The 46,835-nt window shown below is 61.8% G+C and carries 45 protein-coding genes and 2 pseudogenes (1 of these 47 only partly in view); 26 read left to right on the top strand and 21 right to left on the bottom strand.

Going from position 1 to position 46,835, the window contains the following annotated elements; all coding sequences use genetic code 11:
• Positions 1–74: 74 nt before the first annotated feature.
• Positions 75–983, bottom strand: a complete 909-nt coding sequence (prmB, locus tag NR164_RS23200) for a 50S ribosomal protein L3 N(5)-glutamine methyltransferase (RefSeq protein ID WP_017845843.1) — start codon at positions 981–983, stop codon at positions 75–77.
• Positions 984–1,223: 240 nt separating this feature from the next.
• Between prmB and NR164_RS23195 the strand changes: the two genes are divergently transcribed.
• The 5 genes from NR164_RS23195 (at position 1,224) to NR164_RS23175 (ending at position 4,004) form a co-directional block, all read left to right on the top strand.
• Complete coding sequence (locus tag NR164_RS23195; RefSeq protein ID WP_026139885.1) at positions 1,224–1,814, top strand: cysteine hydrolase family protein; 591 nt, start codon at positions 1,224–1,226, stop codon at positions 1,812–1,814.
• A 140-nt stretch (positions 1,815–1,954) separates the two neighbouring features.
• Positions 1,955–2,275 carry a hypothetical protein gene (locus NR164_RS23190; protein WP_046382569.1) on the top strand — a complete coding sequence of 107 codons (321 nt, stop codon included), beginning with the start codon at positions 1,955–1,957 and terminating at the stop codon, positions 2,273–2,275.
• A gap of 75 nt (positions 2,276–2,350) precedes the next feature.
• Entirely contained in the window at positions 2,351–2,908 is a 558-nt protein-coding gene (locus NR164_RS23185) for a Smr/MutS family protein (RefSeq protein WP_017845840.1), read from the top strand.
• Between the two features lie 78 nt (positions 2,909–2,986).
• On the top strand, positions 2,987–3,532 hold the full coding sequence (gene folE, locus NR164_RS23180; protein ID WP_017845839.1) for a GTP cyclohydrolase I FolE: 546 nt from the start codon (positions 2,987–2,989) through the stop codon (positions 3,530–3,532).
• A gap of 100 nt (positions 3,533–3,632) precedes the next feature.
• A complete protein-coding gene (locus NR164_RS23175; protein WP_017845838.1) occupies positions 3,633–4,004 on the top strand; it encodes a glutathione S-transferase N-terminal domain-containing protein in 372 nt (123 codons plus the stop codon).
• Positions 4,005–4,020: 16 nt separating this feature from the next.
• Here the strand turns inward: NR164_RS23175 and NR164_RS23170 are convergent.
• The 4 genes and pseudogenes from NR164_RS23170 to NR164_RS23155 all read right to left on the bottom strand — a co-directional run.
• Positions 4,021–4,146, bottom strand: a pseudogene (locus NR164_RS23170) (outer membrane lipoprotein carrier protein LolA); the annotation flags it as partial.
• Positions 4,116–4,433: a hypothetical protein gene (locus NR164_RS23165; protein WP_046382567.1), complete on the bottom strand. Its 318-nt coding sequence runs from the start codon at positions 4,431–4,433 to the stop codon at positions 4,116–4,118. The pseudogene NR164_RS23170 and the gene NR164_RS23165, both read right to left, overlap by 31 nt.
• Positions 4,430–5,755: an acyclic terpene utilization AtuA family protein gene (locus NR164_RS23160; RefSeq protein ID WP_256823313.1), complete on the bottom strand. Its 1,326-nt coding sequence runs from the start codon at positions 5,753–5,755 to the stop codon at positions 4,430–4,432. The genes NR164_RS23165 and NR164_RS23160 overlap by 4 nt, the downstream gene beginning before the upstream one ends.
• A gap of 1 nt (position 5,756) precedes the next feature.
• On the bottom strand, positions 5,757–7,049 hold the full coding sequence (locus NR164_RS23155) for a CitMHS family transporter (RefSeq protein WP_256823312.1): 1,293 nt from the start codon (positions 7,047–7,049) through the stop codon (positions 5,757–5,759).
• 111 nt (positions 7,050–7,160) lie between these two features.
• On the opposite strand from NR164_RS23155, the gene NR164_RS23150 reads away from it, so the two are divergent.
• Positions 7,161–8,057, top strand: a complete 897-nt coding sequence (locus tag NR164_RS23150) for a LysR family transcriptional regulator (RefSeq protein ID WP_256823311.1) — start codon at positions 7,161–7,163, stop codon at positions 8,055–8,057.
• Between the two features lie 42 nt (positions 8,058–8,099).
• On the opposite strand, the gene NR164_RS23145 is transcribed toward NR164_RS23150, so the two are convergent.
• Both NR164_RS23145 and NR164_RS23140 read right to left on the bottom strand, forming a co-directional pair.
• Positions 8,100–8,702 carry a glutathione S-transferase family protein gene (locus NR164_RS23145; protein ID WP_017845833.1) on the bottom strand — a complete coding sequence of 201 codons (603 nt, stop codon included), beginning with the start codon at positions 8,700–8,702 and terminating at the stop codon, positions 8,100–8,102.
• A gap of 10 nt (positions 8,703–8,712) precedes the next feature.
• Complete coding sequence (locus tag NR164_RS23140) at positions 8,713–9,879, bottom strand: PLP-dependent aminotransferase family protein (RefSeq protein ID WP_017845832.1); 1,167 nt, start codon at positions 9,877–9,879, stop codon at positions 8,713–8,715.
• A gap of 81 nt (positions 9,880–9,960) precedes the next feature.
• Here NR164_RS23140 and NR164_RS23135 point away from each other — a divergent pair, with 81 nt between their 5' ends.
• From NR164_RS23135 to NR164_RS23125, 3 genes are all read left to right on the top strand, one after another.
• Positions 9,961–10,395 carry a MarR family winged helix-turn-helix transcriptional regulator gene (locus NR164_RS23135; RefSeq protein WP_079444424.1) on the top strand — a complete coding sequence of 145 codons (435 nt, stop codon included), beginning with the start codon at positions 9,961–9,963 and terminating at the stop codon, positions 10,393–10,395.
• A gap of 196 nt (positions 10,396–10,591) precedes the next feature.
• On the top strand, positions 10,592–11,923 hold the full coding sequence (locus NR164_RS23130) for an NCS2 family permease (protein ID WP_164887040.1): 1,332 nt from the start codon (positions 10,592–10,594) through the stop codon (positions 11,921–11,923).
• 66 nt (positions 11,924–11,989) lie between these two features.
• Complete coding sequence (locus NR164_RS23125; RefSeq protein WP_057003890.1) at positions 11,990–12,631, top strand: LysE family translocator; 642 nt, start codon at positions 11,990–11,992, stop codon at positions 12,629–12,631.
• Here the strand turns inward: NR164_RS23125 and NR164_RS23120 are convergent.
• The 6 genes and pseudogenes from NR164_RS23120 to uraH form a co-directional block, all read right to left on the bottom strand.
• Entirely contained in the window at positions 12,612–17,876 is a 5,265-nt protein-coding gene (locus tag NR164_RS23120; RefSeq protein WP_256823310.1) for a dermonecrotic toxin domain-containing protein, read from the bottom strand. The two genes, NR164_RS23125 and NR164_RS23120, sit on opposite strands and share 20 nt — an antisense overlap.
• Positions 17,877–18,463: 587 nt before the next feature.
• Positions 18,464–20,809, bottom strand: a complete 2,346-nt coding sequence (locus tag NR164_RS23115; RefSeq protein WP_256823309.1) for a DUF2235 domain-containing protein — start codon at positions 20,807–20,809, stop codon at positions 18,464–18,466.
• A complete protein-coding gene (locus NR164_RS23110) occupies positions 20,797–21,312 on the bottom strand; it encodes a DUF3304 domain-containing protein (protein ID WP_082643800.1) in 516 nt (171 codons plus the stop codon). The genes NR164_RS23115 and NR164_RS23110 overlap by 13 nt, the downstream gene beginning before the upstream one ends.
• A 102-nt stretch (positions 21,313–21,414) precedes the next feature.
• Complete coding sequence (locus NR164_RS23105; RefSeq protein WP_052735820.1) at positions 21,415–22,170, bottom strand: DUF4123 domain-containing protein; 756 nt, start codon at positions 22,168–22,170, stop codon at positions 21,415–21,417.
• 291 nt (positions 22,171–22,461) lie between these two features.
• Positions 22,462–22,569: pseudogene (locus NR164_RS23100) on the bottom strand (IS110 family transposase); the annotation flags it as partial.
• Between the two features lie 128 nt (positions 22,570–22,697).
• Entirely contained in the window at positions 22,698–23,051 is a 354-nt protein-coding gene (gene uraH, locus NR164_RS23095) for a hydroxyisourate hydrolase (protein ID WP_017845823.1), read from the bottom strand.
• A 390-nt stretch (positions 23,052–23,441) separates the two neighbouring features.
• Between uraH and puuE the strand changes: the two genes are divergently transcribed.
• The 7 genes from puuE (at position 23,442) to NR164_RS23060 (ending at position 29,189) form a co-directional block, all read left to right on the top strand.
• The gene (puuE, locus tag NR164_RS23090; protein ID WP_126586496.1) at positions 23,442–24,368 is read left to right on the top strand and encodes an allantoinase PuuE; all 927 of its coding nucleotides are present in this window, start codon (positions 23,442–23,444) and stop codon (positions 24,366–24,368) included.
• A complete protein-coding gene (uraD, locus tag NR164_RS23085) occupies positions 24,365–24,880 on the top strand; it encodes a 2-oxo-4-hydroxy-4-carboxy-5-ureidoimidazoline decarboxylase (RefSeq protein WP_017845821.1) in 516 nt (171 codons plus the stop codon). Before puuE ends, uraD begins: the two co-directional genes overlap by 4 nt.
• A gap of 41 nt (positions 24,881–24,921) precedes the next feature.
• Positions 24,922–25,923, top strand: coding sequence for an allantoicase (alc, locus tag NR164_RS23080; protein WP_017845820.1), 1,002 nt, complete (start codon positions 24,922–24,924; stop codon positions 25,921–25,923).
• 141 nt (positions 25,924–26,064) lie between these two features.
• Positions 26,065–26,568: an ureidoglycolate lyase gene (locus NR164_RS23075; RefSeq protein WP_256823308.1), complete on the top strand. Its 504-nt coding sequence runs from the start codon at positions 26,065–26,067 to the stop codon at positions 26,566–26,568.
• A 51-nt stretch (positions 26,569–26,619) separates the two neighbouring features.
• On the top strand, positions 26,620–27,903 hold the full coding sequence (locus tag NR164_RS23070; RefSeq protein ID WP_177031723.1) for a urate hydroxylase PuuD: 1,284 nt from the start codon (positions 26,620–26,622) through the stop codon (positions 27,901–27,903).
• A gap of 107 nt (positions 27,904–28,010) precedes the next feature.
• A complete protein-coding gene (locus tag NR164_RS23065) occupies positions 28,011–28,388 on the top strand; it encodes a hypothetical protein (RefSeq protein ID WP_126589161.1) in 378 nt (125 codons plus the stop codon).
• Between the two features lie 15 nt (positions 28,389–28,403).
• On the top strand, positions 28,404–29,189 hold the full coding sequence (locus NR164_RS23060) for an outer membrane protein OmpK (RefSeq protein ID WP_256823307.1): 786 nt from the start codon (positions 28,404–28,406) through the stop codon (positions 29,187–29,189).
• Between the two features lie 46 nt (positions 29,190–29,235).
• Here NR164_RS23060 and NR164_RS23055 read toward each other — a convergent pair whose 3' ends face one another.
• Entirely contained in the window at positions 29,236–30,390 is a 1,155-nt protein-coding gene (locus NR164_RS23055) for a patatin-like phospholipase family protein (protein ID WP_017845816.1), read from the bottom strand.
• Between the two features lie 30 nt (positions 30,391–30,420).
• Complete coding sequence (locus tag NR164_RS23050) at positions 30,421–31,356, bottom strand: lipid A biosynthesis lauroyl acyltransferase (protein ID WP_046382554.1); 936 nt, start codon at positions 31,354–31,356, stop codon at positions 30,421–30,423.
• A gap of 119 nt (positions 31,357–31,475) precedes the next feature.
• Here NR164_RS23050 and minC point away from each other — a divergent pair, with 119 nt between their 5' ends.
• The 7 genes from minC (at position 31,476) to NR164_RS23015 (ending at position 38,231) form a co-directional block, all read left to right on the top strand.
• Positions 31,476–32,213: a septum site-determining protein MinC gene (gene minC / locus NR164_RS23045; protein ID WP_017845814.1), complete on the top strand. Its 738-nt coding sequence runs from the start codon at positions 31,476–31,478 to the stop codon at positions 32,211–32,213.
• A 200-nt stretch (positions 32,214–32,413) separates the two neighbouring features.
• A complete protein-coding gene (gene minD / locus NR164_RS23040) occupies positions 32,414–33,226 on the top strand; it encodes a septum site-determining protein MinD (RefSeq protein ID WP_003209098.1) in 813 nt (270 codons plus the stop codon).
• A 3-nt stretch (positions 33,227–33,229) separates the two neighbouring features.
• The gene (minE, locus tag NR164_RS23035) at positions 33,230–33,484 is read left to right on the top strand and encodes a cell division topological specificity factor MinE (RefSeq protein WP_003175252.1); all 255 of its coding nucleotides are present in this window, start codon (positions 33,230–33,232) and stop codon (positions 33,482–33,484) included.
• A gap of 96 nt (positions 33,485–33,580) precedes the next feature.
• Complete coding sequence (locus NR164_RS23030) at positions 33,581–34,216, top strand: RluA family pseudouridine synthase (RefSeq protein ID WP_015885133.1); 636 nt, start codon at positions 33,581–33,583, stop codon at positions 34,214–34,216.
• Positions 34,217–34,377: 161 nt separating this feature from the next.
• Positions 34,378–35,667 (top strand): M18 family aminopeptidase, encoded by a 1,290-nt coding sequence (locus NR164_RS23025; RefSeq protein WP_256823306.1) that lies wholly within the window; start codon positions 34,378–34,380, stop codon positions 35,665–35,667.
• A gap of 146 nt (positions 35,668–35,813) precedes the next feature.
• Positions 35,814–35,990: a hypothetical protein gene (locus tag NR164_RS23020; RefSeq protein ID WP_017845812.1), complete on the top strand. Its 177-nt coding sequence runs from the start codon at positions 35,814–35,816 to the stop codon at positions 35,988–35,990.
• 72 nt (positions 35,991–36,062) lie between these two features.
• On the top strand, positions 36,063–38,231 hold the full coding sequence (locus NR164_RS23015; RefSeq protein ID WP_017845811.1) for a mechanosensitive ion channel family protein: 2,169 nt from the start codon (positions 36,063–36,065) through the stop codon (positions 38,229–38,231).
• A 72-nt stretch (positions 38,232–38,303) separates the two neighbouring features.
• Here the strand turns inward: NR164_RS23015 and NR164_RS23010 are convergent, their stop codons facing one another.
• From NR164_RS23010 to NR164_RS22990, 5 genes are all read right to left on the bottom strand, one after another.
• Complete coding sequence (locus tag NR164_RS23010; protein ID WP_017845810.1) at positions 38,304–38,525, bottom strand: MbtH family protein; 222 nt, start codon at positions 38,523–38,525, stop codon at positions 38,304–38,306.
• Positions 38,526–38,607: 82 nt separating this feature from the next.
• Positions 38,608–40,020: an aspartate aminotransferase family protein gene (locus NR164_RS23005; RefSeq protein ID WP_046382551.1), complete on the bottom strand. Its 1,413-nt coding sequence runs from the start codon at positions 40,018–40,020 to the stop codon at positions 38,608–38,610.
• 174 nt (positions 40,021–40,194) lie between these two features.
• On the bottom strand, positions 40,195–40,962 hold the full coding sequence (locus NR164_RS23000; protein WP_102618024.1) for an N-acetylmuramoyl-L-alanine amidase: 768 nt from the start codon (positions 40,960–40,962) through the stop codon (positions 40,195–40,197).
• A gap of 124 nt (positions 40,963–41,086) precedes the next feature.
• The gene (locus NR164_RS22995; protein WP_046382549.1) at positions 41,087–42,406 is read right to left on the bottom strand and encodes an ATP-binding protein; all 1,320 of its coding nucleotides are present in this window, start codon (positions 42,404–42,406) and stop codon (positions 41,087–41,089) included.
• The gene (locus NR164_RS22990; RefSeq protein ID WP_046382548.1) at positions 42,406–43,086 is read right to left on the bottom strand and encodes a response regulator; all 681 of its coding nucleotides are present in this window, start codon (positions 43,084–43,086) and stop codon (positions 42,406–42,408) included. Before NR164_RS22990 ends, NR164_RS22995 begins: the two co-directional genes overlap by 1 nt.
• A gap of 177 nt (positions 43,087–43,263) precedes the next feature.
• Here NR164_RS22990 and dsbD point away from each other — a divergent pair, with 177 nt between their 5' ends.
• Genes dsbD through dsbG form a run of 3 tightly spaced genes read left to right on the top strand, consistent with a single transcriptional unit; the run spans position 43,264 to position 46,588 of the window.
• Positions 43,264–44,991 (top strand): protein-disulfide reductase DsbD, encoded by a 1,728-nt coding sequence (dsbD, locus tag NR164_RS22985; protein ID WP_057003883.1) that lies wholly within the window; start codon positions 43,264–43,266, stop codon positions 44,989–44,991.
• On the top strand, positions 44,991–45,851 hold the full coding sequence (locus NR164_RS22980) for a TlpA disulfide reductase family protein (RefSeq protein WP_046382546.1): 861 nt from the start codon (positions 44,991–44,993) through the stop codon (positions 45,849–45,851). Before dsbD ends, NR164_RS22980 begins: the two co-directional genes overlap by 1 nt.
• Positions 45,827–46,588, top strand: coding sequence for a thiol:disulfide interchange protein DsbG (gene dsbG, locus NR164_RS22975; RefSeq protein WP_256823305.1), 762 nt, complete (start codon positions 45,827–45,829; stop codon positions 46,586–46,588). The genes NR164_RS22980 and dsbG overlap by 25 nt, the downstream gene beginning before the upstream one ends.
• Before the next feature lie 73 nt (positions 46,589–46,661).
• Here dsbG and NR164_RS22970 read toward each other — a convergent pair whose 3' ends face one another.
• Positions 46,662–46,835, bottom strand: the end of a protein-coding gene (locus NR164_RS22970) for a hypothetical protein (RefSeq protein WP_256823304.1). The gene runs 2,523 nt beyond the window's last position; the window shows 174 of its 2,697 coding nt (coding positions 2,524–2,697); its start codon lies off the right edge, out of view — the gene reads right to left on this strand; it ends in the stop codon at positions 46,662–46,664.

Below are 46,835 nucleotides of genomic sequence, written 5' to 3'. Positions count from 1 at the left end.
CTCCGGTTTCAAACGTAAAGGATGTCTCCGGTCTGTACCGGGGCAAGCCCCCTCCCACACGTCAGAGCGGTCGATTAAACCCGGGCGGCGAATACCGCCTGATGGTTGCGGCACTGCTCGGCCGTGAGCATGAACACACCGTGCCCGCCGCGCTGGAACTCCAGCCAGGCGAAGTCGACTTCCGGGTACAGCGCCTCGACATGCACCTGGCTGTTACCCACTTCGACGATCAACAAGCCCTTCTCGGTCAGGTGGTCCGCCGCTTCGGCGAGCATCCGCCGGACCAGGTTCAAGCCATCGTCGCCGCAGGCCAGGCCCAGTTCCGGTTCGTGCTGGTACTCGTCCGGCATGTCGGCGAAGTCTTCGGCGTCCACATACGGCGGGTTCGACACGATCAAGTCGAAGCGCTGGCCCGGCAGCCCGTCAAAACCGTCGCCCTGTACGGTATACACACGCTCGTCGACGCCATGGCGCTCGATGTTCTGATTGGCCACTTCCAACGCTTCGAACGACACGTCACCCAACACCACTTCGGCGTCCTGGAACTCGTAGGCACAGGCGATGCCGATGCAACCGGAGCCGGTACACAGGTCGAGAATGCGTGCCGGCGGCTGGGCCAGCCAGGGTTCGAAGCGGTTTTCGATAAGTTCGCTGATCGGTGAACGCGGGATCAGCACGCGCTCGTCGACGATAAACGACATGCCACAGAACCAGGCTTCGCCAATCAAGTAGGCTGTCGGCACCCGCTCATGAATGCGACGGTGCAGCAGCCGTTGCAAGTGGGAAACTTCCTCTTCTTCCAGGTTGCAATCCAGGTAGCTGTCGGCAATTTCCCAGGGCAGATGCAAGGCACCGAGCACCAATTGCCGGGCGTCGTCCCAGGCGTTGTCGGTACCGTGCCCGAAAAACAGCTCTTCCCCATGGAAACGGCTGACAGCCCAACGGATATGGTCGCGCAAGGTGCGCAGGCGGGAAGTGATCACGGGGGCAGACTCCTGGAAAAAACGACTGGCGATTCTAACAGCCTTCGTCTGTAGCGACGACGTGCGAAGAGCCTCAACCGTATGTCGGATTTCATCCAATTTGCCATCATTGCGTCAAACAACCGCACCGCTTGACACGGCTGCACGCCAGCAACGGCGTAGCTTACGATGGAAGCGATTCACAGAACCGCTCAGCCAGTGGACAATGGCGCAAAAGCCCCCCTCACAGGAGCCCCCAGAATGTCCGTTCCAAAGACGATGTTTCAAATCAGCGGTCGAGGTTATGCAGCGGCCAATCTCAGCCATGCGACCCTCGTGATCATCGACGCCCAGAAGGAGTACCTCAGCGGTCCACTCGCCCTCGCGGGCATGGATGCGGCGGTGGGCAATATCAAGCAACTGGTCGCTGCGGCGCGCAACGCCGGTCGCCCGATCGTGCATGTGCGCCACCTGGGCACCGTCGGCGGCCTGTTTGACCCACAAGGCGAGCGCGGCGAATTCATTCCCGGCCTGGAGCCAATGGGCAACGAAACCATCATCGGTAAACTGCTGCCCAGCGCGTTCCACGGCACCGGCCTGGAAAAACACCTGCAGGACCTCGGTTCCCTGGACCTGATCGTCTGCGGCTTCATGAGCCACTCCAGCGTCAGCACCACCGTGCGCGCCGCCAAGAACCTGGGCTTTCGCTGCACCCTGGTGGAAGACGCCTGCGCCACCCGCGACCTGCCTTACAAGGGCGGCGTCCTGAGTGCCGAGCATGTGCAACAAACCGAAATGGCCATCATGGCCGACAACTTCGCCACCCTCGCCTTGACCAAAGACCTGATCTGATTGCCCCGAAATGAGCGGTGCGGCCGATTCGAGGCCCCGCTCATCTGCAAATGCCTGTCATTTGCTGCAATTACCTCTGGCGCCGGAACAACCTGTGTATCTTCCGGTCGAAGGGCCGATACCCTGGAGGAAAGGTCGGAATGAAGATATCCGATGGTTTTGATGCTCGTCGCTTGCGCCCCAAGGGCCCGAGCAACTGGCGTCTGCGCCTGGTAGCCGGCATTGCCGCGCTGCTGGCGATCATAGGTGTGCTGCTGGCGGTCGCCGGTGGCGCGGGCTTGTCGGGGCATTCCCCGGCGCTGGGCGAACTGAATGCCAGCCCCGGTGGCTCGGCGATGCTGTTGGTGGGCGGCCTGCTGGTGCTGTGGTTCGGCGTGTGGTTATGGCGCCGCAGCCGGCGGCGGATGCGCCAGCCGTTGTCGCTGAACATCGCCTCGCACCTGATGAAAAAGCACGACTGATGGCGCTTGGATAGCGTTTCCTGCGCCCCGGCCGCCGCGATTTAGGTAAACTGCCCGCCCCTCGCGGAGGCTGACATGCAAGACGACGATTTTTCCCTGTTCAAAAACGAGCTGCGCGGCGTCAAGCCGATCAAGCACGACCGCGCCGACACCGGCAAACCCAAGAGTGACCGAGCGCAGATCGCCAAGCTGCGCCAGGCCGCGACTGTACGCACTGACGCCACCACCGTGGACGGTCTGTCGGACCAGTTCGTGATTGACGTCGGCCCCGAAGACGAGCTGATGTGGGCCCGCGACGGCGTGCAGGAAAGCCAGATACGCAAGCTCAAGACCGGCCAGATCCCCTTCGAAGGCAGCCTCGACCTGCACGGCATGAGCGTGGAAAAAGCCCGGGAAACCCTCTGGGCCTTCCTCGCCGAAGCCACCCGGTTTGAGATCCGCTGCGTGCGCGTCACCCACGGCAAGGCCGTGCGCCTGGACGGCAAGCGGCCGATGATCAAGAGCCACGTCAACACCTGGCTGCGCCAGCATGCCCAAGTACTCGGCTTTACCTCCTGCCAGCCCCGCCACGGTGGCGCCGGCGCGGTGTATGTGATGCTCAAGCGCACCATGCTGGAAGGGCGCGACGAGTAACCCGTGCCATCGTCAGGCTTGCAGCGATGGGTCGGCCACCGTACCCTTGCGCTTTGCGAAAATCCCACAGGTAGTTTCATGTCCCTGGAACAGAATTACACCGCGATCCTCGGCCAACTCGGCGAGGACGTTACCCGCGAGGGCCTGCTCGACACGCCAAAGCGTGCCGCCAAGGCGATGCAGTACCTTTGCCGCGGCTATGAACAGACACTGGAAGAAGTCACCAACGGTGCCTTGTTCAGCTCCGACAACAGCGAAATGGTGCTGGTCAAGGACATCGAGTTGTACTCGTTGTGCGAACACCACCTGCTGCCGTTTATCGGCAAGGCCCACGTCGCGTATATCCCGAGCGGCAAAGTGCTGGGCCTGTCGAAGGTCGCGCGGATTGTCGACATGTATGCGCGCCGCCTGCAGATCCAGGAAAACCTCAGCCGCCAGATCGCCGATGCCGTGATGCAAGTGACCGGCGCCCTGGGCGTGGCCGTGGTGATCGAAGCCAAGCACATGTGCATGATGATGCGCGGTGTGGAGAAACAGAATTCGTCGATGATCACCTCGGTGATGCTGGGTGAGTTCCGCGAAAACGCGGCGACCCGCAGCGAATTCCTCAGCCTGATCAAATAACCGGTCGGGTAGGAAAAAGCCGGCGTTCATCGCCGGTTTTTTTTCGCCCCCACAAATCAAGTAAGATGCGGCCCTCTGTTCTGGGCAAGAGGTTTCAGCCATGTTCGTCAAAGCACTTCGAGTGGGCCTCGGCCACGTCATCATCGCGGGCGACTACATTACCCGTCCACGCAAAAAGCAGCGCCCCGCCGAGCAGCAAGCGCAGGTCAACGCGGCCGCCAAGGAGCTGACCCTGTATCAGTTCCACGCCTGCCCGTTCTGCGTGAAGACCCGTCGCACCCTGCATCGCCTGAATGTGCCGGTAGCGTTGAAGGACGCGAAGAACAACGAACAGGATCGCCAGACCCTGCTGGAGCAAGGTGGCAAGATCAAAGTGCCGTGTCTGCGCATCGAAGAGAATGGCCAGACCACCTGGATGTATGACTCCAAGGTGATCATCGATTACCTGGACAAGCGCTTCGCCGCCGCCTGACAAACGCCCTCTCCTCTGTAGGAGCGAGCTTGCTCGCGAAAAACCTGAGGACGCCGCTGGGTGTCAGGTTCCCCTCGTTATCGTTGACGATTTTCGCGAGCTGGCTCGCGCCTACAGAGGGGGGATTTCCATGTCCAGTAATGCGGAGCCCAGGCACTTGCCATGGGCGTCCAGCGCCAGCGAACGGGTCACGCCGCCGCGCAAGATCCCCGGCAACACGAAGTTCAGCGCCTGCACGTTGGGCAATTCATAGCGTCGCACCGGCGCCGCACCCGGCTCCAACAGCCCGGCGAAGAACGCCGTCACGCGCGCGGCAGTGAGCTGTTCGCAGAGCAGCGGATAATCCTCAGGGCGATAGGCAATGATCGAAATGTTCGAGGTGTCGCCCTTATCCCCGGTGCGGGAATGGGCCAGGGTATGCAGCTTCATGCTTCGATCCTCGGGTTGACGGCGTCACGCGGCAACAACAACGAGGCCACCGCCACCACCTGGCGCACGCTCTTGCTGGCACCGCCGCCGCCGGACGGGCCGTTGGTGTAGAGGGTTTCCACTTCATTGCCGACCCGCACCGCTTCGCGGCGTTCCTCACAGCGCGCAGCGACGCGCAGGCGCACTTCCCACGGCTCGACGCGGCTGCGCGGGCCGTGCAGCGAGTCCATACCGATCAACTCGGCGCGCACGTCCTGCATCTTCACCCCCATCAGTTCCAGGCGCTTGAGCACCACCTCTCGCGCCAGTTCGGCGCGTGCGACGGCTCCCGGCCCGCCGTAGGACATCTGCCCCTCGCCGATCCAACCGTCCAGGTAACCCACGCTGACTTTCAACCGTTCCGGCCGCGCCCGCCCCGCAGCACCCTGGGCGCGTACCCGGTCGACGCTTTCCTCGACAAAGCTCACCTGGGAAAAGTCGGCCGTCACGTCCGGCGTCAGATAGGCCGCCGGGTCGTGTACTTCGTAGATCAATTGTTCAGTACACGTAGCGCGGCTGACGCGCCCGCCGGACCCGCTCACTTTGGTGATCACGGCGTTGCCCTCGGCATCAATCTCGGCCAGCGGGAAGCCCAGGCGCGCCAGGTCGTCTACGTCCTTGAACCCGGGATCGGCGAAATAGCCGCCGCTGACCTGCCCCGCGCATTCGAGCAAATGCCCGACCAGCGTGCCACGCCCCAGGCGCAACCAATCGTCAGTCGCCCAGCCGAACGCAAACATCTGCGGCGCCAGAAATAGCGACGGGTCGGCCACGCGCCCGGTGATCACTACATCAGCCTCGGCGCGCAACGCCTGCAGAATGCCGTCGACGCCCAGGTAGGCGTTCGCGGAAATCAGCCGCGCACCCAGCGAGCCAAGGGTCTGGCCGTTATCCAACACCTGCTCGGGGCGCAACACGTCGAGCACATCATCGCCCACCACCGCCACGACTTTGAGGCTCAGGCCCAGCTCATTGGCAATGCGCCGCACTTCAACGGCCGCCGACACCGGGTTGGCCGCGCCCATATTGGTGATCACGCGCAAGCGCCGGCGACCTGCCTGCTCACCGACAAAGGGCAGCACCCGGCGCATGCGCTCACTCAGCAACGGGTCATACCCGCCCTGCGGATCGCTGATGCGTGCCTGTTGCGCCAAGGCGATGGTGCGTTCGGCCAGGCATTCGAAGACCAGGTAATCGAGGTCGCCCTGTTCGGCCAGTTCCACGGCAGGTTCGATGCGGTCGCCGGAATAGCCGGCGCCGGAACCGATGCGCAAGGTTTTCATCTCAAAATACTCCCAGGAGCAACGCGGTCAGGGTCATCAACACCGACGCGACGAACAGAAACGGAATAGTGAAGCGCTGGTGATCGGCCAGCTCGATCTTGCACAGCCCCACCAACAGGAAGGTCGCGGGGGTCAGCGGACTGACCGGGAAACCGGTGGTGTGTACGCCCAGCAGCGAGGCCTGGGCCACTTGCAGCGGGTCGACGCCCAGGGCCTTGCCGACTTCGGCGATCACCGGCATCACGCCGAAATAGTAGGAATCAGGGTCGAACAACATGCTCAGCGGCATGGAAATAAAGCCCACCACTGCCGGGATCAACTTGCCGTGGCCGGCCGGAATCTGCGCCACCGCCACTTCGGCAATCGCCTTGAGCATGCCGGTGCCTTGCATGATGCCGGTGAACACGCCGGCGGCGAGCAGGATACTGGCCATGGTCAGGGCGGTCTTGGCATGGGCGTCGATGCGTGCGCGCTGGGCGTCGACATTTGGGTAGTTGATGCACAGCGCGACCACGGTGCCGAGCATGAACATCACCACCGGGTCGACCCAGCCGGCGATCATCACCACCATCACCAGTACGGTGAGCATCAGGTTGACCCAGAACAGCCGCGGGCGTCGCAGCTTGATGTCGTCGTCGCTGAGCACCCGTTGCGGCACGGCATCCACCGTCGAACCGGCGCCCAGGCCAAGGCGTTTTTCTTCACGATGGCCGAGCCACCAGGCGCAGGCGAAGACAAAGATCAGGCCGACGATCTGCACCGGGATCAGCGGCTGGAACAGATCCGCCACCGGCACATGCAACGCCGCCGACGAGCGCAGCACCGGGCCGGTCCACGGCAGGAAGTTGACCCCGGCAGCCATCGCGCAGACGCAGGCGAGGATGCGTTTGTCGATGCCCAGCCGCGTATACAGCGGCAGCATCGCCGGCACCGTCACCAGAAATGTCACCGCGCCGGAACCGTCCAGGTGGACCAGCAAGGCGAGGGTCGCGGTGCCAACGACAATTCGTGTAGGACGCGTCCCTACCGTGCGCAGGATGCGATCAATGATCGGGTCAAGCATGCCGGCATCGGTCATGATCCCGAAAAACAGAATCGCGAACACAAACATGCCCACCACCGGGGCAACGTTCTTGATCCCGGTAATGATGAAGGCACTGGTTTGCAGGCCGAACCCGCCGAGCAGCGCAGCGATGATCGGCAAGGCGATCAGCGCCACCAGGGGCGAGAGGCGTTTGCTCATGACGGCAGCGAGCAAGCAAAGGATGGTAATGACACCCAGGGTAGCGAGCATGGGTTACTCCAGAGCGGCCTTGGTGGCCGGTTATTGTTTTCCCTGGAGTATTGGAAACGCGTTAGTCTTTGTAAATTGGAATATTCACCAGCTAGTGTTCGGAAAAACAAAATGAAGAACTCTATCCAACACATCCAAGCCTTCCTCGCTGTCGCGCGTACCGGCAGCTTTACCAAGGCAGCCAACGAACTGCATCTGTCGCCGTCCGCGCTCACCGTGCAGGTTCAGCAACTCGAGGACTGGCTCGGCGTCGCCCTGCTCGACCGCAGCCCGCGGCATGTCAGCATCACGGCCGCCGGCCAGGAAGCGCGCGGGCCGATGGAAAAGCTGCTGCTGGACCTGGACAACATCGTCACCGGCTCCCGCGACCTCGCGGCGTTACGTCGTGGCGTGGTGACCATCGCCGCCCTGCCCTCGGTGTGCGCCGGCGCCCTGCCGCCCGCGCTGCGCCTGTTTCGCGAACGCTTCGGCGGGATCGAAGTGCGCCTGCATGACCTGGTGGCCCATCGCATTCATGCCCAGGTGCGCTCGGGCAAGGTGGACTTCGGCATCGGCGTGCGCGCACGGCTGAACCACGGGCTGGCGTTCGTGCCGGTATTGAATGATCGGCTGTGCGCGTTCGTACCGCTGGATCATCCCCTCGCCCGCTATCCGGCGCTGACCCTGAGGCAACTGGCGGATCAGCCGATCATCCTGACCGGGCGCGACAGCAGTGTGCGCGAACACGTCGAAGCGCTATTTGATGAGACGCGCCTGACGATGAACGCGGGCATGGAGGCCAACTACATGTCGACGGTATTGGCGCTGGTGCGTCAGGGCTTGGGGATCAGTGTGCTGCCGGAGTCGGCGGCGGACAGCCTGGAGGGATTGAAGCGCATCAGCATCGATCATCCCGGCGTGAACCGCGAGATCGGGCTGATCAGTCGCAGCGCGATGGCGCTGAGCCCGGCGGCGCAGCGCTGTTTCGACTTGCTGCATGACAAATTATCCGACACACCACTGAGCTAAATGTGGGAGGGGCTTGCCCCCTCCCACAATTGACCGAGTGAGTCAGTCGAGCATCGCCACGTGTCTGGGATGGCTGGCCACACGCTTCAGCCATGCCTGCAGCGCCGGGTAAGGCGTCAAGTCAAAACCGCCCTCATGTGCCACATGGGTGTAGGCATACAGCGCAATATCCGCAATCGAATACTGCTCGCCCACCAGGTACGGCGTGCTTTGCAGTTGGCGCTCCATGACCTTCAACGCCTTGTAACCGCCCTTGTGGGTGGTTTTGTATTCGTCGAGGCGATCCTCTGGCATCCCCAAGTACAGTTGGATAAAGCGCGCCACCGCAATGTACGGCTCATGGCTGTACTGCTCGAAGAACTGCCACTGCAACACTTGGGTACGCAAGCGCGGTTCGGTCGGCAGAAACTCGCTGCCATCGGCGAGGAAATTGAGGATCGCATTGGATTCCCACAGGCAGGTGCCGTCTTCGAGCTCCAGCACCGGGATCTTGCCGTTGGGGTTCTTGGCCAGGAATTCGGCGGTCTGGGTGTCGCCCTTGAGGATGTCGACATCCACCCATTGATACGGGATGCCCAACAGGTTGAGCATCAATTTGACCTTGTAGCAGTTGCCCGACTTGTAATCGCCATAAACCTTGTACATGGGGCTCCCCTTATGCCGCTCGCGCGTGCTGTGCTTGACGGACCACTGCGGCCAGGCGCTTGAGACCTTCGTCCAGACGGGACGGGTCGATATGGCTGAAATTGAGCCGCAGTGAGCCAAGGTGCTGGTCCGGCTCGGAAAAGAACGGTTCACCGGGCATGAACGCGACGTTCTGATCGAGCGCGGGAGCCAACAAGGTGCGGGTGTCGAGCGGCTGTTTCAAGGTCAACCAGAAGAATAATCCGCCCTGGGGCACTTGCCAGTCGGCCAATTCGCCGAAATGCCGCTCGAGTGCCGCCTGAAAAGCATCCCGGCGCGCGCGATAGAAACCGCGCAGCTCGACCAGATGCTGTTGATATTTCTCGCTGCCGAGCCACTGCATCGCCTGCCACTGGCCGACGCGGTTGGTGTGCAGGTCGGCCGACTGCTTGAGCTTGAGCAAGTGCGGGAACAGGTCGGGGCTGGCGATCAGGTAACCGACGCGCAGGCCGGGCAACAAGGTTTTCGACACGGTGCCGGTGTAGATCCAACTGGCCTTTTTCAGGCGGCCGGCGATGGGCTGCGCACTGCCGCCGTCGAAGGTCAGTTCGCGGTACGGTTCGTCTTCGATCAGGGTCACGTCGAACTCATCGAGCAGCGCCGCGACGGCTTCGCGCTTGGCCTCGCTGTAACGCACGGCCGACGGGTTCTGGAACGTCGGGATCAGGTAGATGAACGCTGGGCGGTAGCGTTCGAGACGTGAGCGCAACGCGGCGAGGTCCGGGCCGTCGGCTTCCAGTTGTACGGTGAGGCACTCGGCGCCGAACAGTTGGAAAATCTGCAAGGCCGCCAGGTAGGTCGGGCCTTCCAGGAGGATGTTCGTGCCCTTGTCGATATACAGCTTGGCCGCCAGGTCCAGGGTCTGCTGGGAACCGCTGACCACCAGCACCTGGCTGGCCTGGCACGGCACACCCAATGCACGCGCCTCGGCGGCGAGCAATTCACGCAGCTGCGGCTCGCCTTCGCTCATGCCGTATTGGCCGATGTTCACCGGCATGTCGTCCCAGTTCAACGCGGGCAACATCGCTTCGGCCGGCAGCCCACCGGCGAACGACATCATTTCCGGGCGCTGGGCCGCCGCGAGGATTTCACGGATCAAGGAGCTTTTGAGGCGCGTAACACGTTCTGAGAAGGCCATAGGGTCACCGGTAGCAAAGCCTGTGGAAAATACGTCAAACTGGTTGACCGAAATTACGACGACTTGTGTGGATACGTCAATATGCTTGACCTTAAAAACCAGACCAGCCAGCAAACCGCCATGGAAGCGTTCTTCTTCGGCTACCAGGCGTTCACCGCCAAGGCCGACGAAATGCTGGAGCGCCGGGGCCTGAGCCGGGTGCATCAGCGCATCGTATTTTTTATCGCGCGCTACCCCGGCCTGAGCGTGAAGGAACTGCTGGAATTGCTCGGCGTGAGCAAGCAGGCGCTGAACATGCCGCTGCGCCAATTACAGGAAATGCACCTGGTGCAGAGCATCGCGTCGGAGACCGACAAGCGCAAACGCCTGCTGGAATTGAGCGCCGAAGGCCTGCGTTTCGAGCAGTCCTTGCGCCGCGAACAGGTGAAGTTGTTGCAGCGCGCCTTCAATGAAGCGGGGGAAGCCGCGGTGAACGGCTGGCTGGCGGTCAATCAGGCGTTGAGTGCGGTGAATTAGCCTTTCATCCTTTTTTGCGCAGACAATCGAAAACATTATTTGCTTTTTTTGTATACAAAAGCATAATTCGCTTCGTGCGAGTTCCTGACCTATCAGTCAACAAACCCGCCAGTACCTCACAGCGCCTGCGCGCTGACCATAACAATAAAATGCTTGAGGAGTACTTGCTGTGGATAGCCGCAAATCCGAAGCCCCGCTGGACCTCGCCGCGCCGAACCTCTCCGCCGCCGACAGCGGCTGGCTCGAACGCCTGTTCAAACTGCGCGTGCATGGCACCACAGTGAAGACCGAGTTGATCGCCGGCCTCACGACGTTTATCACCATGGCCTACATCATCTTCGTCAACCCGAACATCATGGCCGATGCCGGTATCGATCACGGCGCCGCCTTTGTCGCCACGTGCATCGCTGCCGCGCTGGGGTGCCTGCTGATGGGCCTGTACGCCAACTGGCCGGTGGGTCTGGCGCCGGGCATGGGCTTGAACGCGTTCTTCACCTACACCGTGGTCGGGACCATGGGCTACACCTGGGAGACAGCCCTCGGCGCGGTGTTTATCTCCGGCGTGTTGTTCATGGTGCTGACGCTGTCGCGCATCCGCGAATGGCTGCTCAACAGCATTCCGGTGAGCCTGCGCCACGCGATGGGCGCCGGTGTCGGCTTGTTCCTCGGGGTGATCGGCCTGAAAACCGCCGGCATCATCGTCGACAGCCCGGCCACCCTGATCAAGCTCGGTTCGCTGCACGAGCCGGCACCGTTGCTGGCGGCCATCTGCTTTCTACTGATTGCCATCCTCAGCTACCACCGGGTGTTCGGCGCGATTCTCATCAGCATCATCGCCGTGACCCTCGCCGGCTGGGGCCTCGGGCTGGTGCACTACAACGGCATCCTCGCCACCCCGCCGAGCCTGGCACCGACCTGGTTAGCCATGGACGTGATGGGTGTATTCAATGTGAGCATGATCAGCGTGGTGTTCGCCTTTCTGTTTGTACACATGTTCGACACCGCCGGCACCCTGATGGGCGTCGCGCAACGGGCCGGGCTGGTCAACCCCGACGGCAAGATCCACAACCTGTCCCGTGCGTTGAAGGCCGACAGCGCCTCCAGCGTGTTCGGCGCCATGGTCGGCGTGCCGCCGGTGACCAGCTACGTGGAAAGTGCCGCCGGTGTCGCCGCCGGCGGCCGTACCGGGCTGACCGCCGTGACCGTGGGCGTGCTGTTTGTGGCGGCGATGTTTTTCGCGCCGCTGGCGGGCATGATTCCTGCGTATGCCACCGCCGGCGCGCTGATTTATGTGGCGATGCTGATGATGGCGAGCATGGCCCATATCAATTGGGACGACGCCACCGACAGCATTCCGGCGATCGTCACCGCGATCATGATGCCGCTGACCTTCTCGGTCGCCGACGGGATCGCCCTGGGCTTTATCACTTACGTGGCGCTCAAGGCCGGCAGCGGCAAGTACCGCGAAATTTCCGTCAGCCTGTGGGTGCTGTGCGCGATCTTTATCGCGAAATTCATCTTCCTCTAGGTCGGCAACCCCCGAAGAAACCGCCTCACCGTTGGGTGAGGCTTTTGCGTGAAAGGAGCACTGTGAATGAACCTGGAAACCTGGCTGCTGTTCAGCGGCGCCGCGCTGGTGGTGATCCTGATCCCCGGCCCCCTGTCGTTGCTGATGATCAGCAACAGCTTGAACTACGGCCTGCGCCGTTCGTACCCGGCGTTCCTCGGCGGCGTGTTCGCCTCGATCTGCCTGTTGAGTGCCTCGGCACTCGGCCTGGGTGCGCTGTTGCTCGCGTCGGAACAATTGTTCAGCGCCTTGAAGATAGTCGGCGCGCTCTACCTGTTTTACCTCGCCTGGCAGAGCTGGCAGCAATCGCGCCAACCGGCCCACGGCGCGGTGGTGCCCCTGGCCGTCGCCACGCCGCGTTTTCGCGCCTTGTTTGGCCGTGCGTTTGTGCTGGGCGCCAGCAACCCCAAGGACATCCTGTTCTTCGCCGCCTTCCTGCCGCAGTTCCTCAGCAGCCAGCAGCCGTTTCTGCCGCAACTGCTGGTGATGATCGCCACCTGGACCGTGCTCGACCTGTTGTGCAAGCTCGCCTACGGCCTTGGCGCCCACGGCGCGGCACGTTATCTGCGTAGCGGCAACGGCCAGAGCTGGTTCAACCGCACCAGTGCCGGGCTGTTCGGGGCGGCTGGCGCGGTCTCGCTGCTCAATGTCAGAGCGGGGTCACTTTGACAAAATACACGCTGGGGCGGACCGACCCCGTCGACTGCCACTGAATGCCGGCGGCGATCCGAACCAGACGGTTTTCCCGCAGCGCACTCTTGACCGCAGCCAACGCCAGCGAGGTCGGGTGTCTGATGATCGCGGCATTGAACCAATGGTCTGTCAGGCGGTTTTCCAACGGCACAGAGCCGCGCCCAAGCCAATGCAACGACACGTAGTACAGTTTGTTTGAACCGCAGCGCGAATGTGTCACGAGCAATTCATGGCTGGGCTTTTTGCCGCGCATGACCTGCAGTTCCTGCACGTCGAAGCCCTGCTGTTCGAGCACGCGCTTGACGGCTGCGCGCTGTGCAATCTCCCGCTGCGGCGCACGCGCGCGGCCGCCGGTGCGCAGGGTCGGGTCCAGGCCGGCGACGTTGAAGTCGACGCGAGTGAAGCCCGGTGCCTTGCCGTCGAAGCCGATATAGATCGATCGGCCGCTGCTTTCGGTGGGCCGCAGCATTCTCAGCAAATCATCGGTCTGGCCAAGCCGGTTGGCGGTGGGGGTCAACCAATTGTCCAGCGCTGCACGCACATTGAGCAGGTGGCTGGCCGTCGCCGAGCGAGAAGTATCGGCCAGTTCGACCAGCCGGGCGACGGCCATGCTGCGGCTATGGGTAGTAAGGTTCGGGAACGCCGTGGCGACAGACCGTTCCAACGGCGTGTCGAACAACGGCGCATGCAGCCGCCACTCGCCCGCCTGGGTGCGTGATACCGGGATGGGCTGTTCCTCCAGCGCAGTGTCTGTCCAACGCTCAAGGTCCGCCCGGGCCAGTGACACCAGCGGTTCATCCTTGGTAATGAATGCAAGGCCGCTCCAGGGCGCACTGTCCCCCGGCGCCAGTACCCGGTAATAACCCACCCCCGATGCCGTCGGGCGGTCGTACTGGGCGCCGATATAGATGACATCGTAGGGAAACCCCGGCGGGTCCATATGCACATGAAACGTGCCGAACGCCGAGGAGTCAGGCACTTGGCCCGTGGGCACGCGCGCACGCCAAGCGAACCACTCGGTGTTCGGCGCGGACGAGCGATAAATGCGGCTTTCCGTAGCGGCGCGCACCGTCGGTGGGCGCCAGTCCGGTGGCGGCGTCACGGGTGGACGCCATGGGTTGAGCACCCCGGAACTGGTGCCCGCGACCGGTTGCGGTGCATCCGCGCCGAGTAACCATTCCTTGGACTGGTGGATGTGCAAAATCAGTTCGTCCTGCCCCGGTGCCTGCGGGTTCTTCAGGCGAAACGCCGGTTCGTCTCCACGGCGGTAAAGGGGGTAAGTGTGGGTGTCGTCCGCCACAAAGAGCTCACCGTGTTTCACCTGCACGCCTGCCGTGTCCGGCCCTTTCAGCGCAACGGCGCCCTCAGGCACGCCGTTGATTTTGAAGCGATCCAAGGCCTTGAGCCGAGTCACGGGCGGCGTTGCCACGCGGGAAACCCCGGCATCCGTCGCCATCCGTAAACGATGTAGCCGCCCCAGCACGGCCCTCAGCGCCGGCCGCGCGACACCTGCGCCGACACGTCCGACTTTCCTGGGGCCGGGGACAAAGTTCAGCAACACGTCGATCACCATAAAGGCGCTCATGAAACCCACATCGACCGCGTCCCGGGGGTCGCCGAAACGGTGATAACGCCGTGACACCAGCAGCAGCTCATGGAAGTCATTGAACGTCCCGTACAACGGCGAAAAAAACCCCACCAGCGCCCGTGCGCGGGTATCGCCCTGCTCATTCAGGCGCTGGTTCCGATAGTGCTCCAACGCCTTGCCGGAATGACTGGCCGCTTGAGTGCGGCGTTGCAACTCCTGCACGCTGGCGTGGTAAAGCAATGCCTGGGCGTTGCAATGGGACACGGCCACAAGCGCGAGCCAGTCCTGCGGAGCACTGGCGATCTGTTCAAGGGTCTGGGCTTCGATCTCCTCGAGCACCACCGCAGGTTCCAGGTGCTTGATGCCGAATGAGCGCACGAAGTCGATCCCCCGCCAGATGCCCTTCATCATGAAAAACGCCGGTATGGCTTTCAGCGTTTTGGCGGCCTGGGCGCGCGCATCGACACCCTCCGGTGGCTGGGGGAGCGCCTCGAATGCCCAGCCCGGCGCGATCTGCCGCGCCAGTGTCTTGACGTTATCCGGTATCGCACCGATGCGGTTCAATGCAGCATGGGCCTGTTGCAAGCTGCCGTACTCGGTCAGGACCAGGGCCGGCGGCGCATCGGGCCAGTAAACCACGCACAGGTCGGTACGCGGGTCATGTACCGCGACGATCCCTGCGACATAGCGATCATGCTGCAGGGTGTGGCCGACCAGATGGACCACATACAGTTGCAGCGCGGGCTGACTGCTCGACAGGTCCTGCGGCGTGCGTGCCGCCATCGCCGTCTTGAACAGGCTTTGTGCCGTTGCCGTCAGCCCCCGTTGCACCGCATCGAACAGGTGATATGCAGCGCCCGCTTGCAAGGCGCGATTCAATAACCCAGGGATACGTCCGTTGCTGAGCACACGGTCGGTTTCACGACGGGGATAAAAAACCCGCTGGATCAGGGCATCGTAGCGGCCACCGATGTCCAGCGAAGACACCAGGTCGATCAAGTAAGCGGCATTGAGGCGCTGTTTCCATTCGGGTTGCAGATAACGCGCGTGATCGAATCGCCACTGCGTCCAGGGTGCCAGCGGGTCCAGGTTATGCAGCGCCAGTTGCAGCAGGCTGAAGGAGGTGCGCGTCGCGGTCGGGGTCAGCACGATGCGGCGATCGCCCACGGCGCAGCCACTGGTCCAGCCACAGAAAGCGCCGTGGACATCATCGGGCATCTCGATCAACGCTTGGTCGATATCCAACTGCGGAAAAAAACCGTCCTCGCGCAAACGGGCGATCAAGGTGCGCCGGGCAAAGGTGTTCAGATCAGGCAAGCATTGCTCCAACCGGCTTTTGAAGGCCAACGCGTTGCCCAGGTACAAGCGCAGCAAGCGCTTGAAGTGTTGACGCTGGGCCCGTGGTGCGTGCGCGAGCCAGGCGGGCAGCGTTTTCGCCTCAGACGCCGCCGTGCGCAGCAGCTCAATATTGGCCAGCGCCTGGCTCAGGGCATTATTGGGCGGGATCTTCAACTGCGCTTCCAGATCGACCATCAGCAGCGCGCGGCTCAGGTCGGCATCCGTCACTTCGCTGAACACCCGCGTGATGTCCTCGCTGCTGCGGTGTAAGCGGTCGTAGCTCCCCAGCAGTTTCTTGAGCGCAGCCAGCGCGGGCTTGCCGTTGATTTCAACGTAGCGCACGCCGAGTGTTTGCGCGGCGGCATGGGCGCGCAGGTCGGCGCGTTTATCGTGCTCGACGCAGCGCCACAACACCGAGTCATCTGGGCTGTTCAGGCTCGCCTTGAGGCTGCGGGTCAACGCGTCCAGCCCGGCAAACGCCTTGATCCCACCCTCCATGCCGAAAGCGTAAAGCACCACCGGCAGTTGGCGCGACGAGCGCTCTAGCGCCGCAGCCGTGGTCACCACCCACACGTTATGGAGCGGGTAGAAAGCGTCCGGCGCGCTGCCCACCGCGATCGACAGCACTTGGGCAAGACTGCCCGGGCGGCGGCTGGCCAACGGTTGGTCGACCACCTCGATCATCAGGTCGCGATGCGCCGTACTGATCAGCTTGAGGCGGTGTTGCAACTCCACCTCGCAACGCAGGGCCGCGGTTTGGGCCTGCATGAACAACGACACGCGCCTGGGCGTACCGGCTCCCCCCGGACGTTCAGCCCAAAAAGCCAACTCCAGCAGCCGTTGCCCGGCATCTTGCATCAACGTATTCAACGCTTGGATATGCACGTCAATTTGGCTCATCAGCGACGCAATGACCCGGTACGCCAGGGTATCCGCGCTGGGATCAGCCGGGACCAGCAGCGCGAGCAGCGCATCTTCGTAGCGTGCGACCTGACGCTGTGCCGTGTGCAGGGCCAGGCCGGAGGCCGTGCTGGCGAAGATGATTTCTGCGCCTCGGCGTTGCCGGTCCCACTTGAGTAATTGCGCGCCGATCACGCCAAGCCGAGCGCCGCCGACCCATTGCTGCCTCGCCCCTTCGACCGCAGCCAGAAACGGCGCGGCATCCGGCAGTCGAGGCCGCCCTTCGGAAAACACGTAGCCGTCATTCATCTTCGCCGCACACGCCAACTCGTTGCTCCATTGCCCACTCAGCAAGGCCTCGGCACCCAGCGCCAGCGCATCGGCCATCAGCGGCAGGCCGCGCATAAAGGCGCTCGTCGCAGACAAGGCAGCGGGGCGGTACACGTTATCGCGCCGACTTAACGGCAGGCACTGCCAGAGTGCGTGGAACCGCGACCGGTCCAGCGCCAGCAGGCCGTCCTGCAGGGCGGCGAAGGACGGGTACTCGTAGAAGTTGCGGCCCCCACCCGGCAGGTAAACCACGTGCGGCGCATCGCTGGGGTCGCCCTCGCGATACAGATGCAGTGCCCCTGGGATCGCGACCGCCGATGCCCCCGGCCATAGCAACTGGCCGACGCGCAGCGTAGCCCAAGCCCCGCCCGCACGTCGGCGCGCCTCGGCGCTGGGCGCATCGATCAGGGCCTGAACCATGGCGAATCCCGCACGCGATAGCTCGTCCAGTTGCCACGCCAAAAAGGCCCGGTCCGCAAACAGCTCCGTGTGCAACTCGACCCAGCGTTCCCGGCGTGTGAGCCAGGTGCCCTGCGCCAGGCAGTCCCAGTAGGCGCTCACCGCATGGGCGAGCCGCTCGAACAGCTGCAGCGCGACGACGCGGCGCAGGGCTTCCAGCGGCGTATACGGCAAGCGCCGCTCCGGCGCGTCTTTGACACTCAGGGCGGTGAATTGATTGACGTTGATCATCACCGTCGGCAGGACCAGCAACGCCAACGCCCGCTCGGTCAGGCTCTCGACTTTGCGCGGCGCGGCGGGCGGCTTGGGCTCGCTGAACAAGAGGTGGTCCGGTTCCATTTCGAAGGCTTTGCGCAGCTCGGCGCGGATGACCGTCAAGACTTTCGGCGAACGGCCTATCAGCCGCGCCAGTGCGCGTGTCGCGGCGACGCAACGCGCGTCGGCAAGCGCAATTCGATTGATCAGGCGACTGGGGTGCGTGTAGGCGTTGATCCGCTGTATCAGTTGCTCGCGAATCGCCTGCGTTTGTACTTGGGCGGCAAGGTCCGGGTCGTCGGCATTAACGGTGTCGGGTGAAGCACTCGCGTGGTCGGGGGACGAGGTCATGGGGTTTTCTTCTGCATGAGGAAAACACCCAGCCTAGGCAGCGCCGCAGGGCAAAAGGCGCTAGATAGTTGCATGCGCAAGCGGCATAAAATCTATGGTCACCCCCATTTTTGCAATACTGATTAACGGGTGGTCCAGACAAAGCGTCAGCCAAGAGAGTTCGAATTCCCTACGGTTATTGAAGTCACCGAGTTCCTCGCGATATGTCAGCGCTTGAACATCCCCTCCGATATTGCTCCCATCGCAGAACATTGCGCAGTGGTTATCGAGCCGACGTCCATATATCTGGCAACTGCTCGCAGATCGACAGCAGGAAGTCGCTGATGACAATGCGATCCGCATTTTGCTTGAACAGCTACACAGCCATGAAGGTTTGCCACCCAAGGCCGACAGCGTCTGCCATTTGATCAATCAGCATCTGTTGGAACACCCTCAACTGCTCTGGCCAATTGGTTGGGCAGCCGAGAACAGTTGCGGGCTGAATGGGGTGGGAAGCGAGAAGGTGCAGCTCGATTATCAAAGCCATCAGTTGAAATTGGAACTGAGGTTTGTAGGGTAATCGACCAGAATGATTTATTTTTCGCGTCTTAAACGACACTATCCGGTTCGAACAAGCTGCCCGTCTTGCGCAACATGGCTGTGGTTCGTTCCATGCGTCGGGCAAAGTCATCCAGTTCAATCTGATGCTTTTGCTCCGACGCGACCTGACCCACATGGCTGCTTGGTTGCAGGAGTTGTTCCGCGCCTGGCAAGAACGGTACCACTAGGCCAGTGGCCTTATCGATCACCTGGTAGCCGATGGTCGCCGCCCCAATGCCCGCCGCCAGTCCGCCAACACCACCTAATACACCACGGCGCTTGATGCCATACACCGTAGCCCCGGCAATCATCGCCACGCCCAATATGCGACCGGCCACTACGACTGGGGACAGATCACGGCTATTGTCATTGCCGAAATAGATCATGCGGTAAAAGAAATAACCGGCCCACAACTCCCTCGACTTCAACTTGTCGTGCATGAACCAGGCCCGCGAGTCGTGTATCTGGTCATCGAACAACGCCACCAGTAGGGCCATCTCAGGGTCTGCACCGGACGTGCCTTGAGCATCACGGAACAGTTGCTTACTGCGCAGATCACCCGCCGTCTTGAGGGCGTCATGGTCCTTGGACTCGTCATTCTCGTTAAGTAAATAGATCGCATCGCGTAACACCACGTCGGTCACCGTGCCTTGCCAACTGGATTGCTCACGCTTCTGGCCGGTGTAGTCAGACTTGAATTCCTCGGCAGCTTGGCTGAGTTGGGTCTGATCAATCTGCGGTTCATAGATTCGTGGGCCGGGATACTGAGGGTTATCCCGCCGCATTTTCACGGCATCAGCCTGGTCTTTTTTATACTGTTCGCGCTCAGTAGTTTCCTGATAGGGCGTCGCCTCTTTGGCTTGGGTGAAAAAAGGCTGGCGCTTATAGCTGTCGTTATTACCTTGAGGATCATTGACGTAACGACCAATACGCCAACCGGTGATCCAGCCCAGTTGATCGGCCAGGGTGTCTTCTACGGTGGTGTTCAAACGCAGCGGCTTATAGGCCGAGTCCTCGACGGATTCGTCAGCCGCAACACCTGATAGGGTTTTGAGGCGCCAGGCGTTGAAGCGCTCAATCAGTTGCTGACTGACCACAAACTCTGAGGAAGTCCCAGGCCCCATTTTTCTCCACAACCTCTCCGAGCTAGTATTAAACGTGTCCGGCAGTACCTCTTCTGGCACTTGCAGAGGGGCACCCGCTGCAAAAGCAGCGGCATACAAGTCGTGCAAGACAATCTGCGACACCAGCTCATGAGTACCTTCACGAGCTTTGCCCTGGTCATTTTTCGGGTAGCCGCCGCCCACATCCGAATGCACACCGGGGTACACCACTTCGTAGGTATTGGCCGGATACTGGCCGTTTTCGTTACGAATCGAATCCAACGGAAAGCATGAGCGTTGCTCGAAGCCCGCGACAAAATGCCGACAACACTTGACCAGTTCCGGGAACCGCTGCGCATCCGGTAGCAACTGGGTGTTATCGGCCCAGTCCATATGCCCAGCAAAGAATGGGGCTACATGGGCAATACCCACCGAGGCCACCGTGTCCAGCACGCCAAGAAACTCGACGCTGACAGGCAAGCCCAACAGTTCCTGTTTTGGCAGTTCATCCCCTTCTGGGGTGTCGAACAACTGACTCAACCAGGTAACAAAAGTGCGAGCCTCTGCCGCTCCCCGAGAGAAACCGTACACGTACAGTTTGACCGCCAGCACTTTAGGCTGGGCCTCGTCCTTGCGAGCGTGTAAAGGGGCCAGCAGCTCTTTCATGATTCGGCGGCGATTGCCTTCACCCAGAGCACTCATCAGCGGTGCCTTCCAGGTGCTCATGGCCTCGACCTTGGTCTTGGCGACAATGTCATCAATTCCGCTTTTATTGTTCAGAGCATAAGATAACGCGCTGGCCACCTGTACCAAGGCCCAGTTGATCCGGTCTTCCCCCCCAGTGGCATATTGCAGCCCGCTATCGCTGTAATCCAGTTCGCCAACTTCGGGGAATGGCGTGCCGACACCGGGCATGTAATACGAAAAATAACCCTGCCCCATCGCGTCTTTACCTCGTAGTGAGGCATGAAACAGCTTGGCGATATTAGTGGGATGACCATTCTGGGTGTCGCTCTTTTCGTTATTGTTGGTGCCATCGAAAAACAGACTGATATGCAGGCTATGACAACAGGTAAAACGCTGTGTGCGACGCCCTTGATCGTCACGTTTTTGTTGAAGCCGATTTTGCTCAGCAATTTGCTTATTGTAGTTATCTGTCACATCCGATGTTTTCGTCGGGAAACGCCCTGCAGCAGGAAAAACTGGCGGTCCCCAAGCTTTGTCTTTTGAATTATTGTTCACTTCGGACATACGGCCGGCTCCTTCATTTGCGAGGGTTCTTTAATCGGGTAATGCTCTGAGTTAAATGCCCAACATGAGCTCGTAACCTTGATCTGGTTACAAACCAAAAAGTGTACCTTCAGGCCGCATCGCTCCGTTCCAGGCCACTCTGGAATATCCACGGTGGTGCTGTGGCGCTGATAGTTGGCTGCATGTTTGGCATAAACCTCTCTGAACTCATCTGATGTTACAGAGGGCATTTTTGCAGACGGCTCAGGATCGACCTCCCATTCAATCTGGGCCTTTAAGCCAGGACGCCATTTGACGGGCATGATGATGCAACACGAGCTTCCACCACCACCGTCCGCTCGGTAACCATTGACCGACATCCAGTTAATACCATGCATGGTATGGTTGATGGCTTGCAGGTTTCCCCCTGCCATTTCATTGTTCGCTGAAGAACACCCAGATAACGCGAATCCCAACAAGTAAAACGCGACTTTTTGTGTTGTTTTTTTTATTATCGACTGCATCGCTAGCAACTTCCTTGCTGATTACCTTGACCGCGCAAACCATTCAAATCACTTGTGCATGCAATACACTCTTGTCCCAGCGCAAAGTGGCTATCCAGGCACCTAGGTTCTGCTTAAGTTCTGTTTCACATACTCGGTTAAATCGCCGAAATAATTTTCCTGACCCGCTTGCACAACAAGTGAGTGAATTAGCGCGAAACGCCGCTCTCGGCTCTCATCCAGGAAATCAAAGTTTTTGCCATTTAACAGTTGCTGTGCATCGCTGATACAACCAAGCAGGTCAAATTGTTGATCGTTCATTTCCACGAAGGGACTGACCTGGATATTGCTTTGATGGGTGAGCCTCGTGCCTTGTAACCACTGCGGCTGGTTATCCCGATCAAGCCAGCCCCAATAAGCAGCGGCTTGCAGAAACTCGGCGCGCTGCTGATCGGTGAGGATCGAGGACATCAGCAGGGGAAAGATGCGTGAATCGTAATACCGTAACAAACCGGTTTGTCCACCCCAAGCCAATTGCGAAAACCCTTGCAGGACTTTACTCAAAACTTCGAAGGGCAATGACGAGATCACCACCATTAGGCGGCCATCGGTGGCATGCTCCACCAACTGTTCCAGCCAGGCCTTATGTCGCCACTGCGTCAAGTCCAGACGCATCAACAGAGGGGCCTGATCCAACAGGTTTTGCTCTGACGTGCCGGTGAACAACGAGAACCAGGGGACTTTTGGCGTTAGCATCTCCAAGGCAGGCACAGCACGGTGGCTCCATCCTGCTTGGTCGAGCAGTAAGTCAATCTGGCTTATGCCAATGTGGGCACAGACATGTTCGATCTGTTCTTGCCATTGAGTGGGCATCGTCATGTCCATATTCCCTCGATTAATTATCGCGGATCAGTCCGGTCGAGGTTCTCGCGTCGGCGGGCAGACGCTCAAACGATGCGCCAAAGGCTGCACACATAAAAATCGAGAGTAAATAGGACATTTCCCAAAGATGAGAGCCTAGTCATGCAAAATATTTCATGGCGATCACACTGGAAACTACTCCCTGGTGCAATTGCCACAAAGCAGCACTGATGTACTTAGCGTGTCAGAAAGTCGATGAATGCGAGTCGCATATTTTTCAAGCGCGAACCGTTACAAGTAGGCAGGGTTTTGGTGTGAGCATTTTCTGCGAAAGACCTCGCGGCCCGACTTATCCTGGCCATGCAGGTGGAAAGTGTGTTTGCCGAGATCGGTACCGATCAGTGTTGACTCGCTCATGATGATGGCCTCCGAAAACAAAACACCCCGTGAAAGCGTAGCCCTCACAGGGTGTTGGGGGTGACCATCTCATTAGCCCGCAGTGTGGGCGGGCAAAAAACCAACGAAGAGCGTCGAGGGGGTGAGGCTCAGCTACCGCGATAGGTGGAATAGCTGTAGGGCGAAATCAACAGCGGCACATGGTAGTGCTCCTGTTCGGCGCTGATGCCGAAGCGCAGCACCACCACGTCGAGGAACGCCGGCTCCGGCAATTGCACGCCGCGCGCCCGGTAATAGTCGCCGGCGCTGAATTGCAGTTGGTACACACCGCTGCGGTAGGCGTCGCCTTGCAGCAACGGTGCGTCGCAGCGGCCGTCGCTGTTGGTGACGGCAGTGGCGACCAGTTCCAGTTGCGCGCCGTCGACGCGGTACAGCTCAACCGTGATGCTGCTGCCGGGACAGCCGTGAGCGGCGTCCAAAACGTGTGTGGTCAAACGTCCCATGGCGTGTACGCGCCTCCCGAGGTCAGTAGAAATGAGTACCGCACTTTTTCAGGGCAGCGAAAAAGCTGGTGCGGGACGATTAAGACACTTTTCAAAAAAATTGTACACAATAAAAATCACAAACCTTGCGATCCTTCCACTGGCCTGGCGCGACCGGCCGATTCATGAGTCATCCTTGCTTTTAAACGACCTTTTGTCCATTAGCTGACCAGTCAGGCAAGTTTCTTGCTACACCCTTGAAGGTGAGCGTTGCGGAAAAAATGCAGAAATCCGGGCTTACAAAGTGGCGAATAAGTTGTATACAATCACTCATCGCTGTGACGCCACTCAGTCTTTTTCACTGCCCGGCCGCCACACCCACCGCTACCACGCACAAGAAGGAAGACTGCAGTGAGCGCTGACTACCCACGCGACCTGATCGGTTACGGCAGTAACCCTCCTCACCCCCACTGGCCGGGCAAGGCACGCATTGCGTTGTCTTTTGTACTCAACTACGAAGAAGGCGGCGAGCGCAATATCTTGCACGGTGACAAAGAGTCCGAAGCCTTCCTTTCCGAAATGGTCTCGGCCCAGCCGCTGCAAGGCGAGCGCAACATGAGCATGGAGTCGCTGTACGAATACGGCAGCCGTGCCGGCGTGTGGCGCATCCTCAAATTGTTTAAAGCATTCGATATCCCGCTGACCGTCTTCGCCGTGGCCATGGCCGCCCAGCGCCACCCGGACGTGATCCGCGCGATGGTCGCCGCCGGCCATGAAATCTGCAGCCACGGCTACCGCTGGATCGACTACCAGTACATGGACGAGGCCCAGGAGCGCGAGCATATGCTCGAAGCCATCCGCATCCTCACCGAACTGACCGGCGAACGCCCGCTGGGCTGGTACACCGGCCGCACCGGTCCGAATACGCGGCGCCTGGTGATGGAGGAAGGCGGCTTCCTCTACGACTGCGACACCTACGACGACGACCTGCCCTACTGGGAACCCAACAACCCCACCGGCAAGCCGCACCTGGTGATCCCTTACACCCTGGACACCAACGACATGCGCTTCACCCAGGTGCAAGGCTTCAACAAGGGCGATGACTTTTTCGAGTACCTCAAAGACGCTTTCGACGTGCTCTACGCCGAAGGCGCCGACGCGCCGAAGATGCTTTCCATCGGCCTGCACTGCCGCCTGATCGGCCGCCCGGCGCGCCTCGCGGCGTTGCAGCGCTTTATCGAATACGCCAAGGGCCATGAACAGGTGTGGTTCACCCGCCGGGTCGACATCGCCCGCCACTGGCACGCCACTCACCCTTATAAGGGTGCGGCGCAATGACCAGGTTCCAGACCGTCAAACCGTCGACCTTGAGCCGCGATGCATTCATCAGCGCCTTTGCCGACATCTACGAACATTCGCCATGGGTGGCCGAAAAAGCCTTCGACCTGGGGCAGGACGCTTCGCTCGACGAGATCGAAACCCTGCACCAGCGCATGCGCGATATCCTGCTCAGCGCCGATCACGCCACGCAACTGGCGCTGATCAACGCTCACCCGGACCTGGCAGGCCGTGCAGCCGTCCAGGGCCAACTGACCGAAGCCAGCACTCATGAACAAGCCGGCGCCGGTATTCACCAATGCACGGCCGAAGAGTTCTCACGCTTCACCGAGCTGAATGAGGCCTACAAAGCCAAGTTCAAGTTTCCCTTCATCATGGCGGTAAAAGGCAGCAACCGGCATCAGATCATCAAAGCGTTCGAAACGCGCATCCACCACCCGGTCGACACCGAGTTCAAGTGCGCGCTGGACGAGATCAACAAGATCGCGTTGTTCCGCTTACTGACCCTCTAAACGACCATCCCCAGCCACTCTATCCAAGGCAGACAAGAAGAATGAAAGCGCAACCCGTACCTTTCGAGAAGTTCGTCAACCTGGCCGACGCCCGCCTCGGCACCAAAATCATCTCGGTGACCGATGACTGGTTCGCCGACGCCAACCGCCTGTTCCAGCCGACCCCGGCGGTGTGGAAGGAGGGCGTTTTCGATGACAACGGCAAGTGGATGGACGGCTGGGAGTCGCGCCGCAAGCGCTTCGAAGGCTACGACAGCGCGGTGATCCGCCTGGGCGCACCCGGCTCGATCAAAGGCGTGGACATCGACACTTCATTCTTCACCGGCAACTTCCCGCCGTCGGCCTCCCTGGAAGCCTGCTTCCTCGCCTCGGGCGAGCCGGATGACAGCACCCAGTGGGTGGAAGTGCTGTCGGCCGTCGAGCTGCAAGGCAACAGCCACCATTACCACGCGATCAACCACGACCAGGCCTTCAGCCACCTGCGCTTCAACATCTACCCGGATGGCGGCGTGGCCCGTCTGCGCGTGTACGGCGTACCGTTCCGCGACTGGTCCGCAGTGGGCGACAACGAACAGGTCGACCTGGCGGCGGCGCTGAACGGCGGTCGCGCCCTGGCCTGTTCCGACGAACACTTCGGCCGCATGGGCAACCTCCTCAACCCCGGCCGTGGCGTCAACATGGGCGACGGCTGGGAAACCGCGCGGCGTCGCACGCCAGGCAATGACTGGGTGATCGTCGCGCTGGGGCATGCGGGCGAGATCGAGAAAGTCATCGTCGACACCCTGCACTTCAAGGGTAACTACCCGGACACCTGCTCGATCCAGGCCGCGTTCGTGAAAGGCGGCACCGACAGCCAGATCGAAACCCAATCGCTGTTCTGGCGCGAACTGCTGCCGGCGCAGAAGCTGGAAATGCACGCCGAACACACCTTCGCCGAGCAGATCAAGGCGCTGGGGCCGATCACCCACATCCGCCTGAACGTGTTCCCGGATGGCGGTGTGAGTCGCCTGCGCGTCCTGGGCAAGGTCGCCAAGTCATGCTGAACCTGTAGGAGCGAGCTTGCTCGCGAAAAACTCAAGGACACCGCGTTCATTCAGGATGCACGCGTTATCGTTGACGACCTTCGCGAGCAAGCTTGCTCCTACAACGGTCCATCAATAACCCAACAGATTAAGAAGCCAGCCATGCGCACACTGATGATCGAACCCCTGACCAAAGAAGCCTTCGCCCCCTTCGGAGACGTGATCGAAACCGACGGCAGCGAGCACTTCATGATCAACAACGGGTCGACCATGCGTTTTCACAAGCTGGCAACGGTGGAAACCGCCCAGCCGCAAGACCACGCCATCATCAGCATCTTCCGCGCCGACGCGCTGCCGATGCCGCTGACCGTGTGCATGCTGGAGCGACACCCGCTGGGCAGCCAAGCCTTCATTCCGCTGCTCGGCAACCCCTTTCTGATCGTGGTCGCGCCACTTGGCGATGCACCTGTATCAGGCTTGGTCCGCGCCTTCGTCACCAACGGCAGGCAGGGCATTAATTACCATCGCGGCGTCTGGCACCACCCGGTGCTGACGATCGAAAAGCGGGATGACTTCCTGGTGGTTGATCGCAGTGGCACAGGCAATAACTGCGATGAGCATTTTTTCAAAGAGGATGAGCGGTTGATCCTCGCCCCCCACCAATAAGAGAAGGCCGGATCACCCGACAACAAGGGTGACAGGCGAGAGGTAAAGACTGTGGAAGCACATCTGTTGGAATGGCTGAACCTCAGCGTGCGCTGGGTTCATATGATCACTGGCGTGGCCTGGATCGGCGCGTCGTTTTACTTCGTCTGGCTGGAAAACAACCTCAACCGCGTCAACCCCAAGGACGGCCTGTCCGGTGACTTGTGGGCGATCCACGGTGGCGGTATCTACCACCTGGAAAAATACAAACTGGCCCCGCCGACCATGCCGGACAACCTGCACTGGTTCAAATGGGAAGCCTATTTCACCTGGATGTCGGGCGTCGCGCTGCTGTGCGTGGTGTTCTACCTCAACCCGACGCTGTACCTGCTCGCACCCGGCAGCAGCCTGAGCGGCACCGAAGGCGTGTTGCTGGGCATCGGCTCACTGTTCGCCGGCTGGTTCATCTACTCCTTTCTCTGCGACTCGGCCCTGGGCAAACGCCCGGCGCTGCTCGGCTTGATCCTGTTCGTGCTGTTGATCGCGGCGGCATACGGCTTCAGCACAGTGTTCAGCGGTCGGGGCGCGTACCTGCATGTGGGGGCGATCATCGGCACCATCATGGTGGGCAACGTGTTCCGCATCATCATGCCGGCACAACGCGCGCTGGTGGCGGCGATCGCGGAGCAGCGCACGCCGGACCCGGCCCTGCCGGCCAAGGGCTTGCTGCGTTCACGGCACAACAACTACTTCACCTTGCCGGTGCTGTTCATCATGATCAGCAACCACTTCCCGAGCACCTACGGCAGCCACTACAACTGGCTGATCCTGGCGGGGATCGCGGTGGCGGCGGTGTTGGTGCGGCATTATTTCAACACCCGGCACAACAGCCAGAAATATGCCTGGACCTTGCCGGTGGGCGCGTTGGCGATGATTTGCCTGGCGTATGTCACCGGGCCCAAGCCGATCGCCGAAGTGGCCAAGGCACCAGCGGCCATCGAGTACCAGCCGTTGCCGGAGACCGCATTGGGCGGCGGCGAGAAACCCGTCGCACCGGCCGCCCCCGCTGCGGCACCCGCGCCGGCCCAGGCGACGGTCGACTTCGACAAGGTGCATGGGGTGATCCAGGCACGCTGCGCCGTGTGCCATTCGGCCAAGCCCACCAGCCCGCTGTTCAGCACCGCACCGGCGGGGGTGATGTTCGACACGCCGACGCAGATCCAGCAACAGGCCGCGCGCATTCAGGCGCAGGCCGTGGCGAGCCAGATCATGCCGCTGGGCAACATCACCCAGATGACCCAGCAGGAACGCGACCTGATCGGCACCTGGATCAACCAGGGCGCCCGCACGAACTGACTGACTCACACAGATCCCAATGTGGGCGGTTCTGAACGACCCGCCGTCGCCCACACTCATTGATTCCTTCGTCACAACAAAAACAATAACGAACAGGGAACGCCCACATGTACACCTTTGACCTGGGGACGGCCACGAGCCGTGCCCCATTCTCGCCCCATGCGCGCTCTAACAGCGCACTTGAGCCAAGGCTTTGGAGCCAGTATTCTCCGCGCCCGCTCGAATCGACTGAAAAAAAAACAGCGAATGTAAAAGCTGACTGCAAGGCCAACTTATCCCGGCCTGCGGGCGGTGGCCCAAGTGCGCAAAAGCCCTCTGAATTCGACTGCAGCCGCTGCAGCCGACGGGGATTTTTTTGGCTTTTTTTACACCTTGGCGCAGCTCTTGCTAAAAGCATTAAAGCTGACCGAACAGACGATTTTTTCAGCGAACCAAAAGGCGCCACACCAGAGCGCCTGCTTAGAAGAAAAACCATAAAACTTTAACTCGGGAGCAACCGAATGAAACCTATGTTCAAAGGCCTGATGCTGGCGGGAACCCTGCTGGCGGGCGGCCAAGCCGTTGCCGGCGACTTGTTGCAGTGGCAGAACAACAGCCTGACGTACCTGTGGGGCAAAAACTTCACCGTCAACCCGCAGATCCAACAGACCGTCACGTTTGAACACGCCGATGCGTGGAAGTACGGCGACAACTTCTTTTTCCTCGACCGCATCTTTTACAACGGCAAGGAAGACGGCAACGTCGGCCCCAGTACTTACTACGGCGAGTTCAGCCCGCGTCTATCGTTCGGCAAGATTTTCGACAAGGACTTGTCCTTCGGACCGATCAAAGATGTATTGCTGGCATTCACTTATGAGTTCGGCGAAGGCGATAACGAATCGTACCTGCTGGGCCCGGGCTTCGACCTGAACATCCCTGGTTTCGATTACTTCCAGTTGAACTTCTACCAGCGCCAGACCGAAGGCAATCGCCCGGGCGACGGTGTGTGGCAGATCACCCCGGTGTGGTCGTACACCCTTCCCGTGGGCAACTCCAACGTCCTGATCGACGGCTATATGGATTGGGTGGTCGACAACGACAAGAACGCCCGTGGCACTTATCACGCCAACCTGCACTTCAACCCACAAGTCAAATATGACCTGGGCAAGGCGTTGAACTGGGGCGAGAAACAGCTGTACGTCGGCTTTGAATACGACTACTGGAAGAACAAGTATGGGATCGAAGATTCCGGCGCGTTCAAGACCAACCAGGATACCGCGAGCTTTTTGGTCAAGTACCACTTCTGACCACACCGCGGGCCTGATGGGGGAGCTGGCGTGCCTGCTCCCAAATTCAGCTAGGGGACAGCCCCAAAAACCGGGTTATCTCCTCGCGCTTGGCCAGCGCATCACTGCGCCCCAACTCGATCAACTCGCTGCAATACCCCGCCTCGAACAGCAAGTAACTGAGCACCCCCGCCCCGCTGGTCTTGGTCGCACCCGGCCCGCGCAGGAACAGGCGCAACGCCGCGGGCAATTCCTGCCGATGCCGCGCCGCGATTTCATCGATCGGCTGACTCGGCGCAATCACCAGCACATCCACCGGCGCCAGGCCCCGGGCCGCGCTGTCGGCGGGCTGGAAATGGCTGAACTGGTTCAAGCGCTCCAGCAACTCGATATCGCTTTCCAGGCTGTCAATGAACGTGCTGTTGAGCATGTGCCCACCGATCTGCGCCAGGGTCGGCTGCTGGCCGGTGTAGGCGCGCTGCGAGGCGTGTTCATGCTCGACGCCGCGCGGGTTGCCGCTGACACCCACCACCAGCACGCGGCTGGCGCCCAGGTGCAAGGCCGGGCTGATGGGGGCCGATTGCCGCACCGCGCCATCGCCGAAATATTCCTGGTCGAGCTTCACCGGAGCAAACAGCAAGGGGATCGCCGAACTGGCCAACAGGTGTTCGACCGTGAGCCGGCTGGGCACACCGATACGCCGATGGCGCAGCCAGGCATCGATGGTGCCGCCGCCCTGGTAAAAGGTCACTGCTTGCCCGGACTCGTAACCGAAGGCCGTGACCGCCACCGCCTTCAGGTGTTTTTCGCGGATGGCCTGGTCGATGCCATCCAGGTGCAGCATCTCGTGCAGCAGGTCCCGTAGCGGCGCGCTGTTGAGCAGCGCCACCGGGACCTGGGCGCCCAGGCCGAGCAGGCTGTGGAAACAGAAACGAGCGGCCTGGTGAATCACCCCCGGCCAATCGCTGCGCAGCACCAGGTGGCTGCGGAAGCCCTGCCAGAACGCCGTCAGACGCTCGATCGCCGCGCTGAAGTCCATGGCGCCACTGGCCAGGCTCACCGCGTTGATCGCGCCGGCCGATGTGCCGACGATCACCGGAAACGGATTGGCCGCGCCCGGCGGCAGCAACTCGGCAATCGCCGCCAGTACCCCCACCTGATACGCCGCACGCGCCCCGCCGCCGGAAAGAATCAAGCCTGTAACCGGTTCAGCTGGGCGCATTGCGTCACTCCATGTAGAGAAAGGCGGGTCTTACCGACGGCGTTTTTCGTACAACCTGGGCTCACCCGGCGGCCGGCTCTTGAAGCGGCGATGGGTCCACAGGTATTGCTCGGGGCATTCGCGCACCGAGGTTTCGACCCACTGGTTGATGCGCAGGCAATCGATCTCATCGGTTTCGCCGGGGAAATCGCTCAACGGCGGGTGGATCACCAGGCGATAACCGCTACCGTCGGCCAGGCGCTCCTGGGTAAACGGCACCACCAGCGCCTTGCCCAGGCGGGCGAACTTGCTGGTAGCGGTCACGGTGGCGGCCTGGATGCCGAACAGCGGCACGAAGATACTTTGCTTGGCGCCGTAATCCTGGTCCGGCGCGTACCAGATGGCGCGGCCGGCGCGCAGCAGCTTGAGCATGCCGCGCACGTCTTCACGCTCCACGGCCAGGGAGTCGAGGTTGTGGCGCTCGCGGCCACGGCGCTGGATAAAGTCGAACAGCGGGTTGCCATGCTCGCGGTACATGCCGTCGATCGTGTGTTTTTGCCCGAGCAGGGCCGCGCCGATTTCCAGGGTGGTGAAATGCAGGGCCATGAGGATCACGCCCTTGCCGTCCAACTGAGCCTGCTTGAGGTGCTCCAGGCCTTCGACGTGGGCCAGCCGCGCCAGGCGCTGGCGCGACCACCACCAACTCATGGCCATTTCAAAGAAGGCGATGCCGGTGGAGGCGAAGTTTTCCTTGAGCAAATGTTTACGCTCTTGCGCGGACTTTTCCGGGAAGCACAGTTCCAGGTTGCGCGCGGCGATGCGGCGACGTTCGCCGGCCACGCGGTACATGCCCGCGCCCAGCAGGCGACCAATGGTCAGCAGCGCGCGGTATGGCAATTGAGTGACCAGCCACAACAGGCCGAGTCCCAGCCATAGCAGCCAAAATCGCGGGTGAAAAAATACAGCTCGAAAACGCGGGCGATCCATTACAGATTCCGGTAAAGACAAGGGCCGCGCATTCTACAACGGTTCGACTCGGCTTGCGGCCAGTGGTTGTTCTCGTTATAAGTCTCGACACTTTTCGTGACAAGCCGCTTTTGCCGACCATGAGCCAAACCGAACCGCTAGACCAAGATCCCGTGTTCCAGCTGAAAGGCAGCATGCTCGCCATTACCGTGCTGGAATTGGCCCGCAATGACCTCGACGCCCTGGACCGCCAGCTCGCCGCCAAGGTCGCCCTGGCACCGAACTTTTTCAACAACGCGCCGCTGGTGCTGGCCCTGGACAAGCTGCCAGCCGGCCAAGGCGCAATCGACCTGCCGGGCCTGATGCGCGTGTGCCGCTCCCATGGCCTGCGCACCCTGGCGATTCGTGCCAGCCGTATTGAAGACATTGCCGCCGCCATCGCTATTGAACTGCCAGTACTGCCACCGTCCGGTGCCCGCGAGCGCCCACTCGATCCGCTGGCCGGTGAAGTGAAGAAAAAACCGGAAAAACCGCCGGAGCCGACGGTCAAGCCGACCAAGATCATCACCTCCCCCGTGCGCGGCGGGCAGCAGATTTACGCCCAGGGCGGCGACCTGGTGGTGATCTCGTCGGTCAGTCCGGGCGCGGAACTTCTGGCCGATGGCAACATCCATGTATACGGCCCCATGCGCGGACGTGCCCTCGCCGGCATCAAGGGTGATACCAAGGCACGTATTTTTTGCCAGCAGTTGACCGCTGAACTCGTTTCGATCGCGGGTCAGTACAAGGTTTCCGAAGATTTGCGCCGCGATCCGCTGTGGGGCGCCGCGGTACAAGTCAGCCTGTCGGGCGATGTGTTGAACATCATCCGTCTTTAACGGATACTGCCGCATTTTCCAAGCATCTCTAGACTCTGATAGCACAGCGAAACCGGCAAGACTTGCGTAGGACTAGTTTGAAGTTGGCGTTTCCACGCGGAAACCACCTCTTTTCCCTACAAAGGCTGTCCGCCTGCAGCGAGTTCCAAGAGATGTTTTTCGGGGGCTGAAAAGTCCTTTTTCCTTAGGGGTGAAACACCTTGGCCAAGATTCTCGTGGTTACATCCGGCAAGGGTGGTGTGGGTAAGACCACCACCAGCGCCGCTATCGGTACCGGCCTCGCTCTGCGCGGCCACAAGACAGTCATCGTCGACTTCGACGTCGGTTTGCGTAACCTCGACCTGATCATGGGCTGCGAACGCCGCGTGGTGTACGACTTCGTCAACGTGGTCAACGGTGAAGCCAACCTGCAACAGGCCCTGATCAAGGACAAGCGCCTTGAGAACCTGTACGTACTGGCCGCCAGCCAGACCCGCGACAAAGATGCGCTCACCAAGGAAGGCGTAGGCAAAGTCCTCGCTGAACTGAAGGAAACCTTCGAATACGTGGTGTGCGACTCCCCGGCCGGTATCGAAACCGGTGCTCACCTGGCGATGTACTTCGCCGACGAAGCCATCGTGGTGACCAACCCGGAAGTCTCCTCGGTACGTGACTCGGACCGCATGCTCGGCCTGCTGGCCAGCAAGTCCCAGCGCGCCGAAAAAGGCGAAGACCCGATCAAGGAGCACCTGCTGCTCACCCGCTACAACCCTGAGCGCGTCAGCAATGGCGAGATGCTCGGCGTTGAAGACGTCAAAGAGATCCTCGCAGTGACCCTGCTGGGTGTCATTCCCGAGTCCCAGGCGGTGCTGAAGGCCTCCAACCAGGGCGTCCCGGTGATTCTGGACGACCAGAGCGACGCCGGCCAGGCGTACAGCGACGCGGTTGATCGCTTACTGGGCAAGACCGTGGAACACCGCTTCCTCGATGTCAAGAAGAAGGGATTCTTCGAGCGTATCTTTGGAGGCAACTAAACAATGAAATTTCTCGACTTCTTTCGCGCCAACAAAAAGCCAAGTACCGCGTCGGTAGCGAAAGAGCGTCTACAGATCATCGTGGCGCACGAACGCGGCCAACGCAGCACCCCGGACTACCTGCCAGCCTTGCAGAAGGAACTGGTCGAGGTGATCCGCAAGTACGTCAATATCGGCAACGACGACGTACATGTCGCCCTGGAAAACGACGGCAGCTGCTCGATTCTGGAACTCAATATCACCCTGCCCGATCGTTGATCGAAAGGGCGGTCGCCACGGCGGCTCCGTCACCTTGATCCCTTTGCGGGAGCCGGGTGATCGAGCCGCCGTTGGCGTTTGTTACGAGGCTGTTTAATGCCGTTGTCCAACATCCATATCCTCTACCAGGACGCCGCCGTCCTGGTGGTGAACAAGCCGACTCTGCTGCTCTCGGTGCCCGGCCGCGCCGACGACAACAAGGACTGCCTGATCACCCGTCTGCAGGAAAACGGCTACCCAGAGGCCCGAATCGTCCATCGCCTGGATTGGGAAACTTCCGGGATCATCCTGCTCGCGCGGGACGCCGACACCCACCGCGAACTGTCCCGCCAGTTTCATGACCGCGAAACCGAAAAGGCCTACACCGCCCTGGCTTGGGGTCAACCGGAACTGGACAGCGGCAGCATCGACCTGCCCCTGCGCTACGATCCGCCGACCAAGCCACGCCATGTGGTCGACCACGAGTTCGGCAAGCATGCGCTGACCTTCTGGAAGGTGCTGGAACGTTGCGGTGACTGGTGCCGCGTCGAGCTGACGCCGATCACCGGGCGCTCGCACCAGTTGCGGGTACACATGCTTTCCATCGGCCACCCGCTGCTCGGCGACGGCTTGTACGCCCATGAACAAGCCCTGGCCGCTTGGCCGCGCCTGTGCCTGCACGCGAGCATGCTGAGCTTCACCCACCCGCAAAGCGGCGAGCGGCTGCGCTTCGAGTGCCCGGCGCCCTTCTAAAGCTGTAAACACCGTCAAATGTGGGAGGGGATTGCAGTGGGTCAGTGAACAAATGCAGTGACTGACACTCCGCCATCGGGGGCAAGCCCCCTCCCACATTTGTGCTGTGCACTTCTCGCCATCGAACGGTAAACTCCGCGCATTGCTGTCTGGAGCTATTTATGCGCGAAGCGTTGAATCAAGGCCTGATCGACTTCCTCAAGGCCTCCCCTACTCCTTTTCATGCCACTGCGGCCCTGGCCCAACGCCTCGAAGCGGCCGGTTACCAGCGTCTCGACGAGCGCGACACCTGGACCACCGAAGCCAACGGGCGCTATTACGTGACCCGCAACGACTCCTCGATCATCGCCTTCAAGCTCGGCCGCCACTCGCCGCTGCAGGGCGGTATCCGCTTGGTCGGCGCCCACACCGACAGCCCGTGCCTGCGGGTCAAGCCACAACCCGAGCTACAACGCCAAGGTTTCTGGCAACTGGGCGTCGAAGTCTACGGCGGCGCATTACTGTCGCCGTGGTTCGACCGCGACCTGTCCCTGGCCGGCCGCGTGACCTTCCGCCGCGACGGCAAGGTCGAAAGCCAGTTGATCGACTTCAAGCTGCCGATTGCCATCATCCCCAACCTGGCCATCCACCTGAACCGTGAAGCCAACCAGGGCTGGGCGATCAATGCCCAGACCGAACTGCCGCCGATCCTCGCGCAGTTCGCCGGCGACGAGCGCGTGGACTTCCGCGCCGTGCTCACCGAGCAGTTGGCTCGCGAGCACGGGCTGAACGCCGATGTGGTGCTCGATTACGAGCTGAGCTTCTACGACACCCAAAGCGCCGCCGTGATCGGCCTCAATGGCGACTTCATCGCCGGCGCCCGCCTGGACAACCTGCTGTCGTGCTACGCCGGCCTGCAAGCCTTGCTCACCAGCGAGACCGATGAAACCTGCGTGCTGGTGTGCAACGACCACGAAGAAGTCGGCTCCTGCTCGGCCTGCGGTGCCGATGGCCCGATGCTCGAGCAGACCCTGCGCCGCCTGCTGCCCGAAGGTGACGAGTTTGTCCGCACCATTCAGAAATCGCTGCTGGTATCGGCCGACAATGCCCACGGCGTCCACCCGAACTATGCCGACAAGCATGACGCCAACCACGGCCCGAAACTCAATGCCGGCCCGGTGATCAAGGTCAACAGCAACCAGCGCTACGCCACCAACAGCGAAACCGCCGGTTTCTTCCGCCACCTGTGCATGGCCGAAGAAGTCCCGGTGCAAAGCTTTGTGGTGCGCAGCGACATGGGCTGTGGCTCGACCATCGGCCCGATCACCGCCAGCCACCTGGGCGTGCGGACCGTCGACATCGGTTTGCCGACGTTCGCCATGCACTCCATTCGCGAACTGTGCGGCAGCCATGACCTGGCACATCTGGTGAAAGTGCTCGGCGCGTTCTACGCAAGCCGCGATCTGCCCTGATCCAAAGGCCGAATGCAGTTAAACATGTGGGAGGAGCAAGCCCCCTCCCACATTTGGCTTCGCGTGGACCTGATCTATATCACCTGCATTTCCCGCAATCCCACCTAGACTTGTCAGTATTCCCACTCTGAGAAGGCCATCGCCTCATGATCACCATGTCCTCCTTCCACGCCATGCTCATCCCTATCCTGATCGGCATGATCATGCTCGCGGTCGGCTTCAACTTTCGTGACAAGCCCCTCGGCGTGTTCGGCATGTGGATCGGCATGCTGTTGATTCTGGGCACCGTGGTTTACAAGATCCTCGCTAAACTCGCTGAATAACAAATGCACTCGCATTGGGCATAGGGGCCTCGTACACTCGGTCAATTCGTCGTTTTCAAGGTTGACCGCCTCGTGCTTTCCCGTCTGCTTGCCCTGCCCTGCTGTTTGCTGATCGCCCTGCTCACCCTGCTCCCGCTCGCCCCGGCCCAGGCCGTGGGTTTGCCCGGGCTGCTGGGTGGCACCAGCAAGCCGCAACCCCAGGCCGAGCTGCCGCTGGGGCAGTCGCTGGACGAGGTGATCAAGACCCTGGAAAACGACCAGCAACGCACCCAGTTGCTGAACGACCTGAAAAAGCTGCGCCAGACCACGCAAAAGGCCCAGCCGGCCGCCGAACAAGGCGTGCTCGGGCTGATCGGCAGCACGTTGTCCGGCCTTGAGCAGCAGTTTTCCGGCGCCGACAGCCCACTGGGACGCTGGTCCGACGAAGTGGACATGGCCACGGATGAACTCAAGGCCTTGATGCTGCCGGCCAGCGAATGGCTGCCGATCATCTTCGGTTTTGCCCTGATCCTCGCCGTGTGGAGCCTGCTGGCTGCCGCGCTGATCTGGCTCAGCCACCGGGTGCGCGAGCGCTTCGGCCTGACCGAAGAACTGCCGCAACACCCGCGCACCTGGGACTTGCTGCGCTTCGCCCTGCGCAAACTGGGGCCGTGGCTGATCGCGCTGGTGATCACCGTGTACCTGAGTTACGCGCTGCCCTCGTCCCTGGGCAAATCCCTGGCGATGGTGCTGGCGTATGCGCTGGTGGTTGGCACCTGTTTCTCGGCGATCTGCGTGATCGCATTCTCCGTGCTGGACGGCCCCCATCGCCGTCACGCGTTGTATATCCTGCGGCGCCAGGCGTTCCGGCCGTTGTGGTGGATCGGCAGTTTCGCCGCCTTTGGCGAAGCCCTGGGCGACCCCAGGCTGGTCGCTGCGCTGGGCCAGCACCTGGCGCACACGGCGGCAACCGTCGCCAATGTGATGGCCGCGTTGTCCACCGGCGTGTTCATCCTGCGCTTCCGGCGGCCGATTGCGCACCTGATCCGCAACCAGCCGCTGTCCCGTCGCCTGACCCGCCGCGCCCTCAGCGACACGATCGAAATCATCGGCACCTTCTGGTACATCCCGGCCCTGCTGTTGGTCGGCATTTCACTGTTCGCCACCTTCGTCTCCGCCGGCGACACCAGCACCGCCTTGCGCCAGTCGCTGCTCTGCACGGTGTTGCTGGTGCTGTGCATGGTGATCAACGGCCTGGTACGCCGCCATGCCCTCAAGCCGCAACGCGGGCACAAGCGCCATGCACTGTACTCCGAGCGCCTGAAGAGTTTCGTCTACACCCTCGCCCACCTGCTGGTGTGGCTGACGTTTATCGAGCTGGGGCTGCGGGTCTGGGGCCTGTCGCTGATCCGCTTCACCGAAGGCGACGGCCATGAAATCAGCGTCAAGCTGTTCGGCCTCGGCGGCACGCTGCTGTTTGCCTGGCTGATCTGGATTCTCAGCGACACCGCGATCCATCACGCCCTCACCCGTTCGCGCAAAGGCCTGGCCAACGCCCGTGCGCAGACCATGATGCCGCTGATCCGCAACGTGCTGTTCGTGACCATCTTCATCATTGCCGCCATCGTCGCCCTGGCCAACATGGGCATGAACGTCACGCCGCTGCTGGCCGGTGCCGGTGTGATCGGCCTGGCCATCGGTTTTGGCGCGCAGTCGCTGGTGGCGGACTTGATCACCGGCCTGTTCATCATCATCGAAGACTCCCTGGCCATCGACGACTACGTCGACGTCGGCGGCCACCTCGGCACGGTCGAGGGCCTGACCATCCGTACCGTGCGCCTGCGCGACATCGACGGCATCGTGCATACCATCCCGTTCAGCGAGATCAAGAGCATCAAGAACTACTCCCGTGAGTTCGGCTACGCGATCTTCCGGGTAGCGATCCCCTACAACATGGAAATCGACGATGCGATCAAGTTGATGCGCGACGTCGGCCAGAAAATGCGCAACGACCCGCTGCAACGCCGCAATATCTGGTCACCGCTGGAGATTCAGGGCGTGGAAAGTTTCGAGTCGGGCAGCGCGATTCTGCGGGCGCGCTTCAAGACCGCGCCGATCAAGCAATGGGAAGTGTCGCGGGCGTTCAACCTGTCGCTGAAACGTCATCTGGACGAGGCCGGGCTGGACCTGGCCACGCCGCGCCTGAGTGTGCAAGTGGTGACCGGCGCGTCGGGCGGGTTGGAGAAAGACAAGAACGCCTGAGTCCTGAGGGTCAATGTGGGAGCAAGCGGTCGAGCCCCACATTGGATCTTCGCTGATGTCAGTGTCGCGGGCTCAAGCCAGTGCGGTGCCGTCCATTTTCTGGCGCAGGCTCAACGGACGCATGTCGGTCCAGACCTCTTCGATGTAGGCCAGGCACTCCTTCTTCATGCCGCTCTTGCCCACGGTGCGCCAGCCTTCCGGCACGGCCTTGTAGTCGGGCCAGATCGAATACTGTTCTTCATGGTTGACCACTACCTGAAACAGGATGTCGTCGCGGTCGAATACTGAGGTCATTGCTGTTCTCCATCGCTCAAAGGCCGGCTGCGCACCACGCGCAGCGCTGATATCTGTAGGAACGTACCAGGCGGGTAAAAAATTAGAGGCTGGCGACCGCCGCAGCCAGGGCACGCCCGAAGATCTCGGCGACCTGGTCGATCTGGGCGGCACTGATCACCAACGGCGGCAGGAAGCGCACCACGCTGCCATGGCGGCCGCCCAGTTCCAGAATCAGGCCGCGCTTGAGGCATTCGCGCTGCACCAGCGGCGCCAGTTGGCGGTGGACCGGCGGGTGGCCCTGGATATCCGGCGCGCCGTTCGGGTCCACCAGTTCCACGCCGAGCATCAGCCCGCGCCCGCGAATATCGCCCAATTGCGCAAAGTCGCGCTGCAGGATGCGCAACTGCTCCGCCAGGCGCTCGCCCATCGCCGCCGCATGGCCGGCCAGGTCGTGCTCCTTGAGGTAGCGCATCACCGCCGACCCTGCCGCCATCGCCATCTGATTGCCACGGAAGGTGCCGGCATGGGCGCCCGGCAACCAGGTGTCGAGCCAGTCGCGGTACACCACCACCGCCAACGGCAGGCTGCCGCCGATGGCCTTGGACATCACCACCACATCCGGAATGATGCCCGCGTGTTCGAAGGCGAACATCTTGCCGGTGCGCGCGAAACCGCTCTGGATTTCATCGACGATCAACGCCACACCCGCCTGCTCGGTAATCCGCCGCAGGCCGCGCAGCCAGTCGAGGTCCGCCGGGATCACGCCACCCTCGCCCTGCACCACTTCGACAATCACCGCCGCCGGCAACAGCACCCCGGCTTCCGGGTCGTTGAGCAGGTTTTCCAGATAATGCAGGTTGACCCGCACGCCTTGCGCGCCGCCCAGGCCGAACGGGCAACGGTAATCGTAGGGGAACGGCAGGAATTGCACGCCATTGCCGAGCAAGGCGCCCAAGGGTTTCTTCGGCCCCAGGCTGCCCATCAAGCTCAGCGCGCCCTGGCTCATGCCGTGATAACCGCCCTGGAACGACAACACCGTGCTACGCCCCGTGGCGGTGCGTACCAGCTTCAACGCGGCTTCCACCGCGTCAGTACCAGTGGGGCCGCAGAACTGGATTTTCGCTTCCTGCGCCAACGCGGCCGGCAACAGGCCGAACAGGTCTTGCACGAATTGGTCCTTGACCGGGGTGGTCAGGTCGAGGGTGTGCAACGGCAGTTCGTCGCTCAACACCTGCTGGATGGCGGCGATCACCACCGGGTGGTTATGCCCCAACGCCAAGGTGCCCGCTCCGGCCAGGCAGTCGATGAAACGGCGGCCTTCCACGTCTTCCACGTAGATGCCCTTGGCGCGCTTGAGTGCCAAAGGGATGCGCCGCGGGTAGCTGCGGGCGTTGGACTCCTGCTGACGCTGGCGTGCCAGCAGCGGGCTTTCGTCGAACTGGTAGAGCGTTTCCACGGGCGCCGGGCTGACCTGCACCCGAGCGTCTGCGATTTGGCTGGTAGCGACTGACATCTCTGGATCCCTCGATACGCGGGTGATGGTGACCAAACTGCCGATCCGTTGGCATCTGGCCCAAGGGCCTGCGCGCGGATTGCCTGTTGTGGAAACGCACCAGCGTCGAATGGATTTAGGAGTTATGGCGGTTAACGGACGGATCAAGCGCCGCCAATTGAGCCGCGCTCGCTGTCAAAGGCCCCGATACTTGTCATTCAGCGCATACAAAATCGCACACGTCTCAGCATCCAGGGCCCCGCCGTAATCCCTGGGCCGAAAGTGCATTTGAAACGCGCGGGTCCGCAGCTCGAACGCCTGGCGATTCTGCGCCGGTTTATACCCGTAGCGCTGAAACGCCCGCTCCACTTCCACCTCGGGCGGTAACCCGACACAAAAGCGGCGCTGATACATCGCCCGCGTTGCTTCATCGAACCAGGCCCCCACGCCCGCCTCGAACAGGCCGCGCCAAGGCAAGCGCGGCCCCGGATCGCTCTTGCGCCAGTACGCCACATCCGAATGCCCGAGGATGTCGCTCGGGCCGATGTGCGGGTAACGCGCGAGAATGTCGCGCAGCAATTCAATCAATACCTCCACCTGCTCCCGAGGGTACGCAGGAAAGGTAAACACCCCGCCCTCATCCCGCGCCAGGTTGACGACCTCGATGCCGATCGCGCGGCTATTGAGGTTGTCCCGCCCACCCCAGTGGCTCGCCCCGGCATGCCAGGCGCGCTGGCCCTCATCCACCAGACGGAACACGCGCAACTCGTCGTAACCGGCGGCGCGGTAGCCGGGCTCGGCCGGATCGGGCAGCAGATAGTGCGCGCTGACGCCGTGTCGCGTCAGGGTGTGCAGGGATGACATAAAGGGCGCGGCGGTGTAATGCAGGACCACTTGCGCCACGGGCTCGCCGTTGCGTGCGTTGAAGTCCTTGGCGGGAAAACTGGTATCGATGACCAACATAAGAAGCGTCCTTTTCGGTACAGGCCGAGTCATTCGGCCCGTTCAAGCGCAAAACAATGACCGCCATCCTGAAGGGTTGAACGTCAGGCGGGCGGTAACTATTTGGCACACGAAAGAACGCGGGTCAGCGCCGCAGCGGCATGCCCAGATCGACCCGCAGGCCATCCGGCTGGCTGTCGAACGTCAACGAGCAGGAGCAGCGCTGGACGATCGCCTGCACAATCGCCAGGCCCAGGCCGCAGCCCTCGCTGTTGCCGTTGCGCCAGAAGCGCTGGGTCAGGTATTGCAGGTCTTCGCTGGCGATCTGTTTGCCGTGGTCGCGCACGCGGAACACCACCTGATCGCCGGCCATCAACACACTCAGCTCCACCCGGGTATCGGCCGGGGTGTGGCGCAGGGCGTTGTCCAGCAGGTTGCGCAGGGCCGCGACGGCCAGGCCCACCGGCATTTCCAGCGGGGTATCGCTGAGGTCGTCCGGCAGGATCAGGTCGATGCGCTGGTTGTCGCCGGCGTTGGCATCCTGGATCGCCAGCCGTGCAACTTGCTCGGCACTCGACTGCACGCCGTCGTCGAACGACAGGCTGCCCTCCACCCGTGCCAGCAACAGCAATTGCTCGAGGGTGCGGTGCAGGCGGTCGGCGCCCTCCTCGGCATGGGCCAGGGACTGGTCGCGGGCCGCGCCGTCGGTCATGCGCGCCACTTGCAGGTGGGTCTTGATCGCAGTCAGCGGGCTGCGCAGTTCGTGGGCGGCGTCGCCGGTGAGGCGACGTTCGCGCTCGATGGTCTTGGCGATGCGCTGCAACAGTTGGTTCTGGGTGTCGAGCAGCGGTTTCAGCTCGCTGGGCAGCGGGTGGATCTGCAACGGTTCGAGGGAATCGGCGCTGCGCCGCATCAATGCATCGCGCATGCGATTGAGCGGCTGCAGGCTTTGACCGATCCCCAGCCACAGCAGGCACAGGCAGCCCAACAACGCCACGCCGACCGGCACCGAGGCCGCCAGCAGGATCGACAGGTTCAACGCCTCGCGCTCCACCTGGCGGTCGGCGGTGGTAATGAACAGATCGCCACGGGCCAGGGTGAAGCTGCGCCACGCCGCGCCGTCGATGATCTGGTCGCGAAAACCGCTGCGATGGGATTCCAGCCCCTGGTCCGGCGTGGTGTGGCTGCGCGCCAACACTTCGCCGCGCAAGGAACTGACCTGACAGGCCATGCCGCCCGGCACGTTCAGTTGCTCGGCGCTGAAGTGCTTGCCCTCGGCGCTGCTCGCCAGGCCCGGCATCTGCTCCATCAAACCGGCGACCATACGCGCCGACGCGACCAGGCGCTGGTCGAGGGAGAACATCATCTGGTTGCGCAGATCGTTGAGCATCCAGGCCGCCGCCAGCGCCCAGATCAACACAAAAGCGGCGCCGAGCTTGAAGGTCAGGCGCAGGCGCAGGCTCATCACGAAGCGCTCTCTCCACCATCCGCCGGCCCCAGGCGGTAGCCCAGGCCACGCACCGTTTCGACGATGCCGTTGCCCAATTTGCGCCGCAGATGGTGGATATGCACGTTGAGGGCGTTGCTTTCCAGTTCGTCGTTGAAGCCGTAGACGCTGTCTTTGAGCTGTTCGCTGGAGAGCACGCGACCCTTGTTGTGCAGCAGTGCCTGCAACAGCGCTTGTTCACGGCGGGAAAGGTCCACGGGCTGCCCGGCCAGCAGGGTTTCGCGGCTGCTCGGGTCGTAACTGAGGCGGCCGTGTTCGATCAGGTTGACGCTGCGCCCGGCCACGCGCCGCAGCAAGGTTTGCAGGCGCGCGGCGAGTTCGCGCAGGTCGAAGGGCTTGAGCAGGTAATCATCGGCGCCGGCTTGCAGGCCGTCGACGCGGTTGGTCACCGAATCTCGCGCGGTGAGGATCAGCACCGGAATTTCCAGGCCCTGGCTGCGCTGTTGTTGCAGCAACTTGAGGCCGTCTTCGTCGGGCAGCCCGAGGTCGAGCACCATGATGTCGAATTCGGCAGCCTTGAGCATCGCCCGCGCGGCGGCGGCGGTGGCCACGCGCTCGACGGTAAAGCCCTGGGCACCGAGGCCGGCCACGATGCCGCTGGCGATCAGTTCGTCGTCTTCACAGACCAGTACGTGCATGCTGAACCCTTCATGAAAGATGCGGGGGATTAGAAGACAGATCGATTAAGCGCGCATTATGCCGGCAAAGTTCGCAACATCAGATAATCCCTACGCTCTAGAATAGCGTCCGGTTAATCATCGGTTAATCAACGCCACACATTGTGTGCCTCACTTGCATCGAACTAAGGCTTGACCATGCGGCATCTATTTACCTTACTGCTGATGTTGTTCGCGGGATTCGCCCAGGCTGCGCCGGGTAACCCGTTCGAGACCAAACCCGACTTCCTCCCGGTGGGCAAGGCCTTCACCTTGACGTCCGAACGCCTGGAGTCCGGCGAAACCCAGCTGTTCTGGCAGATAGCCGATGGTTATTACCTGTACCAACAACGCATGAAGTTCGACGGCCTCGCCGAAAAACCCGCGCTGCCCGAGGGTGAAGCCCATAGCGATGAGTTCTTCGGCGAACAGCAAGTATACCGCCAAGGCCTCGAAGTGAAGATTCCGGCGGGGACGACCGGCCAGGTCAAGCTGGGCTGGCAGGGCTGTGCCGATGCCGGCCTGTGTTACCCGCCACAGTCGATGACCGTGGACCTGGGCGGCAACCCGGCCGTCGCCGCCACCGCACAAGCCCAGGACCAAAGCCTGGCCAGCGGCCTGCAGCAGCGCAGCCTGGGGTGGAGCCTGCTGGTGTTCTTCGGCCTGGGCCTGTTGCTGGCGTTTGCCCCGTGTTCGTTGCCGATGTTGCCGATCCTCGCCGGCCTGGTGGTCGGCAGCGGGGCCAACCCGCGTCGCGGTTTTGCGTTGGCCGGCAGCTACGTGGTGTGCATGGCGCTGGTGTATGCCGCGCTGGGCGTACTGGCCGCGCTGCTCGGCAGCAACCTGGCGGCGCTGCTGCAAACCCCGTGGATACTCGGCAGCTTCGCGGCCTTGTTCGTGATCCTGGCCCTGCCGATGTTCGGCTTTTTTGAACTGCAACTGCCGGTGGCCCTGCGCGATCGCCTCGACAACGTCAGCCGCAACCAGAGCGGCGGCAGCCTGATCGGCGCCGGAGTGCTCGGCGCCCTGTCCGGCCTGCTGGTCGGCCCCTGCATGACCGCGCCCCTGGCCGGCGCCCTGCTCTACATCGCCCAGAGCGGCAATGCCCTGCACGGCGGGCTGATCCTGTTCGCCATGGGCATCGGCATTGGCGTGCCTCTGTTGCTGCTGGTGACCGTGGGCAACCGCTTCCTGCCCAAGCCGGGCACCTGGATGAACGTGCTCAAGGGCGTGTTCGGCTTCCTGTTCCTGGCCACCGCCGTGTTGATGATCCGCCCGGTGGTCGGGGAAAACCTGTGGCTCGGCCTGTGGGGCGCGCTGGCCATGGCCATGGCCTATTGCGGCTGGCGCCTGGCCCAGGATTTCGGGCGGGTCGCCATGCTGTCCGGCGCCGTTTCCGTGGTGCTCGGGTTGTGGGGCGGCTTGCTGCTGGTCGGTGCGGCAGGTGGCAGCGACGATGTGTGGCAACCGCTGAAGGTCTACAGCGGCTCGCGGATCAGCGGCGCGCCAAGTGCCCACGATGCGTTCATGACGATCAACGACCCGGCCGTGCTGCAAAGCCAGCTCGACAGCGCCAAGGCCCAGGGCCAATGGGTGCTGGTGGATTACTACGCCGACTGGTGCGTGTCATGCAAGATCATGGAAAAACAGGTGTTCGGCAAACCCCACGTAATGGACGCCTTGAAAGACGTGCGCCTGCTGCGCCTGGACGTCACCGCCGACAACGCCGCCAGCCGCGCACTGCTCGATCGCTACAAAGTGCCGGGGCCACCGAGCTTCGTATGGATCGGCCCGGACGGTGAAGAACGCCGCGCCCGACGCATTACCGGCGAAGTCGATGCCGATACGTTCCTGCAACGCTGGACCCAGACGCGGGACGCCCGCTGATGCTGACCCTGACCATCGGCACCTTCGCCATCGCCCTGAATCACATCCTGCTGATCGGCGCGCTGATTCTCGCCACCCTGGTGGGCTGGCGCGTGGCCAAGCGTGGCGGGGAGAACCCGGAGTCGGTGCTGTTCAGCCTGTTCCTGCTGGGCATGTTGACGGCCCGCGTCAGCTTTGTGCTGATGTACTGGAGTTACTACCGCAACGACCCGTTGCAGATCGTCGACCTGCGCGACGGCGGCTTTCTCGCCTGGCCCGGCGTCATTGCACTGATCCTCGGCGCGCTGCTGTATGGCTGGCGCCGCCCGGCCCTGCGCAAACCGTTGAGTGCCGGGGTCATCACCGGCCTGCTGTTCTGGGGCATGACCAGCCTGTCGCTGAGCCTGTATGACAAGGGCTCGCGCCTGCCGGACATCACCCTGCGCAACGCCAACGGCGAGGTGGTGCAACTGGGCGATTACCAGGGCGGCCCGCTGGTGATCAACCTGTGGGCCACGTGGTGTCCGCCGTGCCGTCGGGAAATGCCAGTACTGGAACGCGCCCAACGCCAACGCCCCGACGTGACGTTCCTGTTCGTCAACCAGGCCGAAAGCATGCAAAGCGTCAGCACTTACCTGGCGACCCAGGGCCTGACCCTGGACAACGTCTTGTTCGACGCCAGCGGCCGCCTCGGCCAGGCCGTGGGCTCCATGGCCTTGCCGACCACGCTGTTCTACCAAGCCGATGGACGCCTGATCAACAGCCACCTCGGCGAACTGTCCCAGGCCAGCCTGGCCCGTGCCATGGAACCCTTCGACACCGCCCCCGCCGTCACGCCCCCTACAAGGAAACCGACATGCCCCGCCTCCGCCACCTGCTGACCCTGTTATCACTGAGCATGGCCGCCACCCTGGCCCAGGCCGAAGACTGGCCGGCCCCGATCAAACAGATCGAAGCCAAGGGCGCCAAGATCCTCGGCAAGTTCGACGCCCCCAGCGGCCTCACCGGCTACGCCGCGCAGTACCAGAACCGCGGCATGGCGCTGTACCTGAGCGCCGACGGCAAAAGCGTGCTCGCCGGCACCCTGTACGACGCCCAGGGCAATGACCTGAGCAGCGCGCCCCTGGAACAATTGGTGTACGCGCCGATGGCCAAGGAAGTCTGGGCGAAGATGGAAAAAAGCAGCTGGATCCAGGACGGCGACACCAACGCGCCGCGCACGGTCTACCTGTTCAGCGACCCCAACTGCCCGTACTGCAACATGTTCTGGGAACAGGCGCGGCCCTGGGTCAAGGCCGGCAAGGTGCAGTTGCGCCACATCATGGTCGGCATCATCCGCCAAGACAGCCCAGGCAAATCCGCCGCCTTGCTGGCCAGCCAGGACCCGCAAAAAGCCCTGCAAGAACACGAAGCCGCTGGCAAGGGCAGCAAGTTGCAGGCGCTGGACAAAATCCCGGCGGCGATTGAAGCCAAACTCGAGGCCAATATGAAGTTGATGGATGAGCTGGAGTTGTCGGCGACGCCAGCGATTTTCTATCTGGATGACAAGGGCGGCTTGCAGCAACAGCAAGGGGCGCCGTCGCCAGATAAGTTGATAAAAATTCTCGGGCCGAAGTAACCCCTCGACGGTTTACGGAAAAGGCCTCCGTTTCGAGGAGGCCATTTCCTTGATGCCCTTCAATGTCGCTTGATCAAACTTCTTCGACAGTCATACCTGTTATATCGTAGTCATTATTTGGATCTATCCCCATCCTAAGATTATCGAAGGTGAGTAGAGCATTGGTTGAAGTGGCGGTAAACACGCCTGCGAGCAACTGCCAAGTTCTGCCGGGTTCGGTTATTGGAGAAATTTCCAGCCCTTGGGC

Origin of the sequence: Pseudomonas sp. Pse79 (assembly GCF_024519615.1) — a bacterium.
Taxonomy (GTDB): domain Bacteria; phylum Pseudomonadota; class Gammaproteobacteria; order Pseudomonadales; family Pseudomonadaceae; genus Aquipseudomonas; species Aquipseudomonas veronii.
Note: the sequence above shows the minus strand (reverse complement) of the source record. Positions and strands in the feature narration are given on the sequence as shown.

What these genes read in the sequence shown, in the direction of transcription:
- NR164_RS23075 (WP_256823308.1), top strand. Translation starts at nt 26,065, where the DNA reads ATGCGCACACTGATGATCGAACCCCTGACCAAAGAAGCCTTCGCCCCC.
- NR164_RS23105 (WP_052735820.1), bottom strand. Translation starts at nt 22,170, where the DNA reads ATGACGATGCCCACTCAATGGCAAGAACAGATCGAACATGTCTGTGCC.
- NR164_RS23150 (WP_256823311.1), top strand. Translation starts at nt 7,161, where the DNA reads ATGAAGAACTCTATCCAACACATCCAAGCCTTCCTCGCTGTCGCGCGT.
- NR164_RS23000 (WP_102618024.1), bottom strand. Translation starts at nt 40,962, where the DNA reads ATGTTGGTCATCGATACCAGTTTTCCCGCCAAGGACTTCAACGCACGC.
- folE (WP_017845839.1), top strand. Translation starts at nt 2,987, where the DNA reads ATGTCCCTGGAACAGAATTACACCGCGATCCTCGGCCAACTCGGCGAG.
- NR164_RS23025 (WP_256823306.1), top strand. Translation starts at nt 34,378, where the DNA reads ATGCGCGAAGCGTTGAATCAAGGCCTGATCGACTTCCTCAAGGCCTCC.
- dsbD (WP_057003883.1), top strand. Translation starts at nt 43,264, where the DNA reads ATGCGGCATCTATTTACCTTACTGCTGATGTTGTTCGCGGGATTCGCC.
- NR164_RS23160 (WP_256823313.1), bottom strand. Translation starts at nt 5,755, where the DNA reads ATGAAAACCTTGCGCATCGGTTCCGGCGCCGGCTATTCCGGCGACCGC.
- NR164_RS23175 (WP_017845838.1), top strand. Translation starts at nt 3,633, where the DNA reads ATGTTCGTCAAAGCACTTCGAGTGGGCCTCGGCCACGTCATCATCGCG.
- minC (WP_017845814.1), top strand. Translation starts at nt 31,476, where the DNA reads ATGAGCCAAACCGAACCGCTAGACCAAGATCCCGTGTTCCAGCTGAAA.
- NR164_RS23195 (WP_026139885.1), top strand. Translation starts at nt 1,224, where the DNA reads ATGTCCGTTCCAAAGACGATGTTTCAAATCAGCGGTCGAGGTTATGCA.
- NR164_RS23055 (WP_017845816.1), bottom strand. Translation starts at nt 30,390, where the DNA reads ATGCGCCCAGCTGAACCGGTTACAGGCTTGATTCTTTCCGGCGGCGGG.
- NR164_RS23010 (WP_017845810.1), bottom strand. Translation starts at nt 38,525, where the DNA reads ATGACCTCAGTATTCGACCGCGACGACATCCTGTTTCAGGTAGTGGTC.
- NR164_RS22995 (WP_046382549.1), bottom strand. Translation starts at nt 42,406, where the DNA reads ATGAGCCTGCGCCTGCGCCTGACCTTCAAGCTCGGCGCCGCTTTTGTG.
- minE (WP_003175252.1), top strand. Translation starts at nt 33,230, where the DNA reads ATGAAATTTCTCGACTTCTTTCGCGCCAACAAAAAGCCAAGTACCGCG.
- NR164_RS23005 (WP_046382551.1), bottom strand. Translation starts at nt 40,020, where the DNA reads ATGTCAGTCGCTACCAGCCAAATCGCAGACGCTCGGGTGCAGGTCAGC.
- NR164_RS23110 (WP_082643800.1), bottom strand. Translation starts at nt 21,312, where the DNA reads ATGCAGTCGATAATAAAAAAAACAACACAAAAAGTCGCGTTTTACTTG.
- NR164_RS23190 (WP_046382569.1), top strand. Translation starts at nt 1,955, where the DNA reads ATGAAGATATCCGATGGTTTTGATGCTCGTCGCTTGCGCCCCAAGGGC.
- NR164_RS23185 (WP_017845840.1), top strand. Translation starts at nt 2,351, where the DNA reads ATGCAAGACGACGATTTTTCCCTGTTCAAAAACGAGCTGCGCGGCGTC.
- NR164_RS23065 (WP_126589161.1), top strand. Translation starts at nt 28,011, where the DNA reads ATGTACACCTTTGACCTGGGGACGGCCACGAGCCGTGCCCCATTCTCG.
- NR164_RS23125 (WP_057003890.1), top strand. Translation starts at nt 11,990, where the DNA reads ATGAACCTGGAAACCTGGCTGCTGTTCAGCGGCGCCGCGCTGGTGGTG.
- NR164_RS22990 (WP_046382548.1), bottom strand. Translation starts at nt 43,086, where the DNA reads ATGCACGTACTGGTCTGTGAAGACGACGAACTGATCGCCAGCGGCATC.
- NR164_RS23145 (WP_017845833.1), bottom strand. Translation starts at nt 8,702, where the DNA reads ATGTACAAGGTTTATGGCGATTACAAGTCGGGCAACTGCTACAAGGTC.
- NR164_RS23165 (WP_046382567.1), bottom strand. Translation starts at nt 4,433, where the DNA reads ATGAAGCTGCATACCCTGGCCCATTCCCGCACCGGGGATAAGGGCGAC.
- NR164_RS23135 (WP_079444424.1), top strand. Translation starts at nt 9,961, where the DNA reads ATGCTTGACCTTAAAAACCAGACCAGCCAGCAAACCGCCATGGAAGCG.
- uraH (WP_017845823.1), bottom strand. Translation starts at nt 23,051, where the DNA reads ATGGGACGTTTGACCACACACGTTTTGGACGCCGCTCACGGCTGTCCC.
- alc (WP_017845820.1), top strand. Translation starts at nt 24,922, where the DNA reads ATGAAAGCGCAACCCGTACCTTTCGAGAAGTTCGTCAACCTGGCCGAC.
- NR164_RS22980 (WP_046382546.1), top strand. Translation starts at nt 44,991, where the DNA reads ATGCTGACCCTGACCATCGGCACCTTCGCCATCGCCCTGAATCACATC.
- NR164_RS23030 (WP_015885133.1), top strand. Translation starts at nt 33,581, where the DNA reads ATGCCGTTGTCCAACATCCATATCCTCTACCAGGACGCCGCCGTCCTG.
- uraD (WP_017845821.1), top strand. Translation starts at nt 24,365, where the DNA reads ATGACCAGGTTCCAGACCGTCAAACCGTCGACCTTGAGCCGCGATGCA.
- NR164_RS23120 (WP_256823310.1), bottom strand. Translation starts at nt 17,876, where the DNA reads ATGACCTCGTCCCCCGACCACGCGAGTGCTTCACCCGACACCGTTAAT.
- NR164_RS23140 (WP_017845832.1), bottom strand. Translation starts at nt 9,879, where the DNA reads ATGGCCTTCTCAGAACGTGTTACGCGCCTCAAAAGCTCCTTGATCCGT.
- NR164_RS23060 (WP_256823307.1), top strand. Translation starts at nt 28,404, where the DNA reads ATGAAACCTATGTTCAAAGGCCTGATGCTGGCGGGAACCCTGCTGGCG.
- NR164_RS23050 (WP_046382554.1), bottom strand. Translation starts at nt 31,356, where the DNA reads ATGGATCGCCCGCGTTTTCGAGCTGTATTTTTTCACCCGCGATTTTGG.
- NR164_RS23115 (WP_256823309.1), bottom strand. Translation starts at nt 20,809, where the DNA reads ATGTCCGAAGTGAACAATAATTCAAAAGACAAAGCTTGGGGACCGCCA.
- dsbG (WP_256823305.1), top strand. Translation starts at nt 45,827, where the DNA reads ATGCCCCGCCTCCGCCACCTGCTGACCCTGTTATCACTGAGCATGGCC.
- NR164_RS23155 (WP_256823312.1), bottom strand. Translation starts at nt 7,049, where the DNA reads ATGCTCGCTACCCTGGGTGTCATTACCATCCTTTGCTTGCTCGCTGCC.
- NR164_RS23020 (WP_017845812.1), top strand. Translation starts at nt 35,814, where the DNA reads ATGATCACCATGTCCTCCTTCCACGCCATGCTCATCCCTATCCTGATC.